Below are 45,251 nucleotides of genomic sequence, written 5' to 3'. Positions count from 1 at the left end.
TGTTCCAAGCCGCGTATGCCGACGCCTGCGATACGCTTCCCATCCGAGGAAATACAGCAAATTCAAGCAGAAAGCCTACCCGCGCACAGGTCTCCTAGGTCTTTGATTGGGGCATGTCGTTGTCGCAAAACCGCTGCGCACTTTTGCACGACATGCTTTAGACGCCTGCCGACTTGCGCAGCGGTGCGGCCAGTTCCGCGTCCCGGCGTTTGACGGCCTCGATGTCGCGATAACCATTGGCCGGATGGGTAGTCGGCAGATAAGGTCCCTCGCCGAAGAGCTTTTCGCGCAGGGTACCCGGACGATAGGCGGTCGGATACACTCCACGCTTCTGCAGTTCCGGAACGAGCAGATCGACCGCCGCCTCGAAGCTGTCGGGTGTCACCGCATAAGCGAGGTTGAAGCCGTCGATGTCTGTCTCTTCGACCCATTCCTGCAGGATGTCGGCTATGGTCGAGGGCGATCCGACGAATACCGGACCGGTTCCGCCGATTCCGCCCCATTTGGCGAGTTCCTCGACGGTCCAGACCCTGTCTTTACCGCCGAAATGCTCGATCATCGAGACGATGGCATTGGTCTCGACCTTCTTCAACTCGTCGGTCGGCGCATATTGGCCGAAGTCGATGCCGCTCCAGCCGGACATGAAGACAAGCGAGCCGTCATAGGACGCGTAGCTCTGGTACTCTTCGAACAGCTGCTGCGCCTTCGCGTCGGTCTCCGCGACGATCAACGTCGTGAGATTATAGATCAGCACCTTCCGTGGATCGCGGCCGGCAGCCGCAGCCCTCTGCCTGATATCGGCGACATAGGCGCGCAGCAGACTCTTGGTCGGAGCCGCGACGAAGACGCATTCGGCATGGCTGGCTGCGAAGGCCTTGCCGGGCCCCGATGCGCCTGCCTGATAAAGCACGGGCGTCCGCTGCGGCGACGGCTCACAGAGATGGTAGCCGGGAACGTCGAAATACTTGCCCTTGTGACCGATCTCGTGAACCTTGGTAGGATCGGTGAAAATGCCGCGCTCGGCATCGCGCAGCACGGCGCCCTCCTCCCAGCTTCCTTCGAAAAGCTTGTAGAGGACCTCCACATATTCAGCGGCGACCTCATAACGGTTGTCATGGGTCTTCAGGCCGCCCTGACCGATGTTCTTCGCGCCGCTCTCCAGATAGGAGGTCACGATATTCCAGCCGACACGGCCCTTGGTGTGATGATCGGCGGTGGCGAGCCGGCGGGCAAACGTATAAGGATGCTCGAAGGAGGTGGAGGCCGTTATTCCTATACCGAGATGTTCGGTCGCAAGCGCGATCGGCGCGGCGAGCTGGATCGGATCATTGACCGGTATCTGCGCGGCCTGCTCGATCGCATGATAGTTCGAGCCCTTGTAGACATCGTAATAGCCGATGACGTCGGCGATGAATATGCCATCGAAAATGCCGCGCTCCAACGTCCGCGCCAAATCCTGCCAATAGTCCAAATCCTTGTATTTCCACGACTTATCGTGCGGATGCCTCCATAGTCCGGGGGACTGATGCGCGACGCAATTCATGTCGAACGCGTTGAATCGAATATGCCTTGTCATGTCAGCTCCGGACGAATTAGACCGGCGATCAAGCTATGGGTGGCAATGCTATTCGAAAAGTAATTGCATAATGTCTATATACTCCATGGAGAAATATTTTTCCCCACCCCTCGCCGGCAATTCGCTATTCGATGCTTGGATTGGTGAGCAATTGCAATCAGCGTCCCTACGGAGGGAGGGACATTTCGTCGGACGATTTCCTGTTCATACCTGGCCAATGCCGCTTAAGCCGATCAATGCGCCGATGCCCAGAACGATGAGCGGATGGACACGGGTCGTGGAAAGAACAAGCGCGCCCGCGGCCGCAATTGCCGCCAGAATCCACCCCTGGGTTGATGCCTCGGTAATGACAGCCGCGCTGGCGGTGACGAGCCCGGCGGTCATCGGCACCAGCCCCGCCTGGACGATCCTTCGCCACGGCCTGTCCTTGAAGCGGTTCCAGAGATGGAGCACCAGATAGGTCAGGACCGAAGAAGGCCCGAACTTTGCAGCTGATGTGACCAGCATGCCCGCCCATCCGGCAACATGCCAGCCAACCAGAGGCACGACCATCAGGTTCGGACCGGGAGCTGCCTGCGCCAATGCGAACAGCGCGCCGAATTGCTGCGCCGTCATCCAATGCTGCACGTCGACGACTTGCCGATGCATTTCGGGGAGAATGGAATTGCCGCCGCCGAAGGCCAGCAGCGAAAGCTGGGTGAAGATGATCGCGAGAGCGAGCAGGGTCGTGGTCATAGTTCAAGCTTCCAGGTGGCGATAATGCTGAGAGGTGCCATTACCAGCATGGTCGGCAGCAAAGGCAATCCGACGATGGCGATGGCAGCAAAGCAAATGGCGGCAATGACCAAGGCGACAGGCCTGCGATGCAACGGCAGCACGATCTTGACGGCCATCGAGATCAGCAGACCGGCTGCGGCTGCAGCAAGACCGGCAAACATGTGCTGGATGCGCGGATCGCTATTGAACTGATCGTAAACGACGCCGAGACCGATCACGATCGCCGTCGGCGCGACAATCAAGCCGAGAAGAGCCGAAAAAGCGCCCGCCACGCCCTGAAATTTCGAGCCGATCGCAACCGCCATATTGATGATATTACCGCCGGGCAGGAACTGACAGAGCCCGAGGAGCTCGGTGAATTCCTCTCCCGTCAGCCATTTGCGATCCTCGACCACCATACGGCGTGCGAGCGGCAGCACCCCGCCAAAACCGATGAGACCGAGCTTGAAAAAGCCGAAGAAGAGCTCGGCGACCGTTGGTCCTTCACGTTGAGCAACACCGGAATGAGAAATGGCATCCATATCGTGGCCTGTGTGTTTATGTCGAACGAGCCGTCAAAATAGGCTTTTACCGATCATGCGTCCAATATATGGATTAAACGTCATTCATATGTTTGAGATATGTCATGATCGAACTTCGACATCTTCGTTATGCCGTGACCGTTGCCGACGAGGGTCACATGACTCGCGCGGCGGAAAGGCTTGGCATCCAGCAGCCGCCACTCAGCCAGCAGATAGCCAAGCTGGAGACCATCGTCGGTGCGTCGCTCTTCAGACGTCTGCCGAGAGGCGTCGAGCTGACGGATGCGGGGCGAACCTTCGTGGAGAGGGCGAGGACCATCCTCCACGATGTCGATCTTGCGATAGAAGCGACAAGGCGCAATGCCCGCGGAGAGGAGGGAAGCCTCGCCATCGGCTTTACCAGTTCAGCGGCCTTTCATCCGCTGGTCAGCTCGGCCGTCCGCTCGCTCGGAGAGATATCGCCGGATGTCGCGCTCAAGCTTGAGGAAGCCAGTACGCCCGATCTGATCGCCATGCTGCATTCCGGCCTTCTCGACGTCGCACTCGTGCGCTCTCCCGTTGCACAGTCGAGCGGCCTTGTGATTTCCCGAATTCTCGATGAAGAGATGCTGGTCGCTCTTCCAGATCGTCATCCCCTGGCGATGGCGAAAAGAGAGAAGCCTCGCCGCGTTCGATTGTCGGAGCTCGCAAACGAAGCTTTCATACTTTACCGCCGTCCCTCAGGACCGGGGCTATATGACAGTATCATAGCGGCTTGCCTTGCTGCGGGTTTCAGCCCGAAAATACGGCATGAAGCTCCGCGGTTGCTATCGACACTCAGTTTGGTGGCCGCTGGACTCGGAATCTCAATCATTCCAGGATCGATCGCGAAACTGGAGACGAACGGAATCGCCTATCTAAGGCTTGACCGCGGCGCCAATCTCACCGCACCACTTTATCTCGCGCGAAAAGATGAACAGCCAAGCGGCGCGCTACGGCTGTTTGCCGACGTCGTTGAGCGGGAGAAAGTGTCGTTGAAATACGGTCCATGAGCCGGCTATTCCATTTGCGAGAGCAAGAGGATCGGGCAGCCTATGAAACTTCACGCCACACTCTTGAGCTGGAAGGTGCGCCGACGAAATGGCGATAAAATCGGGTTGCAACGAAAGCAAACCGAATGCGATATGACACGCTTGGCTCCGTCGTTATGAATGCTTTCAATTCTGTCGATATGAATCATGAGGACACCGGAATGAATTCGATGCGGCGCGGCATTCTTGCATTCTTCGGCAGCCTCGTTCTGAGCAGACCGTCTCCCAGCCGGGCCGCGAGCCAGCCGCCGGCGTTTGCAGCTTCCCGCTCCAGTTACAAACCGCGTCATGTGCTCTGCTTTCTCGGGGAAGACAATGGTCTTGCGGCGCTCCTGCAGAGCGCCCGTGCCGCCATCGCCCAGTTCGACCATGGTTTCACCGCCGATGAAGACGGTTCGCAGAATGAACCGGACGACCGTATGGTCCGTTCATTCAATATCTGCTGGGACCGTGTGAACCCCGATGCTTATGAAGAGGCCGACGAGGATGCCGTCGCCACGCATGGGTCCGTCCTTTACATGCTCAGCCCGCCCATGACCGCCGAAACGGCAGTCGCAACATCCGCAAAGGCCCTAATGTTCGTGCAATATATGCTCGATCATAGTGCGGTCGCCGTAAAGGGCGAGACCTCGGGGGTGGCTCACGGGGTGCGGCGATGGAAAGAGCTCTGCGCGCAAGGACGCAATGCTGCGGATTCCGATGATCTGCTGGCACTTGCCAAGACCTGCCGCCTCACCTTTGCGCGCCGGCCCATTGGCGACGATGCAGAGGGCATGGCAAGCGTAGGGAACCATCTGGTCGGATTGCCGGACGTGCTCGTTACCTTTGTCCGGAAAGACGAGCAGCAGCCGTCGACCAATGACGAACAGCTTGAAATCGCCGCTCTGATTGACGAGATCGGCGATCAAATGGCACACGAGGGTATCGCCGCAGCGGTAGCGGCTCGTCGTGCCACATTATCCGACGACACCCGCTATGACGAAGATGAGTATAAGTTCAATCCGTTCGGGGTCGTGACCATTCGCGACAAGAAACTTTGATGAAAACTGCCCCGCCAAAGCGATGGTTGCGGCGCCTCATTCAAGACAGATGGATACGGACAATCTAAAAGCTTAAAGTCGCGTCCTTCCAGAGGCGAAATCCGCCGAGGAAGGCGTTTTCGTTCTCGCCGACACGACAACCGGGTGGCAGCTCCTTGAGCTTTTCGGCGTTGCCGCCGCCAATGACGATTTCATGGGGCAGCAGCGCTGCCCTCAATCTTTCAACGATCTCCCCGACCGACTGGCGCCACTTCTTCTTGCCGTATTTCTCAAGGCCACGCTCGCCGATAAAGTCTTCGAAGGTGCCCCGCTTCTTGTAGGGCAGGTGGGCGAGCTCCATGGGCAGACAAACGTGATTGGCAATCATCGCCGAACCCAATCCGGTGCCGAGGCCGAGAAACAGCATGTTGCCATCTCTGTAGTTGCCGATTGCCTGCATCACGGCGTCGTTAACAAGCTTGACCGGCTTGCCGAAAGCGGCGGAAAAATCGAAATCCTGCCAGCCAGGTCCGAGATTGTGTGGCTCCGCAGCCGGCTTGTTGTTCGACACCGGGCCTGGATATCCCATGCCGATAACGTCGTAGCGCCAATCGCCCGTCAGCTCCTTGACGGCCTGAACCATCTGCTTTGCCGACATTGCCGGACCCGAGACGGCCGCGCGGCGCTCACCGCCGGAGCTGAGACGCATTTTGACGTGCGAACCGCCGAGATCGATCGCCAGGACGACAAGCTCTTCTGTTGCAGCCGGCGCCACGGCTTTCTTCAGTTTTACGTTTGTTTTGCGGCTCTCTATTACCTGGCTCATATTCGCCCACACTTTCTATCCAAGACGGCACAGATCGCACTATGGCGCTTCAACGACCGAGACGGAGAAATCCTCTCCCTCCCAATGATCGGTGTCAGGCCAATAAAAGGTAAAGGCAATCGACCCGCCTTTAGGCAGGCGCTCGCATGGCAGCTCCGCGACATGTATCCCGAAGCCGTTCTGGCTCGTTTCGGTATCGCTGGCGTTAGCCCAACCGTCGACACTCCAGCGAATGATCGCCCGCCCCATGACCTCGATCCGCAAGCGCTTGCCGACGGAAAGCTGCGACAGCTTGTTGTTGAAACGCCATGGTACGAAGGGTGCCGTCACCTTGTTTTTTACATAGCGCTCGACACCTTGCGGCGGCATGTCGAAAACCACCCCGTCCCTCAGCGAGCGCAAGAGCTTGATATGCTCGGCATGAGCCCAGACAAGCGGCATGGCGCTGCCGGAAGGTTTTCCGAGGGCGAGTCCTAGTTCCGGTATATCGGGTTGGTCCCACACCTGTTCCGGTAGCAATCCACCCTGTCCTGCAGACTGCTCGAGCGTCTTGAGCAGTTTAAGAGCCGCTTCCCGCCGGCCGGCCGCGAGCTCATAATGGGCGCGCTCGCCTGCCAGCAGCGGCCATGGGCGCCCGATACCGGTGCCGTCGAATGGCCCACCGTCTTCATGCTCACCATAGCCATCACCGGTATAACGATACCATAGCGGCCCTTGCGGCAGCTCGCATTTGAGCTGGGCATCGATAACCCTGACAGTGTCGATGATGCGAGGATCGTCGGCGGCACGCAATCCGAACCGTACCAGCGCCAGGGCATCGGGACTGACGACACGAGCGGTCGGTAGGAAGGATTCAGCGGGCGGTCTGTTCTTGATCGGCACGAAACCATCGGCGGGCGAGCTTCCGTCGGCGATCTCAGGCGGCGCAATGCGGACATAGTAGCCCTTGACCCCGAGAGCGGCACTTTCCCCATCGCTGTTGACATAGGTCCAGCGCTCGATTTGGTCGTTCCAGGCATCCGCAGTCTGCCGCAGATAATCCGCATTATGCGTTTGACCGGCAATTTCCAGAATATCGGCCGCCGCCAGTAGCGCAGCAATCTCAACCGCCAGTGTGAAGGGAGAAAAGCCGCCGTCTTCCTCCCAACGGTCCTCACCCGTGACGGGACCGTTGACGACGACATAGCGTGCGGCGCTTTCGACCATCGGCACGTAGGACAGCAGAAGATCGCCTGTAAGAATCCCTTCGCGGCGCAGCGCATCGGCAAGTAGGATCGGGAAGGCACATTCGTCCATCTGTATCCCGGTCCAGTAGGGCTCGCCGTCCAGCCAGCAATTCTGTGGCCAATGCCCATCCTCTTCCTGGATGACGCGCAGATAGGCCAGAATGCGCAACGCATCCTGTGAAGCGCCTGCAGCCAGGAAGCCGCCGGCTGTCTCGACCAGATCGCGCGGCCAGACCAGATGATAGCCACCGAGGTCTTCGTCGCCCTTGGCAAAGCCCCACGGAATGGAGAGAGAGGCAACGGCCGGACCTTCGAAGGAGAGTGGCCGGTGCGTCGCCAGAACGGCTGTCGATATCCGATAGCGATTGACTTCGGGCGGCGGCGCTCTCGGTTCGTCCAAAGCCAGCAATCCGTCTTGCCACGTCCGCCAGTCGGCAACATAGCTGCGCTCGGCGCTGTCATAGTCGGCTTGCAAGCTGGCAAGGGCATTGTAGCCGGCTTCCTTGGCGTGACTTCCAAAGCCGAGCGATACGGTGACGGTGTCGCTGCCGCCGATCAGATCGATCTCGCCGGTCAGTGCGACATTGCCATCGGCGGCACGCGCGAGGGACGGGTCCAATTGAGCTGCCTTGCGCAACTGCTGCCATCCGTCGGAATTGCCGACATAGCCGGCGGATGCTGTCTTCCAGCCGCCGCTGACGGCAAGCGCGAGAGAGACGCCGCCTGTGCCCGTCGCAAAAAGCATTGGCGTGCCCTTATAATCTCCCACCCAGCCCGTATTGCCGTAACCGGCATTAACCAAATGAGGAGCGGCAAGCAGATAGAGACGATAATCGTGGATCGTTCCCTCAAGCGGCTCGAACGATATCTGCTGGAGCAGACTGCTGCGCATGGGATCGACAATGATGCGCTTGATGATCCGATAACGGCCGTCGATTGCCGTATTGATCAACCGATAGGCCGGAACGCCATCCTCGACCGTCGTGACGACACTTTCCGTATCGCGCTTTTCATCCGAAAAATAACCGTCGGGACCTGTGACGAGCAATCCGATGTCGCGGGTACAGGCGCTGTCGACGCGGGGATAATAGACTTCGTTCAGGATGCCGTGGCTGAGGGTGAACCAGATACGGCAGGCTGGCGAAAGCGCCGTGCCAACTCCGCTCTTTGCACTGGACGTCCAGCGAGGTTCGATACCGTTCACGTTGGAACCGGAAGTATCGTAAGGCGCCATGCACTATCTCCTCTATCGCTGCAATCTGCTCCGACCAAACTGTTTCGGCAAGACGGAACCTCTGCGTATTCGAGGTGATGCGTCCTTGTTTTCACCGCCATTGACAGCCCCTATACGTCCTGTATTCTGTTATAAAAATGTATATAACATAACTGTGGAACATAATTGGGAGAATATCGATGAAGTTAGGACTCGGATTCCTGATTGCGGCTGCTTTGATTGCGGCGCCCTCGTTGCTGACGGCCCAGGAAAAAGGCGGCGTTATTAATGTCGCGACGATCGGCGAGCCGCCGACGCTCGATCCAATGACTTCCACCGCAGATCTCGTCGGTATCGTCACCCAACATATCTTCGAAACGCTCTACACCTTCGACAAGGGATGGAACGTCACGCCGCTGCTTGCCGAAAGCCTGCCTGAGATCAGTGCCGACGGCAAAACCTACACGATCAAACTCAGGACCGGCCTCAAGTTCCACGACGGCAGCGTCATGACTTCCGACGATGTGGTCGCCTCGTTGAACCGCTGGATCAAGCTGGCATCGCGCGGCAAGCAGGCGGGCGGCTTCATCGAATCAATCACCGCCCAGGATCCGGCGACCATCGTCATCAAGCTGAAGCAGCCCTATGCCCCGCTCACTTCGCTGCTTGCTTTCAACAACTCCGCCGCCATCATCATTCCGGCCAGCAAGCAGGCGGACACGATGACCGATTTCATCGGCACCGGCCCTTATATGCTGAAGGAGCGCAAGCCGGACCAGTATATCCAGTTGGTTCGTTTCGACGGCTACAAGCCGCGCGATGGCGAGAGCAACGGTTACGGCGGCGCCCGCCATCAATATCTAGACGAAATCCGCTTCGTCCCCGTTCCCGACGCCAATACCCGCGTCGAGGCGGCTATTTCCGGCCAGTACGACTATATTGACAGTCTTCCGGTCGAATCCTTCGACAAGCTGAAGTCCGCTTCGGCGACCCAGCCGCTGCTCCTGAAGCCGTTCGGCTATCCGGTCTTCGTCTTCAATACCGCCGACGGCATCACGAAGAATGTCGCGATCCGCAAAGCGATCCGTCAGGCGCTCAGCATGGAAGATATGCTGGCGGCAGCCTTCGGCAGCACAAATTTCTATACGGTTGACGGCAACATGTACCCTGCCCCCTTTACCTGGAGCACGGATGCCGGCGTCAAAGGGAACTACAACGTCGCCGATCCGGAAGGTGCTGCGACTGCCGCCAAGGCGGCAGGTTACAAGGGCGAACCGATCCGCATCCTGACCAGCCGCCAGTACGAGTTCCATTACAAGATGGCGCAGGTTGCGGCCGAATATCTGAAACAGGCAGGCTTCACGGTAGACCTTCAGGTGGTCGACTGGGCGACGCTGACCCAACGCCGTGCTGACAAGGCGCTGTGGGACATCTATATCAGCCACAGCCCCTTCCTGCCGGAACCGGCGCTCATCGGCACGCTGTCGCCAAGCTCGCCCGGTTGGTGGACGACGCCGACGAGCAAGGCCGCGATCGACGCATTCAACACAGAGGTCGACCCCAAGAAGCGCGTCGAACTTTGGGCGAATGTTCAAAAGACCATCTATGATGAAGCTCCCATGATGAAGATCGGCGATTTCAACGCCGTTGCAGCGATCTCCACCAAGCTTCAGGGCGTGGACCCCGCGCCATGGCCCTACTTCTGGAACGCATCGATCAAGAAATAAGCCTCCCAAGGCGCTCGGGCGCCGGTCGCGGCCGGCGCCCGTTCCCGATCCTGTCCGTTTGCAGACCTAGAGCAATTCCAGGAAAAGTGCGCAGCGGTTTTCCATCCGGAATTGCGAGAGAACAAAGAAATAGAGTGGCTCCGCCGGTCGAAGAAAAGCGGAACCGATGTGGGAACCGACCCAATGATACGCTACATCCTTCAACGTCTCGCGGGCATGATCGTCGTGATGTTTCTCGTCGTCACGATCGTTTTCGTGATCGTGCGCGTGACCCCCGGCGATCCGGCCGCCGTCATGCTCGGCCCGGATGCGACCGCGCAGGATATTGCCGAACTGCGAACCCGGCTTGGCCTCGACCAGTCCATCGTCGTCCAATACCTGTTCTATGTCGGGCAGTTGCTGAAGGGCGATCTCGGCCAATCGATCTTCCTCAATATTCCGGTTTCCTCCGCGCTTCTTGAACGCGCCGAGCCGACCTTTTTTCTGACGCTATTTTCGCTCCTCATCGCAGGCGTCATCGCATTGCCGATCGGCATCTATGCCGCCTACCGGCGCGGATCGCTCGTCGATCAGGCTTCTATGGCGATCGGCATGCTGGCTGCAAGCATTCCAAGCTTCTGGCTTGGCCTCATCCTGATGCAGGTCTTCGCGGTGCGCCTGGGAGTGTTCCCGGTGTCCGGCTATGGCGGGCCAGGCGCAAGCTTCCTGGATCGCATGTATCTTCTGACACTTCCGGCCGTAGCACTCGGTCTCGTCTCCTCGGCGCTGATCCTGCGCTTCACCCGCGCATCGATGCTCGACGTGCTCGGCGACGACTATATCCGCACCGCTCGTGCCAAAGGGCTGATCGAACGCCGCGTCGTTCTCAAACATGCGCTGAAGAACGCGCTCATTCCAATCCTGACCGTTCTGGGGCTGACGGCTGCCGTACTGATTTCCGGCGCTGTCGTCACCGAGACCGTCTTCGGCCTGCCAGGCGTCGGAAGCCTCGTCGTCTCGGCTGTGCTGCGTCGCGACTATCCGGTGATCCAGGGGGCCCTGCTCGTCATCGCCGGTCTCTACGTCCTGATCAATTTTGCGATCGACATGCTCTACCTGCTGGTTGATCCGAGGGTACGCTACTGATGGCCGATATCGCAACCGATACACCAAAGCAGGCACAGAGCGAGCGAAGCAAGTTCCTTCGCCGGCTTCTGAAGCGCAAGACCGTCGCCGCCGGCCTCATTGTGCTGACGATCTTCGTGCTGCTTGCCATCCTCGCCCCCTGGGTCGCGCCCTATTCGCCCTCGAAACTCTCGATCGTCAATCGACTGAAGCCCCCAAGTGGGGTTTACTGGTTCGGCACCGACGAATTCGGCCGCGATATCTTCTCCCGCACCATCTATGCAGGACGATTGTCGCTGCTCGTCGGAGCAGCCGTCGTGGCGCTGTCGGCGGTGATCGGTGTCACGTTGGGCCTGCTCGCCGGTTTCTTCCAAAGGCTCGACACGCCGATCGCCCGCCTCATCGACGCGATGATGGCATTTCCCGATATCCTGCTTGCCATCGCGCTTGTCGCAGCCCTCGGCCCGTCGCTGACGACTGTTATCGTCGCGCTGTCGATCGTGTACGCACCGCGGCTGGCCCGCATCGTCCGTGCCTCGACGCTTGTCATCCGCGAACTCCCCTACGTGGAGGCGGCAAAGGCTCTCGGCATATCGACGTTTCACATCATGACTCGGCATGTCCTTCGAAACCTCCTGTCGCCGATCCTGGTGCAGGGCTCGTTTCTCTTTGCGAGCGCCATGCTGGCCGAAGCCGGGCTGTCGTTTCTGGGCCTCGGTGTCAGCCCCGAAATCCCGACTTGGGGAACCATGATCGCCGCCGGCCGCCAATATATCGGCCAGGCCGACTGGATGACCTATTTCCCTGGCTTTGCCATCATTCTCTCGGTGCTCTCGCTGCAAATGGTTGGCGACGGCTTGCGGGACATGCTCGATCCAAGACTTCGAAAGGACCTGTAAATGACCGGTGAAAAAGCGGGCAAGCCGCTCCTCCTCACCAATGTGAAGCCCGTGGCTTTCGGTGGCGATACCGCCGCCGGCGTCATCGACATTCTCGTCGGCGCTGATGGCAGGATCGCCGCGCTTGGCCCGCAGCTTGCCGCTCCCGGTGATGTCGAACGCGTCGACGGCAAGGGCGCCTGGATCTCTCCCGGCTGGGTCGACCTGCACGTCCATATCTGGCATGGCGGCACGGATATCTCGATCCGCCCCTCCGAATGCGGCGCCGAGCGCGGTGTCACGACGCTGGTCGATGCAGGTTCGGCCGGCGAAGCCAATTTTCATGGCTTTCGCGAATACATCATCGAACCGTCCAGGGAGCGCATCAAGGCCTTCCTCAATCTCGGTTCGATCGGCCTCGTTGCCTGCAATCGCGTCCCCGAATTGCGTGATATCAAGGACATCGACCTCGACCGCATCCTCGAATGCTATGCCGAAAACAGCGAGCATATCGTCGGCATCAAGGTCCGTGCCAGCCATGTGATCACCGGCTCCTGGGGGGCCACACCCGTCAAGCTCGGCAAGAAGATCGCCAAGATCCTGAAGGTGCCGATGATGGTCCATGTCGGCGAGCCGCCCGCGCTCTACGACGAAGTGCTCGAAATTCTCGGGCCGGGCGATGTCGTCACCCACTGCTTCAACGGCAAGGCCGGGTCGAGCATCATGGAGGATGAGGACCTCTACAATCTCGCCGAGCGCTGCGCCGGCGAAGGCATCCGGCTCGATATCGGCCATGGAGGCGCCTCTTTCTCCTTCAAGGTCGCGGAAGCCGCGATCAAGCGCGGCTTGCTGCCCTACTCGATCTCGACCGACCTGCACGGCCACTCCATGAACTTCCCGGTCTGGGATCTCGCGACTACCATGTCGAAGCTGCTCTCGGTCGGCATGCCCTTCAACAAGGTCGTGGACGCTGTCACCCATGCGCCGGCCTCGGTCATCAAGCTTTCGATGGACAACCGGCTGTCGGTCGGTGAGCGCGCCGACTTCACCATCTTCGATCTCGTGGATGCGGATCTCGAAGCGACCGATTCCAATGGCGACGTCTCGCGCCTGCAGAAGCTATTCGAACCGCGTTACGCGATCATCGGCGCGGAGGCGATCACCGCCAGCCGCTACGTGCCCCGCGCCCGCAAGCTCGTCCGCCACAGCCATGGCTACTCGTGGCGCTAATCAAACACCAGGCTCGCATAGCAGGAGCATACGTGAACACGTCCCCAACACAGGCCGCTTCAGCAGCGCAAACACCTTACCAGCGACTGGCGGCACTCGGCATCGAGCTTCCACCGCCGCCGCCGCCGATCGCCAATTTCGTCACCCATGTTCGGGAAGGCAACGTGCTCTATCTGTCGGGTCAAGGGCCGCGGGAGCTGGACGGCTACCTCCATTCCGGCAAGGTCGGCGGTAATGTCGGCGTCGACCGGGCCTATCAGCATGCGCGGCTGACGGGCATCAACCTGCTTGCCGTCATGCACAGTGCACTCGGCGACCTTTCCCGGGTGAAGCGGGTGGTGAAACTGCTCGGTATGGTGAATGCCGTGCCGCATTTCGAAGATCATCCAAGCGTCATCAACGGCTGCTCGGATCTCTTCATCGAAGTCTTCGGCGAGGCGGGCCAACATGCCCGTTCTGCTGTCGGCTTCGGCTCGCTTCCCGGCAATATCACCGTCGAAATCGAAGCGATCGTGTCGCTCAACGACTAGTTTTTACGCAATTCCGGACGCAAAACCGCGTCGCGCTTTTGCTGGAATTGCTCAAAGGAGGACGAATTCAGTGGTTGCGCCAGCCCATCAGCTTTTCGATGCGCTCGGCAGCCGCGCGCACCTGCTCGCCATAATGGTCGCCGTCGGAAACGGCTTTCTGTTCGGGAAGCACGATCGAAATGGTCGCGACGCATTGGCCTTCGCGATCGACGACCGGCGAGGCAATACAGGCAACCGCATAATCGGATTCCGCCACCTGGATGGACAAGCGCTCCTCAAACGCTTTGCCCGCGGCATCAGAAAGTACGCCAGCGTCAATCTCGGCCCGACCGGTCGGCGAGGTGCGGGCACAGTGCTTGAAAAGTTCGATCCTTTCCTCTTCTGGCAAGTGGCCGACCAACAATCGGCCCGAGGCAGTCCAGTTGAGGGGCACGCGGGTTCCGACACGGGAAGCGACCTGGAAATGGCTTGGTCCGTCCGCCATCGCCAGCACCAGCATGTTGTCGCCGTCGCGGCCGCAGACTTGCACCGTCTCGCTCGCCTGACGGCAAAGATCGTGCATTTCGCGCGTGGCGACGCTCATGAAATCCAGCGACCGGGCATAGGCAAGACCGTAGTGGTAGAGACGCGCCCCGAGCCAGACGGAGCCGTCGGCATTGCGGCCAAGCATGTTCTTTTCAACCAGATCGTCGATGATCACATAGACAGTCGAAAGCGGTGCCTTGATCGCCTTGGCAATCGCATAGGGTCCAGCTGGCGCGCCGGTTTCATAGAGATAATCGATCACCTGCAGCGCGCGGTCGATGCCGCTCACGCGCGAACGGCGCGCGCCTTTCGTTTCCGCTTCCCCGATAGAATCGGCGTCTTCAGGGGGTGCGGCGGGTAAGGTCTTGGCGTCCAAATCAACGCTCCTCGTGAGATTTCGAGAAGCTATTACATTACTATGGCATAACTGTCGATGACAATCGCCAGTCGTCACTTTGGAGAGATAGAATGTCCGATGATATCCGTAGCAAGATCGGCCTGAGGCCCGTCATCAACGTATCAGGCACCATGACGAGCCTCGGCGCATCGATCGTCGTGCCCGAAGCCATTGCGGCGATGACGGCGATCCTCCCACAATTCGTCGAGATCAACGACCTCCAGCGCAAGGCCAGCGCCGTTATCGCCCGGCTGACGGGCGGCGAGGCGGGCTTCGTGACGGCATCCTGCTCCTCCGGCATCAGCCTCGCCGTCGCCGGCGCCATCACAGGTAACAACCTGCTTGCCATTGAGAAGCTGCCTGATGCCGCACCGGACAAGAACGAAGTCATCGTGCAGACGGGCCATGTGGTGAGCTACGGCGCCCCCGTGGATCAGGCGATCCGCCTTGCCGGCGGCAAGGTCGTGCTGATCGGTCAGGCAACATCGACGCATCGCTTCCACATGGAAAACGCCATAAGCGAGAAGACGGCGGCAGCCGTCTATGTCGTCTCCCATCATGTGGTCGATTACGGCCTGCTGCACCTGACCGAGTTCGTCGAGATCGCGCATGCCAAGGGCGTGCCTGTCATCGTCGATGCCGCTTCGGAATATGACCTCAAGCTCTTCCTGGCGCAGGGCGCCGACATCGCCCTCTATTCCGGCCATAAGTTCCTCGGCGGCCCGACATCCGGCATCGTTGCCGGCAAGAAGGAGCTGGTGCGCAACGCCTTCCTGCAGAACATGGGCATCGGCCGCGGCATGAAGGTCGGAAAGGAAAGCATTTATGGCACCATGGCCGCGCTGGAGGCCTGGGAAAAGCGTGACCATGCCGGCATCCGCGAACGAGAGACCGGCTATCTGAACCTATGGAATCGAACGCTCGACGGCCGCCCCGGTGTCACCGCCCTGATCGAACCCGATCCCACCAACAACCCGCTCGACCGCATGCGCGTTATCATCTCGGCGCCCGAGGCGCATATCACCGCCTGGGATCTTGCGGCGGCGCTGGCCCGCGGCAACCCGCCCATCATCGTGCGGGACCACGAGGTGGAGCATCACTATTTTTATCTCGATCCATGCAACCTGCATCCCGGCCAGGAGACGATCGTGGCAACCAGGCTTGCCGAGGAACTCGACAAGGCACGCGCCTCCAACGAGATCATCGCGACGCCGATCGAAAACCGCAGCCGGCATCGCTTCGACAGCGTGCTGAACTGGCCGGACTGAACTGTGGCAGGGATCGCAAGAAGGGAGCAAACATGAGTACGTCGCAGGCAAAGGCCGAAGGGGCCGTCGAACCCATCCTCTCCGTCGAGAACCTCACCACCTCATTTCTGGTGGATGGCGCATGGATACCTGTGGTGCGCAATATATCCTTCTCGGTTGCACCGGGCGAGACGGTGGCGATCGTCGGCGAGAGCGGCTCGGGCAAGAGCGTCACCTCGCTCTCGATCATGCGGCTGCTGCAGAGCGATTCGAGCCGCATCGAGGGCAAGATCATGCTCGGCGGCCGCAACCTGCTGTCTCTTCCCGAGCACGAGATGCGAAAGGTGCGCGGCAACGACGTGTCGATGATCTTCCAGGAGCCGATGACTTCTCTCAATCCGCTCTTCACCATCGGTGACCAGATTTCCGAGGCCTTGCTTTGTCACAAGGACATGTCGGCTGCGGACGCCAAGACCGAGACGATCCGGCTGCTCGACAAGGTCCGCATTCCCTCGGCCGCCTCGCGCTTCGACGAATATCCGCACCGCTTTTCCGGCGGCATGCGCCAGCGCGTCATGATCGCCATGGCGCTCGCCTCGAAGCCGAGGCTGTTGATCGCCGACGAGCCGACCACCGCTCTCGACGTCACGATCCAGGGCCAGATCCTCGATCTCATCAAGATGCTGCAGCACGAGGAAGGAACTTCCGTCCTGTTCATCACGCATGACATGGGTGTGGTGGCGGAAATCGCCGATCGCACGGTCGTCATGTATCGCGGCGAGCAGGTGGAGACAGGTGCGACGGGCGACATCTTCCATCGCGGCCAGCATCCCTATACCCGCGCGCTACTCTCGGCGGTGCCGGTGCTCGGTTCGATGCAATCCTATGACCGGCCACTACGCTTCCCCGTCGTCGATACGGCGACGGGAGAGTCCGACATGCCTGCCGAGGTGCCGGATACAGTGGCAAAGGAAAAGCCGGTTCTGCAGGTGAAGAACCTTACCAAGCGATTCGACATTCATTCGGGCCTCTTCGGAAAGCTCAGAGGCCGCGTGCATGCGGTCGAAAACGTCTCGTTCGATCTCTTTGCCGGCGAAACATTGTCGCTTGTCGGCGAATCCGGTTGCGGCAAGTCGACCACCGGACGCGCCATCATGCGGCTGATCGAGCCGCAATCCGGCTCCGTCATCGTCGACGGCCGCGACGTGCTCTCGCTTGGCAAGCGTGATATGCGCGAGATGCGCAAATCCGTGCAGATGATCTTCCAGGACCCGTTCGCCTCGCTCAATCCGCGCATGACGGTCGGTCAGGCGATTGCTGAGCCTTATCTCGAACATAGAATGGGAACGGCAAGGGAGGCGAAAGAGATCGTCGCCGACATGCTGCGCAAGGTGGGGCTGACGCCTGACATGGCCAGCCGCTATCCGCACGAATTCTCCGGCGGCCAGCGCCAGCGTATCTGTATCGCCCGCGCCCTGGCACTACAGCCGAAGGTGATCGTCGCCGACGAAAGCGTGTCTGCGCTCGACGTGTCGATCAAGGCGCAGGTCATCAACCTGATGCTCGACCTGCAGCAGAGCCTAAACCTTTCCTTCCTATTCATCTCCCACGATATGGCAGTGGTCGAACGCGTCAGCCATCGTGTCGCCGTCATGTATCTCGGCGAAATCGTCGAGATCGGCCCCCGCGCCGCCGTCTTCGGCAATCCGCAGCACGACTACACGAAGAAGCTGATGGCGGCCGTTCCAGTGCCCGACCCCGATCGCCGACGTGAGAAGCGCATGGCGGCGAGCGACGAATTGAAGAGCCCGATCCGGCCCGTCGATTATCTGGTCAAGCCACGCGAGTATCGAACCGTCTCTCCCAGCCATCTGGTTGCCGTCTGACACTTCAATTCAGATAGGCTGAGCGGCCAACATCGTCCGCAACTGCAGCAGGCGCCGGCATTGCAGGAGCTTACTTTCCCCTGCGCAACGCAGGGCTGCTATCGCGTATGAAATGACGTCGTTGCCGCGTCCGCCTTCTCCCCTCGGGGAGAAGGTGCCGTCAGGCGGATGAGGGGGTGCCTGCCAAGAGCACGAAAATCTCTCTATTCAAACCGGCAGCCCCCTCATCCGACCCTTCGGGCCACCTTCTCCCCGCCGGGGAGAAGGAACTTCCGGTGCTCATCCGTCCATATGCGATAGCCCTGCTACGCTACGGGACGCTCTTGCAAACGCACGCCGCTTTGATTAATCGTTTAACCAAGGAAACCGGAGCGCGCTCTTGGATGAGCCAGACACGCCCTTCTTCGATTCGGGAAATCGCCACCACGCTGGGTGTCTCCACGGCAACGGTCTCGAATGCCCTGCGCGGCACAGGGCGGGTGTCGCCAGCCCTTGCGGAGCAGATTCGCCTGGAAGCGGAAAGGCTGGGCTATGTGCCTGACCATGCGGGCCGGGCTCTGCGCACTGGCAAGAGCAATACGATCGGCCTGCTGGTTCCGAATATCGGCCAACCCTTGTTTCCCGCCTTTGCCCAGGCCATCGAACGAGCCGCCAAGCGGCGCGGCCTCGCCGTTCTGATTGGCGACAGTCAGGGTGAACCGCTACAGCAGGAATTCGAAATCAGGACCATGATCGCCCGCGGCGTCGATGCACTGATCGTGATACCGACGCGCGGCACGACCGTTATGCCTGAGGATGTTTCGGTGCCGGTCGCCGTCATAGACAGCGCGGCCACAACAGGCAATGTCGCCGCCAGCGACCACCGCGAGGGTGGACGTCTCATCGCCCGCCATCTGCTCGAGCTCGGTCACGACCGGCTTCTTATCCTCGCCGGCCCAGAGAATTCGCTGGTGGCGCGCGAGCGCGTCGAGGGAATGTGCGAGGTCTTCCGCCCGGCTGGGATCGAACCGGCATTGCGACACAGCGATGCGACTTTCGAAGCCGGCAGCGCCCTCGGCCATGAGCTTGATCTGCGGGATTTTACGGCCTGCGCCGCCGCCTATGACGCCCTCGCCATCGGCTTTGCCATTGCCATCAAAGACAGAGGCTGCAGCATTCCGGAAGACATGTCGCTCACCGGTTTTGATGATCTGATGTGGGCTCAAATCGTCTCCCCACCGCTCACGACCGTCCGGCAGGATCTGGAAGCGGTGGCAAACCACGCCCTCGCCTTCGTTGCCGGAGAAATCGAGACCAGCGGAATATTCCCGACGGAACTCGTCTTGCGGCAATCCACCGCGCGCCCATCCGCATTTGCCAAGGGAGGCAGACATGCCGAATGAACCCCACGACCTCCATTCGTCTGAGCTGCGCGATCGTGCCGTGCGGGCGGCGTTGGGGCTTGAGCAGTTCGATCTACTCATCATCGGCGGAACGCTCGTCGATGTCGCGACTTCGGAGATGAGGCCGGCCGATATCGGCCTTGTCGGCCCCTTGATCGCAAGCGTTCATGCCTCGGGGACAAGGAAGGACGCAAAGCAGACCATCGACGCTTCGGGGCGATTCATCACGCCCGGATTTATCGACACGCATATGCACGTCGAAAGCTCGATGGTGACGCCAAGGCGATACGCGGAAACGGTCGTCCCCCAGGGCACGACGACGGTCTGCTGGGATCCGCATGAAATCGGCAACGTTGCCGGCCTCGACGGCATTCGGTGGGCGCTTGAGGAAACACGCCAATTGCCGCTGCGCTTCCTGACCCTGGCGCCATCCTGCGTCCCTTCTGCGCCCGGCCTGGAACTTGCCGGCGCAGAATTCCGCTCAGACGAAATGGCAACCATGCTCAGCTGGCCGGAGATCTCCGGCGTTGCCGAAGTGATGAACATGCATGGGGTCCTTGAGCGAAGCGAGCCGATGCGCGGCATCGTCGAAGCAGGACTTGCAAGCGGCAAGCGCGTCTGCGGTCATGCCCGCGGGCTCGAAGGCGCGGAGTTGCAGGCCTTTGTTGCCGCAGGCATCCAATCCGATCACGAGCTCACCTCGGGCGAGGACTTGCTGGCGAAATTGCGGGCGGGCCTGACCATCGAGCTACGCGGTTCCCACGACTATGTCCTGCCTGGCGTTGTCGAAGTGCTGAAAAAGCTGCCGCATCTGCCGCAGACATTGACGATCTGCACCGACGACGTCTTCCCCGACGACCTTGTGAATGATGGCGCAATGTCATCCGTTCTAAGACGTTTGATCGGCTATGGCATGAAGCCTATCGATGCCATTCGCGCCGCCACGCTCAACGCCGCCATGTGGCTGAACCGCTACGATCTGGGGTTGGTCGCGCCCGGCCGCCGCGCCGATATCGTCATCCTCTCCGATCTCGAAAAGATCGTGGTCGACCGCGTCTATGCATCGGGGCGTGAGGTTGCCAGAGACGGCAATCTTATTGGAAGCGGCAAGAGCGTGTCCTCGGATGCCTATCGCGACACCGTAAAGCTTGAGAAACTTTCCGCCACCGACTTCACCATCACTCTGCCAGGCATGACTGATGCTCGCGTCAACACCGTCGTCAGCCCGCGATTCACGAAATGGGGACAGGCGGTCGTCAAAGTCGAAGATGGCAAGCCCGTTCTGCCTGATCACATGCTCTTGATGGCCGTCATCCACCGCCATGGCAGAAAAGAGCCGACGCCGGTCATCGGCATCCTGGAGGACTGGGGCCATTGGCGCGGTGCGCTAGCGACGACCATATCGCATGACAGCCATAACCTCACGGTCTTCGGCCGCGATCCTGCGGATATGGCTGCGGCGGCCAATGCGGTCATCGAGGCCGGCGGCGGCATGGCGACGGCGGCCGACGGCAAGGTTACGGCCGTGCTCGCCCTACCTGTCTGCGGCTTGCTGTCGGATGCGCCTGCAAAAGAGGTGGCCGACAACTTCGCCAGGCTGCGTGCCGCAGCCGATGCCATCGCTGACTGGATGCCGCCCGTTCGCACCTTCAAGGCGGTCGTCGGGGCAAGCCTTGCCTGCAACCCCGGCCCGCACGTCACCGATCTCGGGCTTACCGACGGAACCACCCAGGATATCAGACCGCTTCTGGCTGCAAGCCGAAACTGAGGTCATCAGACCGCACGGCAACGTTTGCCGACTTAGGAGATATAGACAATGGCCCCAAATACGAATGTCGGGCAACCGGATGATACGTCGGAGCCGCGGTGGAAGACCTACTTTCGCATGGGCGAGCGTAAGACCAATACGAAGACGGAAATCATTGCCGGGATGACGTCCTTCCTGGCAGCGGCCTATCTTCTCGTCGTGATCCCTTCCCTGCTTTCCGCCGGTGGCATCGACCGCGCCGCCGCGACGACCGCAACCATTCTCGTCATCATCGGCGCAACCCTGTTCATGGCGCTCTATGCCAATATGCCCTTCGTTGTCGGGCCGGGCATCGGTGGCTCGGTTCTGGTGGGGCCGACGATGGCAGCCGTGGAGCACATTCCCTGGCAAACGGGTCTTGCCATCTCCTTCTGGTCGAGTGTGATCTTCGTTCTGCTGACGGTGCTCGGCGTGCGACAAGTCATCGCTCGCATGGTTCCGGCCCAGATCAAGCTCGGGCTCGGCGCTGCGATCGGATTGTTCATCGCCCTTCTCGGCTTCAAGAATGCCGGTCTCGTCGACGTCAACGCCAAGAGCCACGCGCTCATGCTCGGCTCGTTCAGCTCCGGGCAGGCCATCATTGCCGTCTTCGGCATCTTCCTCGCCGTCTTTCTGCGCGGGCGAAAAATGCCGGGACCGATCCTCTGGGCCATCCTGGGCAGCACGCTGCTCGGCATTCCGCTCGGCGTCACCAAAGTGCCCACGGCACTCTTCGGAGCGCCGCATGGCATCTCCGAGATCGGCCTCCAGCTCGATTTCCTCGGTGCGCTGAAGATAGACTATTTCCCCTATCTTTTTGCCTTCTTCGCATCCGAGTTCTTCTCGACCCTAGGCACGACACTCGCGGTCGGCGCCAAAGCCGGTCTGGTTGACGAAGAGGGCAATATGGCGGATTTGGGCAAGCCGTTCCTCGTCGATTCGATTGCCGCCACGATCAGTCCGCTGCTCGGCATTCCCTCCGCCACGGCGCTGGTCGAGAGCGCCACCGGCGCGGAGGCAGGCGGACGCACCGGTTTTGCTTCGCTGGCAACGGCGGCTCTTTTCGCGCTCACTTTGCTTTTTACCCCGATTGCGCTAATGATCCCGGCCGCCGCCACCGCACCCGCCCTGGTCCTCGTCGGCATGTCGATGTTCAGCGCGCTGAAGCGTGTCGACCTGGAGAATTTCTCCGATGGTCTTTCCGCCCTGATGATGGTCCTTCTGACCCTGGTCTCCAATAGCTTCGGCACCGGTATCGCTGGAGGACTGCTATTCTACGTCATCGTCAAGATCTTGTCGGGAGAGGCGAGGCAGGTCTCGATCGGCATGTACCTTCTCGCCATCCCGCTTGCCTATTATTTCTGGACCGTTGCCGCTCACTGAGCGGCCACAAATCCATAAATTCCGCGTTCGCAATCCGGCATGAAACGGCGGGCCAGCGACCTGCCCGGCGATGGCCATCGATAGGGTTTGGGACGTCCTCTATTCTGTCACATCCATGTCATGAAATACGCCGACACCTCATGCCAAATCAGGAGCGGGTATCGATATGGATTATTTCAGACGTTTCAACTTTCTGTTCGCAACGCCAACCTTCGACAATGAGGACCTGGAAGGTGCCCGCTATAACCAGATCGTCGAGGAGATCGAACGCTCCGGTTTCGAGGTGGTGCGCGCGCGCAATCTCGAAGATGCCGAGATCGCGGTGCAGACCGACGCCGCGATCGGCTGCATGCTGGTCGATTGGGGCAAGAAGGGTTTAGAAGGCAAGACAGCCGCCCTCATCAACCTCATGCGCCGGCGCGGCCTCGAATTCCCCATTATTCTGCTGATCCGCCGCAAGCGCTTCGAGGATGTGCCGGTCGAGGTCCTCGATTTTATCGACGGTTACGTTTTCCTGTCGGAAGAAACGCCCGCTTTCATCGCAAAGAGCCTCATCAGCCGGCTGAAACAATATGCCGAAACATTGAAGACGCCGTTCTTCGGTGCGCTTGTCGATTACGCCGAGGAAGGCAACCACCTCTGGACCTGCCCAGGGCATAATGGCGGCATCTTCTACAGCCGCAGCCCTATCGGCCGCGTGTTCATGGAGCATCTGGGTGAAGCGGTGTTTCGCGACGATCTCGACAATTCCGTGCTCGATCTCGGTGACCTCCTGACCCATGAGGGACCAGCTCTTGCCGCGCAAAAGGAAGCGGCCAAGATTTTCGGCGCCGAAAAGACCTATTTCGTGCTGAACGGCACCTCCACGTCAAACAAGGTCGCGCTCTCGGCGCTCGTCACCGATGGCGATCTCGTGCTGTTCGACCGCAACAACCACAAAGCCGCCCATCACGGCGCCCTGATGATCTCGGGCGGCATTCCGGTCTATCTTCCGACCAGACGCAATCTCTATGGCCTGATCGGTCCTATGGATTTCGCTGAAATGGACGAGGACGCGCTGCGCAAGCGTATCCGCACCCATCCGCTGGTGAAAGATCCGGAGGCCTACAAGAAGCCCCGCCCGTTCCGCGTCGCGGTCGTGGAGCAATGCACCTATGACGGCACCATTCACAATGCCGAGATGATCCTCAAGCGGATCGGCCATCTCTGCGACTACATCCTCTTCGACGAAGCATGGGCGGGCTTCATGAAGTTTCACCCGCTTTATGCCGGGCGCTTCGCCATGGGTCTTTCCGACCTTGGCCCGGATGCGCCTGGCATTATCGCCACCCAATCCACCCATAAGCAGCTGGCAAGCTTCTCGCAGGCCTCGCAGATCCACATGAAGGATAGGCACATTACCGGCCAGAAGCGCCGCGTAGAGCACCGGCGCTTCAACGAAAGCTTCATGCAGCACGCTTCGACCTCACCCTTCTATCCGCTCTTCGCCTCGCTCGACGTCGGCGCGCAGATGATGAAGGGCCGCTCGGGCGAAGTGCTCTGGGACGACACGATCCGTCTCGGTATCGAACTGCGCAAGAAAATCCGCGCCGTGCGCCGCGAATTCGAGGAGAAAGAACATCGTCCCGAGCGCCGCTGGTTCTTCGAGCCTTTCGTGCCGGATCGGGTCGCGATCCCGGATGTGTCGAGCCCAGGCGCCGTGCATGACGTGCCGTGGGAAAGCGTCGCGACCGACCAGCTCGCCACCAATCCCGCCTTCTGGCACCTGACGCCCGACGCGGCATGGCACGGCTTTTCCGACATGGAGCCGGGCTTTGCCATGACGGACCCGAACAAGCTGACCTTGCTCACGCCGGGTTTTGATCGTCGGACGGGGAAATATACCGAACACGGCATACCGGCACCCGTAGTCGCACAATATCTGCGCGAAAACCGTATCGTCGCGGAAAAGAACGACCTCAATTCGCTGCTGTTCCTTCTGACACCCGGTGTCGAGGCCAGCAAGGCCGGCACTTTGATCAGCGGCCTTGTCGCCTTCAAAAAGCTTCATGACGACAATGCGCTGCTGGAAGAGGCAATTCCGGAATTCTATCGCCGCCGTCCCGGCCGCTATGCAGGCGTGCGCCTGCGCGATCTTTGCGCTGAAATGCACAATTTCTTCCGCCAGGCCGATGTGAGCGCCCTGCAGACAAAACAGTTTTCCGCCGAACACCTGCCGCCGATCGCCATGTCGCCGCACGATGCTGCGCGCTGCCTTGTGCGCAACGATGTCGACTATCTGCCGATCGACGCCATTGCCGGCCGCATCGCGACGACACCCTTCGTCGTCTATCCTCCGGGGATCGCGACCATCGTGCCGGGCGAGCGCCTGACAGAGCAGGCAAAGCCCATGATCGATTATCTCAAGATGTTTGAAACCTGCTTCAACACCTTCCCCGGTTTCGAGGTGGAGATCCAGGGGCTCTATCGCGAGATTGATGCATCCGGCAAAATCCGGCTCTATACCTACGTCGTCGCGGAATAGGCTGGAAAATTCGGATTGGTCATGAAGCAGGATAAAACAATCATCGTTCGCCCGTCCCGGGAGAGCGACGTCGATGCCATGCTGGCAATCTATCGCCGCCATATTCATCGCGGCGTCGAGGCCGGGGTTGATGATAGCGACACGCCGCAGCCGGATGATCTGCGCGAACGGCGCAAGAATCTGAAGGACAAACGCTTCCCGCATGTCGTTGCGATCGAGGGTGAGAAGGTTGTCGGCTATGCCTATGTAGTGCTGTTTCGCAAGCGCCCGGCCTATCGCTACACCGTCAAGCATTCGATCTATGTGCATCACGACCATGTCGGCCAGGGTGTCGGGAGCCTGCTGATGCGCGGACTGATCGACGCCTGCGCGGCGGCCGGCTTCCGGCAGATGATCGGCTATATCGACGCCGACAACGCAGCCTCTCTCGCCTTGCACGAGCGCTTCGGCTTCGTTCGCGTCGGCCTTCTGCCAGCCGTTGCCTATCGCTACGGCCGCTGGGCCGATACCGTGATGGTCCAGCGCTCGCTCGGTCCCGGCTCAACCACGCAGCCGCCTCCGCCGCCGCTCTCCACCCGCTGAAGCAAAGCGGGCCTATACCGGCTGCGTTTGAGCTGGCATGAAGCCCAAAACGAAATCCACGACCTTCGACGCGGACATTTCGCAGGGCTTGAGGGTGAGGCTTGCTCCGGAGAGGACATAGAGATTGAAGCTGACGATATCGGTCCCGCCGAGCTCCTCGCCATAGAGCCAAACTCGCTTACCGTCAGCCGATCGCTTGACCGTGACACCCCAGGGGCGACCTCGAAAACGCCCCTCCGAATAGCCGTCGGACAGCTTTGCAAGCGCAGCTTCGAAGTCCGACAGCGCGCCGTCCGTCATGGCGCCAGGCATTCGTCACATATGCCGCAGCCGTCCTCATCCATCTTTCGTGCAGATCGCTGCTTTTGGCAGCATAGGCACGCGGTTCCGTTAGATCGAGATTCCTCGTCATGCTCGGGCGGAAGGATTTCCATCAGCAGGTTGGAAAGGGATTCGGTTGCGATTTGGCCCATTGTGAGGCTCCGTATTGGGGGACGGACAAGAAATAAGAAGCCTCGAAGGCATCTCAAGGTGGCACTTGCAAATGACTGCCGCGGAGAGATTTGCCTGCGTCTTTCCGGCACGGCAACGGAGCCGGTTTGATATCGTGATAAGCGATGATATGTTCTGTATTTGTTTCGGATTCTGCAATTGAAGGGCCCATGCTTGAACCTGCAGCATGATGACCGAGATCGCCATGAATGACGCCAACGCAACCCCCGTCCGAAAGATCATCCATGTGGATATGGATGCGTTCTATGCGTCGGTCGAACAGCGGGACAATCCCGAGCTGCGCGGCAAGCCGCTTGCGGTCGGCGGGTCAGCTGCACGCGGCGTCGTGGCGGCCGCAAGCTACGAGGCCCGCGCCTTCGGCGTTCACTCGGCGATGCCGTCGGTCACGGCAAAACGCAAATGTCCGAATCTGATTTTCGTGCCGCCGCGCTTCGATGTCTACAGGGCAGTGTCGCAGCAGATCCGCGAGATCTTTGCCGAATATACGTCGATGATCGAGCCGCTGTCGCTCGACGAGGCCTATCTCGACGTCACCCAGAACAACAAGGGCATGGAAATCGCCACCGAGATCGCGCTGGAGATCCGGACCAAGATCAAGCAGGTCACCGGCCTCAATGCTTCGGCCGGCATTTCCTACAACAAATTCCTCGCCAAAATGGCAAGCGACCTCAACAAGCCCAACGGCCAGGCTGTCATTACGCCAAAGAACGGGCCGGCCTTCGTCGAAACGCTTCCCGTCAAGAAGTTCCACGGCGTCGGGCCGGCGACCGCCGAGCGCATGCACAAATACGGGATCGAAACCGGGCTGGATCTGAAATCGAAATCCCTCGCCTTCCTGCAGGAGCATTTCGGAAAGGCAGGCCCCTATTTCTACGGCATTGCCCGCGGCATCGACGAACGCCAGGTGAAGCCCGACCGTATCCGCAAATCCATTGGCGCAGAGGATACGTTCGCCGAGGATATCGACGATCTCGAGCTGGCGACGGCGGAGCTGCGGCCCTTAGCGCAGAAGGTCTGGCGCTACTGCGAAACAGGCGGTTTCAGCGCCAAGACGGTGACCGTGAAGATCAAATATTCGGACTTCACCCAGGCGACACGCAGTCGGACAAGCTCGCTGCCGGTCGCAGACGCTGGCGCTGTTCTCGAGACAGCGTCGGCGCTTCTGGCAACCGTCCATCCGTTTGCGCGGCCGATCCGGCTGCTCGGCATCACGCTTTCGTCTTTGACGAACGAAGAGGCCGGCGATGGGAGCTTACAGCCCCAACTCGATCTCGGCATCTGAGGGATGCTGATCCTCAGCGGTCACAATGGCGGTCTAATCTTTCCGCCCAAAGCAACGGAAACGGACAACTGCGGCCATCAAAGCGAAAAATCATCACGGCCAGAGCCGCTCCTTCAGCCAGCCCGCCTTTCCACGCCGGTATCGCAAGCGATGGTGACTACGCTCGGCATCGCCCTGCCAGAATTCGACCTCATGCGGCATGACGATGAAAAGCGCCCAATTTGCAGCGACAAGGTCGGGCTCGTCCCGCAACCGCCGATGCTGCAGTGCCAATGCGTCGTCGAGCTCCTGCGATGAACCCAGAAGCTCGCTCTGCCGCTCGGTCAGGGCGACGGCCTTGGCGCCCGGCGCACGTGCACGGAAATCGGCATACCGCTCATGCGCCTCGGCCTGAAACGCCATGCCGCGCAGCCGCACCTGCCGCCCGAGCTGCGGCCAGTAGAAGGTGAGTGACACAGAGGGATTGGCGGCAATCTGCCGGCCTTTCGGCCCGCTGCCTGTTGTTGCGAAGTGCCAGCCACGCTGGTCGAGGTTCTTCAGAATGAGAACGCGAGCATCCGGTACGCCATCCTCGTCGACCGTGGAAAGCACCATGGCATGCGGTTCCTTGATATCAGCCTCGATGGCATCGCGCAGCCAGTCGGAAAACAGGTCTCGCGGATTGTCGGGTGTCAGATCCGCCTCGAATGACGGAAACGGCCCGGCCAGGGACTTTAGTATGCGCAATTCGTCTCTCACGGCACTCTCCTCAAGGTTTCGCGATAATGAGACGCAGCGAGCCTTCGAAGAAGGGCTGCGTGCGGAGGGCGCCATAACGGCGATCCCAGGATCCGTCGATGAGATCGCGGCCAAGTTCGGCGACAAAACGCTCACCAACGGAGGCATCGACAAAGCTCCATGCCGAATTGGCAAGCCGCGCGCCGGGATCAAGCATTCGTTCCGGCCTGCCATAATAGGCTTCGCCGAAGCCATCGACGCAATTCAGCGGGATCGGCACCGCCTTGATCTCCGAATTGCCGCCGAGTGCGGCCGCGATCCTTGCCATCTCCGGATAACGTCGTGCCTCGACCGCAATCATTTCAGGCGCATAGGTGTGTAGCCACGACCGTTCCAGCAAATGCGGATCGCAGCTCAACACCAGGACAGGGCCGCGGGTGACGCGCCGCATCTCGGCAAGCCCTCGGTCGAGATCGGACCATTGATGCACCGTGAAGGTCGCCATTGCCGCGTCGAAACTCCGATCGGCAAAAGGAAGATGTTCCGCCGTCCCGTCGATCGCGACCGGGAGATGCGCCGGCCGTTGGGCGCGCATGGAGGCCGACGGCTCGACGGCCGTCACCTGCCGGTCGACGGGCTCATAGGAACCAGCGCCGGCACCGACATTCAACACGGTTTCCGCATCGCCGAGAGCGGCGCGGATGAATTCGGCTATATGGGGGTCCGGCTGGCGATAATGGATATAACCCGATCCGATCACGCCGTAATTCGCATCGCCTGCACTGCCATCCTGATATCTGCCTTGCACCTCATGCCTCCGTTGCTTTGTCAGACAAAGCTTCGCCGAACGCGAAAATGCCGTTGCATCGTCGTGTCATTGTTCGATGAATACGTTGTCCATTTCTTTCGATGTCAAAAAATACGCTATTTTCCCGGAAGAAAAACGATATGTTCGAACAACCAATGTTCGGAAAATGCACATGACTAGACGCTTGCCCTCCCTGAATGCACTACGCGCGTTCGAAGCGGCCGGCCGGCTCGGCCGCATGACGCTTGCCGCAGACGAGCTCAATGTGACGCACAGCGCCGTCAGCCGGCAGATCCAGCATCTGGAGGAGCTACTTGGCGTCCCCTTGTTCGAAGGGCCGAAAAACCGGCTGAGACTGACCGAAGGCGGGATGACCCTTTTGAACGGGCTGACGAGCGCGTTCGACCAGATGGATCTGTCGGTGCGAGCCGTAGCCGATACCGAAGACGGTCAGCTCGACGTCTCCTGCCCCGGCACCTTTACGATGCGCTGGCTCATTCCTCGCCTCTATCGGTTTCAGGCGAAATACCCCAACATAGAAGTGCGCCTGTCAGCCTCGTCAAAGCCCGTCGATTTCAGCCGCGACGGCTTCGATGTGGCGATCCGCGTCGGAATCGCGCCATGGCCTTCCGGCGCCGATGTGATTTTCCTGTTTCCGGAGCAAACCGGCGCGGTGCTCGCGCCATCGCTTTTTGCCGCGTCGACGCCCGAGTTCGACGGCCTGCCCCAGCTTCATACGCGCACAAGGCTGCGCGCATGGGGCGACTGGCTTGCCCGTTCGGAAAGATCGGTCGCCGCCGGACCACGCGTCGAATACGAGCATTTTTACTTCATGCTCGAAGCTGCGAGTGCGGGCCTTGGCGTCTGCGTCGCCCCGTGGCCCTATGTCAGTGACGACATTCGTTTCGGCCGGCTGATGGCGCCATATGGCTTTCTGGAAAGTGGCCACGAATATGTGGCGCTGCGCCGAGCCCGCCGGAACCGAAAATCCGTTCTTTTCTGCGAATGGTTGCAGAGCGAAGCAGAGGTCTATCTGCGCTCGAGCGCGCCGCCGAACAGCTGATATTCTCAGCTGACCGGAGAAAAGCCGGCTTCGCTCAAGATCTCCTGCCCGGTCGGCGACAATAGAAAGTCGCGCAGCTCTTTGGTTTCGACATCCGCATCCGTGCGAATTGCCATGCCGTACTCGATGAGCGGTTGAAACTCGTCGGGGACAGGAACAACGCTGAAAGCCGGATCACCTGCCAGAAGACGCGCGTTTGAAGAATAGCTCATCATCAGATCGACCACGCCATCGGTGACCAGGTAACCAGCGCCCTTGCCCGGTGGTGTCGGCGGCGAATTGCGCCCGCCCACCAATTGCCGGGAGCGGGACCGGATCGCGTCGCCCTTTCCAGGATGCCGGGCTTCGATACGGTCGAAAACCTCGAAAGCATAGTCACCGCCTGGATCATCGCCCGGTGTCGACGTGCCGATCCTCACGGCGGGATCGGCCAGGACGCTGAGAAAATTCTCCGTCGTCAGGCCAAGCTCGGCACGCGAGAGCACACAGAGCCGATTGCGGGCAAAGCGGACCGCATCTTCTGCAAGACCCATAGAAACAAGCCGCCGCGGATGCGCCAAGTTGGCGGAGGCAAAAAGATCGAAACTGGTGCCTGCCTCGATCGCTTCCCGCAGCAGCCCCGCGGGTCCGAGCGTCAGCGAGATGCCAATGCCGAATTCCCCTCCAAAGGCGCCGATGATCGCCGGAAAGGCATGACGCAGGCTGCCGGCCGACAAGACTTGAACTGCATTGCTCACGGGCGATTTCCTTTCTGTCTCAGATGAAATCGTGCTCCGCGGCGGGAGATCGAAATTTTACGAAGATATCCGTTGAGGTCGGACTCGGGATACAAATATCACCGGTAATCCTCAAGCCGAAGCTGCTCGCCCTTCCCTATCCCCGTTATCTCTACCGGCTTCCTTCGATTCGTTTTTATCACATCGCGGTTGAAGTCATTAACTGCCCAGCAAACACCGATGGTTTGGAGATGGGCGGTGTTTTCTATTCCAATTTTTATGAGAAAAGTCAGACGCCCGGCCAGCGCATTACGGCAATGTTCGTTGTTATCGAACCAGGGCTGACTGGTGACGTTGTCCAGCACCTTCTGGAGCGTGGCGACTTGCTTCGGCGATAGGCTGCCTCCCATAAGGTGGCGAAAGCGTTCCATCATGCCTCCTTCGAGGACCACTGCTACTGCGACATCACAGATGGACTCGCTCTTGCAAGTGAAACTACTCTGATACTATTAGTCCGTTACTTCAGCTCCGCGCGATGGGCGGTCCTTGACGGCAAGCTGCCAGCCAGACCGGCCATTGCTTTGTCTGCTGCCGGCACGTTAGGCAGGCTGCCGTTTAAAGCCTACGTCCATTTTTGACAGTGCCGGAACGCGCAATGCCCGACGAACGGGCGGAAGTTGCCGCAAGTTCATTCGTGGTGATCGATCCTTTGGGGTTCTGCCGCTTTCCCGCTCAGCAAGCCCGCCTGCGCTTCATCATTGCGCTCAGCCTTTCCGCTCCGGCTTCGTCGACGGGTGTGTAGACGATCATGCGGTCGTCATTGCTGGGGCTTGCCCACCAATTGTTGGATTGCAGCGGCAGGATCGTACCATCCGCCAGGCGGAAACGCTTGACGGTATTCTCGATGCCCTTGAGCTGGTAGCGATCCCATACGATGCGGAACTGATCGGAAGCGCTCATATAGCGTTCCAATTGCCGCTCCCAGGTGGGATCGTCGAGATGCTCCGCCATGGAGGCACGAAACAGCGCCGCCATATTGGCCAGCATCTCGTCGGGATCGGCCTGGCTTGCGCGCCAGGCAGGATTGACGAGGGAAAGATAGATGCAGTTCCGGTCCTCGGGCGGGACGGCATCGAGATCGACGCCGACGAGGCGGCGATAGGCCTCGTTGAAACCGCGTATATTATAGCGCTTCGTCTGAATAAGAGCCGGATAAGGACAGAGATGATCGAGAATGCGCTGGCTTGCCTCGGTGAGCGGCTCGCAGACGCGAGGATTTTCGAGCCGGGGCGGAACCGGCAGATTGGCCAATCTGAACAGGTGCTCCGTCTCGACCTCGTTGAATTCCAAAGCATGCGCGACGGAGAGAAGCACGCGCGGCGACACGCGGATCGGCCGGCCCTGCTCCAGCTTGGTGTACCAGGTAATGCCGATATCGGCACGCGACGCCACTTCCTCCCGCCGCAATCCGGGTGTACGAATCCGCCCTGCTCGACCGAGTCCCAATCTTTGCGGGTCGAGGGATTCCCGCCGCCTTCGCAACATCTCGCCGAGTTCCTGTGCCCGCGAAAGCATCTGATTGGGGACGATATCGAGCGTACCGTGCATTTCCATTCTCCAGCCTGACACTTTTTATACCAGTCTAAACAGGTGTCTTGTACCAGTTTAACATAGGTGTAGAACGCTGTGGACTCAGTTTTGGAAATGCTTTGAGGTCCCCATGTCATCCGCACCAATCCGGCTTGGCCAGTTCGGCCTGCTGATCCTGCTCGCCGGGCAATTGCTGCTTCAGCTCGATTTTTCCATCATCAATGTCGGCCTCGCCGCCATCTCCGCCTCGCTGCATGCCGGCGAGACCGAACTCGAACTTTTCGTCGCCGCCTATGGCGTCGCCTTTGCCGTCTGCCTGGCGATGGGTGCGCGCCTGGGCGACAATTTCGGCCGCAGGCGCATGTTCGGCCTGGCCGTGCTGATGTTCTGCCTCGCCTCCCTGCTATGCGGGGTGGCGACATCAGTCACCTTCCTCATCGTTGCGCGCGCGATGCAGGGAACTGCGGCGGCACTCATGGTGCCGCAGGTGCTGGCGACCATTCATGTCAGCTTGACCGGACGCGATCACGCCCGCGCGGTCTCGCTCTATAGCGCGATCGGCGGCATCGCTTTCATCGTCGGGCAGGTTCTCGGCGGCTTCCTGATCTCTGCCAATATTGCCGGCTCCGGCTGGCGCAGCATCTTCCTCATCAATCTGCCGGTCTGCGTCCTGATCCTGCTCAGCGTGTGGCGACATGTTCCCGAGACGCGTGGCCAAGGCAGGGTTCCCATCGACTGGTCGGGCATGATCACGCTGGCGCTGCTGACGCTCTCGGTCCTGCTGCCGACAGCGCTCGGCCCGTCACTCCACTGGAACTGGCTTTGCCTGCTCGGCTTCGTGCCGATCTTGCCGCTGGTGGCACTTCTTTGGCGTATCCAGCGCGGCAAGGAGGCGCGGGGCGCCTTCCCGATCCTGCCGCCGTCGCTCACGCGCATCTCCAGCATGCGCTTCGGCGGGCTGATCGCCATACTCTTCTTCACCTGCTGGAGCGGCTTCATGTTCGTCTTCGCCCTTACCTTGCAGGCCGGCGCCGGGCTGACGCCGCTGCAATCAGGCAACGCCTTGATTGCACTTGGCGGCTCCTATTTCGCCTCGGCCGCTTTCGTCACGCCTCGGCTTGCGAACATACGCCGCGAGCTCATGCTGGCGATGGGCTGCGTGATCCAGATGAGTGGGCTTGCTCTGCTCATCGTGACGCTTGAAACGGTCTGGCCGCAGCCCGGCGTCATAAACCTCATTCCGTCCACAGTCCTGATCGGTTTCGGCCAGGCGCTTATCGTCAACAGTTTTTACCGGCTGGGGCTGGCGGACGTACCGCATGAGCATGCCGGCGCCGGCAGTGCCATGCTTGCCACCATGCAGCAGGTCTCGCTTGGTCTGGGACCGGCGATCCTCGGGGCCGTATTTGCCCAGGTGCTGCAATATTCCAGCACCTATCTCTCTGCCGGGGTCACGGCGATCGCCGTCGAACTCGGGCTGATGGCCATCCTGCTGGTAGCCACGCTTCTAAGGCTGGCACGGCAGCGCGGCCGATCAGAAGAAGACGCCGAGATCGACGGCACCCTCATCGTCGCGCCTGAATGATCGGACGGTCAGCGTCTAAAATCCGTTGATTCAACAACAAGTCCGGCCTGGTTACAGGCCGGACTTGCAAGCGTGAGCTTCATCTTCGACCAGAGCCGTTATGCCGGTAGCTGGAAGGCCCAATTGGCGATCAATACGATGGCAAGGCCGCCGGCAAGCGCCAGATAGGGCAGGATACCCGCTTTCCTGACACCCAGATCCTGGCCGACCAGACCAAGATCGTCCATGGCACCGGCCGGGAACTTGCCGCCATCGCGAACATAATGCCTGTAGGCAAAGACCGGCAGGATGAGAGCCGCAAAGGCAAAACCGATCCAGAGAGCATTGGCATAGCCCCAGACCTTGGCACCAGCGCCAAGGAAGAGCGCATTGACGAAGGCAAGAATGGTATTGAGGCCGATCAGCCAGGACGGCGCCTTCCACGGACGCTCGACATGACCGGAATCCATACGATGGATCCAACCGGAATTGAGGTTCAGGAAATTGAAGATGATGTATCCGACGTTGGAGACGGCGAGCACGAAGAAATAGCCGCTCGTGTCCGACGCAATGGCGAGAAGAAAGAGATTGAAGGCAAAGTCCGTCCACATCGCTCTCGTCGGCGCGCCGTTCTCGTTCACATGATCGAGATATTTCGGCAGCCAACCGTCCTTCGAGCCCTGATAGAGGGTGCGCGAGGAACCCGCCATTGCCGTCATGATCGCCAGGAACAGTGCCAGGATCATCAGGATGACGAGCAGCTGCGTAACGATCCGGCCGGCGCCGATCAGGCCGCCGAGCGCTTCACCAACGCCGGTGCCATCGACGATGCCGGGCGCCAGCATGCCGGCGTGACCGAGCACGCCCTGGAAGGCAAAGGGCACCAGGAAGAAGAAGATGCAGCAGGCAAGGCCCGAATAGAAGATCGCCTTGAACGTATCCGTCTTCGGGTTCTTCAGTTCACGCGTATAGCAAACCGCAGTTTCGAAGCCGTAGGTCGACCAGGCGGCGATGTAGAGGCCGCCGAGGAAGAGCGTCCAGCCGCCATTGCTCCAGGTGCCGTCGGTCGCAGCGTACGCCGCTGTCGGCGGCAACAGTCCGGTCACGTTGGCGGAGAGGATTTGGCCGCTGACGATCGGATAGACGCCGATAATCAGAAGCGGCACCAGCACGATGATGGCGAGCCATTTCTGTACGCTTGCCGTCTCGGAAATGCCGCGATGCTGGATCGCGAAGATGATCAGCATCAGGATGCCGCCGATGAAGAAGGTGGCATTGATATTGGCGGTCGCGAGGAAAGGAATGTTGAAGCTGACGAGAGACCAGTTGCGGATGGCCGGCGTAAAAGCTGCAACGCCATCGGCGCTGAGCAGCGCTTTTACCGCATCGTCAGGAGATGTACCGGCATGGGCTGCGATGTATTCGGCAACACGCGGGCTATCGGCGGTGATCGACGTCGCGTGGGCGCTGATCCAGCTGAGCACGGCCTGTGAATCCGCCGCGGGGATGGGAAAGAAGGCATTGAGGATATAGCCGGCCGCGATGGCGCAGCCGAGAGACAGCACCGGCGACCAGGCGAACCAGTTGCACCAGACCGAAAGCGGCGCGATGAATTTCGAGTAGCGCAGCCAGGCGGTCGCACCATAGACCGAGGCGCCGCCGGATTTGTTGCCGAACATGCCGGCAATTTCGGCATAGGTGAAAGACTGCAGGAAACCCATGATCATCGAGATGATCCACACGACGAAGGCAAGCTTGCCTGTCGTGCCGGCGATGCCGCCGATGGAGAAGAGAACAAGCGGCGGCACGCCCGCAGCCACCCAGAACGCGCCCTTCCAGTCCAGCGCGCGTATAAGCTTACCTTCGGTGCCGGCGGAAGCGCCGGCGTCCACGATGTCAGTCATTGATGATATTCCCCATTTTGTTCCGGACGTATCTCTCGTACGTCTCCCTGAACGTGCCTCCCATGGCATTGCGGGGCTTGCTGGAGGTTTTCATGAGCCGAGTCTGCGCGCGGATTCCAGATGCATGCCCTTTATGCATAGTGAAGATATTTTCTTTTTAGTCAATATCCCTTTACTTTCAGACGGCATTTTGTCAGCATGATTCCGGTGTCCGACACGCCTCATTTCCCGAGAGGGCTCTATGCGAGATCTCCATCCGTCAACCGCCGGAATACGGCCCGTCTCGGCGAGCATTATCCGCTATCCGGGCATTCCAGCGCTGCCGCAAGATACCGAGCGCTATCGCTGCAAGGGCGGCGGATCCCTGGTCGTGCGCGTCGAACCCGGCGACCGGGTTTCGGTGACGGATAGCGAAGGCGGGCAGGTCTGCGAGCTCACCTTCCTCGACGAGAAGGGCCGCTTTCAATCCGCAGGATTGGGGTCGGCATTGACAGGCGAAGCAACAGGTTTGAAAGCCATTCTTTCCTCTAGGGATGAAAGTGCGGCTCGCGTCAGAGCGGCGCTGGAGCGGCGTGGGGCCGATCTGGCCTCTGCGGCAGCGCTTCGCCTCTTCGGCGCCGCTTCACCGGCAGGCAGTACCGCGGAATTCACGATCGCGACCAAAGGCCTGCTTGTCGCCTGTGCGCCAGGAATGGCCATGTCGCCTGAGACCCAGGATACGGCAACGCCTATTGAAGTCAGAATCCGCCGCGCGACGATCCTGCGAGACTATGCTTCCGCATTGCCCGAACCGCTCGCAGATCCGATCGAAGATATCCGCATCGAGGCGGCGACCGCTTCGGCCTATTTTGTCCGCGCCGGCGAATATATTCAGATCATCGATGTCTATGGCCGGCAATGCACCGACTTCCAGGCCTTTTCCGCGCGCAAGGTCGACAAGGGCCTTGATCTCGCGCTTGATTCTACAGTGACCCGCACTCTGCTCGGCCGCAGCTATCCGGCTCCCGGCCTGCCGTCGAAGGCCTTCGACCGCGATTTCGAGCCACTGGTGGAGATCGTCCAGGATACGGTCGGCCGCCACGACGCCTTCGCTACCGCTTGCAATTCGCGCTATTACGACGACATGGGCTATCCCGGCCACGTGAACTGCACTGACAATTTCAATGCAGCACTTGCGCCCTACGGTATCGCCGGCCGAAAAGGCTGGGAGGCGCTCAACTACTTCTACAACACCAATGTCGATCACAACAACCAGCTCTATCTCGACGAACCCTGGTCCAGACCGGGCGATTATGTCCTGATGCGCGCTCTGACGGATCTCGTCTGCGTCTCCTCCTCCTGCCCCGATGACATCGATGCGGCCAATGGCTGGGACCCGACCGATATCCATGTCCGCACCTTTTCCGGCAAAGAAAAATTCACACGAGCGGTGGCCTATCGCATGACCCCTGACGCCGACCCCGAACTGACGCGGGAAACCGCGTTTCACCCACGCCTCTCCGCCCTGACGCGCGATTACTCCGAATATCGCGGCTTCTGGCTGCCGAACCGCTTCTCCTCGGAAGGACCGGTCGAGGAATATTGGGCCTGCCGCGAACGCGCCGTCGTCATCGACCTTTCGCCGCTGCGCAAGTTCGAGGTGACGGGGCCAGATGCCGAGGAATTGCTGCAATATTGCCTGACGCGCGACGTGCGCAAACTCTCGATCGGCCAGGTCGTCTATTCCGCCATGTGCTACGAGCACGGCGGCATGATCGACGACGGCACGCTGTTCCGCCTCGGCGACAAGAACTTCCGCTGGATCGGCGGTGACGACTATAGCGGCATCTGGCTGCGCGAGCAGGCGGAGAAGAAGGGATTTAAGGCCTGGGTCCGCTCCTCCACCGACCAGATGCACAATATCGCCCTGCAAGGCCCGAAGAGCCGCGATATCCTCAAGGAGATCATCTGGACGGCGCCGCGTCAGCCGACGATCGGCGAGTTGGAATGGTTCCGCTTCACTGTCGGCCGCATCGGCCATTTCGAGGGAGCACCGGTCGTCGTCTCTCGCACCGGCTATACCGGCGAGCTCGGCTACGAGATCTTCTGCCATCCGAAAGATGCGGCCACCGTCTTCGACGCTGTTTGGAAAGCCGGCGAGCCCTATGGGCTGAAGCCCATGGGCCTGGAGGCGCTTGATATGGTTCGCATCGAGGCCGGGCTCGTCTTTGCCCATCACGAATTCGACGACCAGACCGACCCTTTCGAAGCCGGCATCGGCTTCACCGTACCCCTGAAATCCAAGCAGGACGATTTCATCGGACGCGAGGCATTGGTGCGACGAAAGGAAAATCCGCGTCATCTGATGGTGGGTCTCGATATCGAGGCCAATGAAGCCGTCGGACACGGTGATTGCATCCATATCGGCCGCGCGCAGGTCGGCGTAGTCACCAGCGCGACACGCTCGCCGATCCTCGGCAAGACCATCGCACTTGCCCGTGTCGACGTCACGCACGCGGGCGTCGGCACCAAGGTCGAAATCGGCAAGCTCGATGGTCAGCAGAAGCGGCTTCCGGCTGTCGTCGTGCCGCTTTCTCACTACGATCCGCAGAAGACGCGGCCGCGTTCCTAGAGCATTTCCGGCCCGTCCATCTCCATGGCCCATCTTGCCCGCGGGCGAGTGCCATCTCATACTCGGCCCGCTCAAGGCGCTGCTTCCATCCATTGTGCATCCGTTGTCGTTTGCCGATCATTGACAACGATGAGTGATTTTCAGCTCAAGCGAATTTATCGCGTGCCACATCGCGGTTTTCAGGACGCAATATTCCGTCCTGTCTGTGATGTTCCGCACATCTCGTTGCGCCAGCAGCCTCTATCGTGGAGCTCTCTTAAGTGAGGAGACACCCCATGCCACTCGCTTAAGGCAATCACGCGATATTCAACAAGAGGAGCTGACAATGGCAGTCGTCAATATCCCACCAGATGGAAGAATATATGGACTGGGAAAAGTGCCCGGAACTTTGCACGTATATAATCGTGGTCCAAATGCATCGACGTACAATCTGACGATTGTCGGCGTCAACAACTGGCAAAATGTCAATATCGCAGCAGGACATACAAACTCTTACGCTGCTAACGGCAATACAACCTACATTCAGAATCAGAACGGTGGTTCAATCCTCCAATGCCTCTGGGTCGCGCCGGCAGACGAACTTACTCCCCAACAGGCGGGCCTGGAGAAGGTGGAGAACATGCCCGGCGTTTCCGGCCATTAAAGCGGCGTCTGATCGTATCGACTGGGTGTGGCCATGGTTTTCCAACCATGAGCCACCTCCGTCGGCACTTTTTGAAGCTTGCCGCAACCCGGCCCGACCGGGAACCGGGAGGGAGCTCCTTGGCGCACGCATTATCGGAACCTGAGTTGCACCAAAATTACGGAAATACCCAGAGAACGTTTTACTCTGCTTTTCGCTGCGCGCTCGAGATCGCACGCGCAGCCTCTTCCGAAGAGTTCGCGAGCGTGCGCATCTCCGCCGCCAACACGGCGAAGCCCGATCCGGCCGTACCCGCTCTTGCCGCCTCGATGCCGGCATTGACGGCAAGAAGCTTCAGATAGCGCAGGGACTGCAGGATCTCATTGGTCTTCGACGCCGTGACCCGCATGCCAGCGGTCTGCTCGTCGAGGCGCCGGTAGAGCGATTCGATATTCAGGATGCTGCCTTCGAGATAAAGAAGCTCCCCGGCCTCGTCCCATACACCGCCGCCGGTCTCCGTTACCCAGAGAAAATGGCCGTCGCGATGACGGATGCGATACTCCATCGTCCAGTCGGCGCGGCTTTCCAGCGCCTTGCCGACAAGCTCGTCCATAAGCGGGATATCCTCTTCGCACATGATCGACGTAAAGGTTCGCGTGCGGTTGCCGATGATCTCGTCAGCAGGGTAACCGAAGATGCGCTCGATGCCGTCGGTCATCTCAAGCATCGTATAATTTTCGTCTGCCCGGCAGCGATAAAGAAAACCCGCCATGCGGCCGAGAACGCTTGTCTGGAAATCCATGAAGGCCGTGCCCCGAAGAGAAGGTTGCAGATGAACTCGTTTCGTCTCAACGCATAAAAATCCGGCAAGGGCTGCTCTTCGCCTCCCTTGCCGGTCAGGTGGGGAAATGAGCGCGGATCAATTGCGCAAATATTCCTCCATGGAATCATCGAGCGCATCGACCCAGGGTGTGTGATGCGTCGGCGACATGGTGCCGGTCATCAGCGAACGGTAGGCGTGGTCGCGGAAGCCCATGATGTTTTCTGCCTTGTGATGCTCCCACTCCATGAAGGTCTTGTTCGTACCTTCGATATCGAAGCTCGGATAATCGGTCTCGGCGAGCAGTTCCTTCACATAATCGCCCTGATACCAGATCATCTGCTCGGCATCCTCGAGCGTTTCCTCGCGGGCACGCCATTTGTCGAAGTTTGCCTGCAGCTCTTCTTCCGGTGGCAGCTTGATGCGGCCCATGATGACGTCGCGCGCCCACCACGCCTGAACGTCGAACATGTTGAAGGTGTAGAACTGGTCCTGCATGCCGATGTAGAAAAGCTGCGGGTTCCCGTCGAAAATCACGCCCTTGTAGAGATGGTCGGCCCAGAGGCGGTTGGCCGTCTTCAGCCGCAGGTCATCAGGCAGGAAGGGGAAATGGTGCTGATATCCGGTGCAAAGGATCAGCGCGTCGACATCCTTCGATGAGCCGTCGAGGAAATATGCCGTCTTGTTTTCAAGACGCGTCAACAGCGGCCGCTCTTCGAAATTCTCGGGCCATTTGAAGCCCATCGGCTTGGAGCGATAGCTCGTCGTTACGGATTTCGCCCCGTATTTCCAGCATTGCGAACCGATATCCTCGGCCGAATAGCTGCGCCCGACGAGCAGTACGTCCTTGCCCTTGAACTCCAGTGCATCGCGAAAATCATGGGCATGCAGCACGCGGCCGTTGAAGGTCTTCACCCCTTCGAAGTAGGGCACGTTCGGCGTCGAGAAATGACCCGAGGCAACGACGACATAGTCGAACACCTCGTCATACATCCGGTCCTGAGGCCGATCATGCGCGGTTACCGTGAACTTCTTCGTCTCTTCATCGAAGCGCACCATGCGCACGGGCGTGCTGAAACGTACCCATTTGCGCACATCGGCTTTCTCGACGCGGCCCTTGATATAGTCCCAAAGTACGGCGCGCGGCGGATAGGAGGCAATCGGTTTGCCGAAATGCTCCTCGAAGGAATAGTCGGCAAATTCCAGGCATTCTTTCGGGCCGTTCGACCAGAGATAGCGATACATGCTGCCATGGACAGGCTCGCCATATTCATCGAGGCCCGTACGCCAGGTGTAGTTCCAGAGGCCGCCCCAATCCGCCTGCTTTTCGAAGCAGACGACTTCCGGGATATCAGCACCCTTCTTTGCGGCCGATTGAAAGGCCCTCAACTGGGCAAGGCCCGAAGGGCCGGCACCGATAACGGCAACTCGTGTCATGTGGCATTCCCCTTCTCGATTCTATCGAAGTTCTTATTGCGTGCAGTCGTTTCGCGCCGTGTCGGCATCAATCCGGAAAAATGCCGGGACTGGTCGGGGCGCCGTCGTCATATTTCGACAGCCAGTCGATGGTGGTTTGGCGGAAACGCGTCAGGCCCTTGTAGTCGATGAGCTCCGGCGGCAAGGTTTTCAGCACGCGCGGGAGACGGCGCGCCCATTTCGGCACTGTGACGAGCTCATTCATGTTCATCAGATAGCAACGGATGACGAAGAGAATGGCGTTCGAGCGCGGCAGGCGCCACAGGCTCTGCAGCTCGACGCGCAAGTGCACCTTCTCGCCGACATTCTCTGGCGTCACCGTGGTGCGATCCGGACCCCATTTCGGGTAGTTTTCGGGGCTGGTATCGAGGCGCGGATTAATCGTCATCGTCCAGTTGAACCGGCGCGTCGGCTTGCCCAGCTGAAGGTTCAAGAGAAATTTGAGCGCACGGTCGAATACGCCGATCTGGTGGGCAAGCGGCACCGGCCCGTGCCATTCCATGAAGTTCATGCCGATATCGAAATCGAGCGACCAATCGGCCTGGGTCGTCACCATGCCGGCATCCATCCAGAGATTGCTGTCACGCTGGTCGACGATGCAGAAATCACCCTGCGCCTGTCGGGTGATGTATTCGAAGGGTTCGTAAGGCAGCGTCGACGCATCACCGAATGTAAACGTGTCGTCGATGCCAAGGGGACGATTGATCCAGCGCCACTGGTCGCCATTCTTGGTGAGCGTGAAATGCTCGGGATAGCCGGCCGCCTGCTCTTCCATCAGCAGTTCCAGCGTATCCCATTGCGCGGACATCATGTGCGGCAGCGCCTGATAGCGCAGCGGATCTTCCTTCAGCACCAGAGCCCGGTCGTGCATCTCGGCGACATAGTGCTCGTCGACGTCGATGAGGCTTTCGTAGACCGTGTTCTTCCGCCCCTTCACATGCGGTTCCATGTTGACCGAATACATGTATTCGTCACGATCGAAGGGGAACGGGAAACGCCTGATGTTTTCCGGACTGTTGCGGTAGCTGAAATCGTCCCTGAACGTTTCCTGCTTGAAGGCGATTGCCATGTCCGTTCTCCTGGATATCGGTTGAGTGCCTATAGGTCGAGATGCAGCGCGCTTCCTTCGAAACGGGAAACGCAGATCATCACCTTTCGGCCGGAGGCCTTTTCTTCGTCAGTCAGATAGACGTCATTATGCAGAAGCTTGCCGTCGCAGACAGCAACGCCGGTCTCGCACTGTCCGCAGGCACCGCCACGACAGAGGAAGGGCGCATCGACGCCGGCAGCCTCGATCGCCTCCAGCATGCTCTCGTGATGGCCGACGTGAACGGTCTTGCCCGACCGCGTCAGCATGATGGAGAAAGGCTTTCCGGGCTGCGACGACAGGAAGCGTTCGGAATGGAGGTTCTGTTCCGGCCAGCCGGCCTCCACGCCCGTTTTCAACACGCCGTCGATCATGCCGGCCGGGCCGCACACATAGAGATGCGTGCCGAGCGGCTGGCTTTCGAGCAGACGTGCCACGGGGATGAAATTGCGATCGGCGTCGCAATAGATCTTCACCCGCTGCGATCCATATTGCTCGACAAGCTCGCGGCAATAGGCGCCGCGATCGATCGAACGCACGGCATAGTGCAGCTCGAAATTCGCGCCCTCGCGGGAGAACTGCTGCATCATAGCAATGAAAGGGGTAATGCCAATGCCGCCGGCAATCAGCAGATGCTTGCGGCCGCGCCAGTCCGGCTGGAAGAGATTGACGGGATAGCTGACCTTGAGCTCGTCACCCTCCCTTATCTTCTCATGCATGAAGGCGGAACCACCGCGCGATTCCTCGACGCGCAGCACACTGATCTCATAGGCCGAGCAATCATGCGGCGGCGACATCAGCGAATAGGCATTGCGGCGAACATGGCCTTCATCGTTCATCGAGACGATAACATGGGCGCCGCCGGAAAAATAAGGCATCGGCGCGCCATCGAGACGTTCGAAGCGGAAGCGCTTGATGCGATCGGCAACGGGCGTCACCTTCGCCACACGAACCGGAATTTCCGTACCACCGCTCACAGGAACAACTCCTCTGGATCGGGCGCCGTGCCCGGCTCTTCCGCATCGATGTTGACGCCCTGGAAGGCGCCGAGACGACGCGAGTAGTGGTCGCGCACCAATAGCGGAAGCCCGCAATGGCCGCAGGCGAAAGGACTATGCGTGACATCGTCGGTGATGCCCTTGCAGTGCACGCATTGCACGCGGCGCGCCAGGGAACCGCGATGCTCCGTGATGATCGAGGCATGATCCATGCCGTAGTCGAGCGCCACCATCATTGCCTGGCCGATAAAGCCCTCGGTACCGGCTATATAAAGCCGCGTGCCCATGTGAGCCGTTGCAAGCGAGCCCTTCAGGCGGAAGAGCAATGTCGCGATCGTCGGCGCCGTGAAGAACATGTCGGCGCCAAGCCCGCGCAGGCCCTCATCATGGCCCCTGCCCTGCGAACCACGTGCGACATAGAGGATTTCGCTGCGCGACAGGATGGCACCGTCAAGCCCGGCCATCTGGTCGAGAAGGGCCTTCGCTCCCTCGCCTTCCAGCGCGAACAGATGCCGCCGCGCATGGGGCTGGATTGAGAGACCTTTATAGACCGGCCGGCTCTTGATGCCTTCGACAAGCATGAGCGCCTCCTTAACCGATGGCCGTCCTCTTCTTCTTTTCAGGGTCGTCGAACGGTAGCGTATGGGCAATCGCGCTCGCCTTCAGGCTCTTGCCACGCACTTCGAGCTTTGTGCCCTGCACGGCCTTATCGACATCGAGGCGAGCGATCGCCATCGATTTCTTCGTCAGGGTCGAATAGCAGGGGCAGGTGATGACACCGACCTTTTTGCCCTCGGCATAGACCTCGTCGCCGAGATCGGCCGGACCATCAGCATCGATCAGCATGCCGAAGATCTTGAAACGCTCCTTGCCCTTGAGGCGCGCATGTTCCTCGGCGCCGCGGAAGCCCGACTTGCCGGGGCTGACGGTGAAGTCGAGGCCGAGCTCCCAGAGACTGTCGCCGGGCGGCTGGTCGGCGAAAGGATACATCTGTGAGTTATCGTAGGGATAGAAGAGCAGATAGCTTTCGACGCGCAGCATGTCGAGGACGCTGAAGCAGCAGGGAATGATGCCCATCTCCTGGCCTTCCGCGACGATGCGGTCCCAGACCATCGGCGCATCCTGACCACGCACGAAGATTTCATAACCGCGCTCGCCGGTATAGCCGGTGCGCGAGATCATCACGGGCGCGCCGAACAGCGTCGTCTGCATGTGGTGGAAATATTTGAGGTCGCGGATCCCAGGCACATATTTGGCAAGATAGTCAACCGCAACGGGCCCCTGCAGCGACAGATCGTGCAGATCGTCGTCGAAGAGGACGGCGCAGTTGCGGCCGGCGGCCTGCTTGACGAGCTCCTCGTGGCCGGAGCCCGAACCATGTACCAGCATCCACGAGTTCGGACCGGTACGATAGACAATGCAGTCGTCGGTGAAGTAGCCGCGATCGTTGAGCATCGCGGCATAGACCGAGCGGCCGGGATAGATTTTAGACATATCGCGGGTGGTGATATAGTCGAGCACGGCAATGGCGTGCGGTCCGACCAGATGCACCTTCTTCAGGCCGGAAACGTCCATCAGCCCGGCCTTGGTGCGGATCGCGACATGTTCATCCGACATGTCCTTCTCGTAGGTCCAGGCGGTTCCCATGCCGCTCCAGTCTTCGAGTTTCGATCCGAGAGCACGGTGCCGGTCCGCCAAGGCGGAGAAACGCCATGATAATGCCATTTCGTTCCCTCTTTTTCTTCTACGGAATAATTATTTCCTGACTATAATCGTCTTTCACGCCTTGGCAAGCCGATCCGAAGGGTTTTTCTTGGCCGCCCGGATGGTATTTCGCTCTAAAACCTGGGCGGTTTCCGACCAGCGGCGCGATGGGCAGCGATGACGGTATTGGCCATCAGCATGGCGATCGTCATCGGCCCGACACCACCCGGAACCGGGGTGATGGCGGCAGCGACGTGGGATGCTTCCGCATAGGCGACATCGCCCACCAGCCGGCTCTTGCCCTCGCCCCGTTCAGGGGCCGCGATCCGGTTGATGCCGACATCGATGACGGTGGCGCCAGGCTTCA

The 45,251-nt window shown here is 60.0% G+C and carries 39 protein-coding genes and 1 pseudogene; 20 read left to right on the top strand and 20 right to left on the bottom strand.

The window, feature by feature from the left end:
- Window positions 1-157: 157 nt before the first annotated feature.
- The 3 genes from PH562_RS28875 to PH562_RS28865 all read right to left on the bottom strand — a co-directional run bounded on the left by PH562_RS28875 (window position 158) and on the right by PH562_RS28865 (window position 2,874).
- Entirely contained in the window at window positions 158-1,576 is a 1,419-nt protein-coding gene (locus tag PH562_RS28875) for an LLM class flavin-dependent oxidoreductase (RefSeq protein WP_285177212.1), read from the bottom strand.
- Window positions 1,577-1,780: 204 nt separating this feature from the next.
- Window positions 1,781-2,311 carry a chromate transporter gene (locus PH562_RS28870; protein WP_113233630.1) on the bottom strand — a complete coding sequence of 177 codons (531 nt, stop codon included), beginning with the start codon at window positions 2,309-2,311 and terminating at the stop codon, window positions 1,781-1,783.
- On the bottom strand, window positions 2,308-2,874 hold the full coding sequence (locus PH562_RS28865; RefSeq protein ID WP_285177210.1) for a chromate transporter: 567 nt from the start codon (window positions 2,872-2,874) through the stop codon (window positions 2,308-2,310). The genes PH562_RS28870 and PH562_RS28865 overlap by 4 nt, the downstream gene beginning before the upstream one ends.
- Before the next feature lie 104 nt (window positions 2,875-2,978).
- On the opposite strand from PH562_RS28865, the gene PH562_RS28860 reads away from it, so the two are divergent.
- Both PH562_RS28860 and PH562_RS28855 read left to right on the top strand, forming a co-directional pair.
- On the top strand, window positions 2,979-3,905 hold the full coding sequence (locus PH562_RS28860; protein WP_285177209.1) for a LysR family transcriptional regulator: 927 nt from the start codon (window positions 2,979-2,981) through the stop codon (window positions 3,903-3,905).
- Window positions 3,906-4,105: 200 nt separating this feature from the next.
- Window positions 4,106-4,984, top strand: a complete 879-nt coding sequence (locus PH562_RS28855; protein ID WP_285177207.1) for a hypothetical protein — start codon at window positions 4,106-4,108, stop codon at window positions 4,982-4,984.
- 64 nt (window positions 4,985-5,048) lie between these two features.
- Here the strand turns inward: PH562_RS28855 and PH562_RS28850 are convergent, their stop codons facing one another.
- Entirely contained in the window at window positions 5,049-5,789 is a 741-nt protein-coding gene (locus tag PH562_RS28850; RefSeq protein ID WP_285177205.1) for an ROK family protein, read from the bottom strand.
- A 39-nt stretch (window positions 5,790-5,828) separates the two neighbouring features.
- On the bottom strand, window positions 5,829-8,249 hold the full coding sequence (locus PH562_RS28845; protein ID WP_285177203.1) for a glucan 1,4-alpha-glucosidase: 2,421 nt from the start codon (window positions 8,247-8,249) through the stop codon (window positions 5,829-5,831).
- A gap of 179 nt (window positions 8,250-8,428) precedes the next feature.
- Between PH562_RS28845 and PH562_RS28840 the strand changes: the two genes are divergently transcribed.
- The 5 genes from PH562_RS28840 (at window position 8,429) to PH562_RS28820 (ending at window position 13,697) form a co-directional block, all read left to right on the top strand.
- Window positions 8,429-9,955, top strand: coding sequence for an ABC transporter substrate-binding protein (locus PH562_RS28840; RefSeq protein WP_285177202.1), 1,527 nt, complete (start codon window positions 8,429-8,431; stop codon window positions 9,953-9,955).
- 183 nt (window positions 9,956-10,138) lie between these two features.
- Entirely contained in the window at window positions 10,139-11,080 is a 942-nt protein-coding gene (locus PH562_RS28835) for an ABC transporter permease (RefSeq protein ID WP_285177201.1), read from the top strand.
- On the top strand, window positions 11,080-11,958 hold the full coding sequence (locus tag PH562_RS28830) for an ABC transporter permease (protein ID WP_285177199.1): 879 nt from the start codon (window positions 11,080-11,082) through the stop codon (window positions 11,956-11,958). Before PH562_RS28835 ends, PH562_RS28830 begins: the two co-directional genes overlap by 1 nt.
- A complete protein-coding gene (locus PH562_RS28825) occupies window positions 11,959-13,167 on the top strand; it encodes an amidohydrolase/deacetylase family metallohydrolase (RefSeq protein ID WP_285177198.1) in 1,209 nt (402 codons plus the stop codon).
- 17 nt (window positions 13,168-13,184) lie between these two features.
- Window positions 13,185-13,697, top strand: coding sequence for a RidA family protein (locus PH562_RS28820; protein ID WP_483315394.1), 513 nt, complete (start codon window positions 13,185-13,187; stop codon window positions 13,695-13,697).
- A gap of 67 nt (window positions 13,698-13,764) precedes the next feature.
- On the opposite strand, the gene PH562_RS28815 is transcribed toward PH562_RS28820, so the two are convergent.
- Complete coding sequence (locus PH562_RS28815; RefSeq protein WP_483315393.1) at window positions 13,765-14,598, bottom strand: IclR family transcriptional regulator; 834 nt, start codon at window positions 14,596-14,598, stop codon at window positions 13,765-13,767.
- 92 nt (window positions 14,599-14,690) lie between these two features.
- Here PH562_RS28815 and PH562_RS28810 point away from each other — a divergent pair, with 92 nt between their 5' ends.
- From PH562_RS28810 to PH562_RS28780, 7 genes are all read left to right on the top strand, one after another.
- Window positions 14,691-15,887 (top strand): aminotransferase class V-fold PLP-dependent enzyme, encoded by a 1,197-nt coding sequence (locus PH562_RS28810; protein WP_285177195.1) that lies wholly within the window; start codon window positions 14,691-14,693, stop codon window positions 15,885-15,887.
- 32 nt (window positions 15,888-15,919) lie between these two features.
- Window positions 15,920-17,752 (top strand): ABC transporter ATP-binding protein, encoded by a 1,833-nt coding sequence (locus PH562_RS28805; protein ID WP_285177194.1) that lies wholly within the window; start codon window positions 15,920-15,922, stop codon window positions 17,750-17,752.
- Window positions 17,753-18,135: 383 nt separating this feature from the next.
- On the top strand, window positions 18,136-19,134 hold the full coding sequence (locus PH562_RS28800; RefSeq protein WP_285177192.1) for a LacI family DNA-binding transcriptional regulator: 999 nt from the start codon (window positions 18,136-18,138) through the stop codon (window positions 19,132-19,134).
- Window positions 19,124-20,902 (top strand): adenine deaminase, encoded by a 1,779-nt coding sequence (locus tag PH562_RS28795; RefSeq protein WP_285177190.1) that lies wholly within the window; start codon window positions 19,124-19,126, stop codon window positions 20,900-20,902. The genes PH562_RS28800 and PH562_RS28795 overlap by 11 nt, the downstream gene beginning before the upstream one ends.
- 48 nt (window positions 20,903-20,950) lie before the next feature.
- Window positions 20,951-22,303 (top strand): NCS2 family permease, encoded by a 1,353-nt coding sequence (locus PH562_RS28790; protein ID WP_285177189.1) that lies wholly within the window; start codon window positions 20,951-20,953, stop codon window positions 22,301-22,303.
- Window positions 22,304-22,469: 166 nt separating this feature from the next.
- Window positions 22,470-24,827 carry an Orn/Lys/Arg family decarboxylase gene (locus PH562_RS28785; protein WP_285177188.1) on the top strand — a complete coding sequence of 786 codons (2,358 nt, stop codon included), beginning with the start codon at window positions 22,470-22,472 and terminating at the stop codon, window positions 24,825-24,827.
- Window positions 24,828-24,848: 21 nt separating this feature from the next.
- Complete coding sequence (locus PH562_RS28780) at window positions 24,849-25,409, top strand: GNAT family N-acetyltransferase (protein ID WP_095438591.1); 561 nt, start codon at window positions 24,849-24,851, stop codon at window positions 25,407-25,409.
- Window positions 25,410-25,421: 12 nt separating this feature from the next.
- Here the strand turns inward: PH562_RS28780 and PH562_RS28775 are convergent, their stop codons facing one another.
- Window positions 25,422-25,721, bottom strand: a complete 300-nt coding sequence (locus PH562_RS28775; RefSeq protein ID WP_285177187.1) for a hypothetical protein — start codon at window positions 25,719-25,721, stop codon at window positions 25,422-25,424.
- A gap of 367 nt (window positions 25,722-26,088) precedes the next feature.
- Between PH562_RS28775 and dinB the strand changes: the two genes are divergently transcribed.
- Entirely contained in the window at window positions 26,089-27,204 is a 1,116-nt protein-coding gene (gene dinB / locus PH562_RS28770) for a DNA polymerase IV (protein ID WP_483315392.1), read from the top strand.
- 93 nt (window positions 27,205-27,297) lie between these two features.
- On the opposite strand, the gene PH562_RS28765 is transcribed toward dinB, so the two are convergent.
- Both PH562_RS28765 and PH562_RS28760 read right to left on the bottom strand, forming a co-directional pair.
- A complete protein-coding gene (locus tag PH562_RS28765) occupies window positions 27,298-27,942 on the bottom strand; it encodes a pyridoxine/pyridoxamine 5'-phosphate oxidase (protein ID WP_285177185.1) in 645 nt (214 codons plus the stop codon).
- A gap of 10 nt (window positions 27,943-27,952) precedes the next feature.
- On the bottom strand, window positions 27,953-28,729 hold the full coding sequence (locus PH562_RS28760; protein WP_285177183.1) for a class I SAM-dependent methyltransferase: 777 nt from the start codon (window positions 28,727-28,729) through the stop codon (window positions 27,953-27,955).
- A gap of 172 nt (window positions 28,730-28,901) precedes the next feature.
- Between PH562_RS28760 and PH562_RS28755 the strand changes: the two genes are divergently transcribed.
- Window positions 28,902-29,792: a LysR family transcriptional regulator gene (locus PH562_RS28755; protein WP_285177180.1), complete on the top strand. Its 891-nt coding sequence runs from the start codon at window positions 28,902-28,904 to the stop codon at window positions 29,790-29,792.
- 5 nt (window positions 29,793-29,797) lie between these two features.
- Here PH562_RS28755 and PH562_RS28750 read toward each other — a convergent pair whose 3' ends face one another.
- From PH562_RS28750 to PH562_RS28740, 3 genes are all read right to left on the bottom strand, one after another.
- The gene (locus tag PH562_RS28750) at window positions 29,798-30,529 is read right to left on the bottom strand and encodes a molybdate ABC transporter substrate-binding protein (protein ID WP_285177179.1); all 732 of its coding nucleotides are present in this window, start codon (window positions 30,527-30,529) and stop codon (window positions 29,798-29,800) included.
- A gap of 98 nt (window positions 30,530-30,627) precedes the next feature.
- On the bottom strand, window positions 30,628-30,939 hold the full coding sequence (locus tag PH562_RS28745) for a hypothetical protein (protein ID WP_285177178.1): 312 nt from the start codon (window positions 30,937-30,939) through the stop codon (window positions 30,628-30,630).
- A 301-nt stretch (window positions 30,940-31,240) separates the two neighbouring features.
- A complete protein-coding gene (locus tag PH562_RS28740; protein ID WP_285177176.1) occupies window positions 31,241-32,116 on the bottom strand; it encodes a helix-turn-helix transcriptional regulator in 876 nt (291 codons plus the stop codon).
- 112 nt (window positions 32,117-32,228) lie between these two features.
- On the opposite strand from PH562_RS28740, the gene PH562_RS28735 reads away from it, so the two are divergent.
- Complete coding sequence (locus tag PH562_RS28735) at window positions 32,229-33,683, top strand: MFS transporter (RefSeq protein ID WP_285177175.1); 1,455 nt, start codon at window positions 32,229-32,231, stop codon at window positions 33,681-33,683.
- 98 nt (window positions 33,684-33,781) lie between these two features.
- Here PH562_RS28735 and PH562_RS28730 read toward each other — a convergent pair whose 3' ends face one another.
- Window positions 33,782-35,566, bottom strand: a complete 1,785-nt coding sequence (locus tag PH562_RS28730) for a trimethylamine N-oxide permease (protein WP_285177173.1) — start codon at window positions 35,564-35,566, stop codon at window positions 33,782-33,784.
- Between PH562_RS28730 and PH562_RS28725 the strand changes: the two genes are divergently transcribed.
- From PH562_RS28725 to PH562_RS28715, 3 genes are all read left to right on the top strand, one after another.
- Window positions 35,556-35,768, top strand: a complete 213-nt coding sequence (locus PH562_RS28725; protein WP_285177171.1) for a hypothetical protein — start codon at window positions 35,556-35,558, stop codon at window positions 35,766-35,768. The two genes, PH562_RS28730 and PH562_RS28725, sit on opposite strands and share 11 nt — an antisense overlap.
- A 39-nt stretch (window positions 35,769-35,807) precedes the next feature.
- Entirely contained in the window at window positions 35,808-38,177 is a 2,370-nt protein-coding gene (locus PH562_RS28720) for a trimethylamine N-oxide demethylase (protein WP_285177170.1), read from the top strand.
- 325 nt (window positions 38,178-38,502) lie between these two features.
- Window positions 38,503-38,820: a hypothetical protein gene (locus PH562_RS28715; protein ID WP_285177169.1), complete on the top strand. Its 318-nt coding sequence runs from the start codon at window positions 38,503-38,505 to the stop codon at window positions 38,818-38,820.
- A 181-nt stretch (window positions 38,821-39,001) separates the two neighbouring features.
- Here PH562_RS28715 and PH562_RS28710 read toward each other — a convergent pair whose 3' ends face one another.
- The 7 genes and pseudogenes from PH562_RS28710 to PH562_RS28680 form a co-directional block, all read right to left on the bottom strand.
- Window positions 39,002-39,601: a methyl-accepting chemotaxis protein gene (locus PH562_RS28710; RefSeq protein WP_285177168.1), complete on the bottom strand. Its 600-nt coding sequence runs from the start codon at window positions 39,599-39,601 to the stop codon at window positions 39,002-39,004.
- Window positions 39,602-39,718: 117 nt separating this feature from the next.
- On the bottom strand, window positions 39,719-41,056 hold the full coding sequence (locus tag PH562_RS28705; RefSeq protein ID WP_285177167.1) for an NAD(P)-binding domain-containing protein: 1,338 nt from the start codon (window positions 41,054-41,056) through the stop codon (window positions 39,719-39,721).
- 67 nt (window positions 41,057-41,123) lie between these two features.
- Complete coding sequence (locus PH562_RS28700; protein ID WP_285177166.1) at window positions 41,124-42,164, bottom strand: heme-dependent oxidative N-demethylase family protein; 1,041 nt, start codon at window positions 42,162-42,164, stop codon at window positions 41,124-41,126.
- 29 nt (window positions 42,165-42,193) lie between these two features.
- The gene (locus PH562_RS28695; protein ID WP_285177164.1) at window positions 42,194-43,159 is read right to left on the bottom strand and encodes a PDR/VanB family oxidoreductase; all 966 of its coding nucleotides are present in this window, start codon (window positions 43,157-43,159) and stop codon (window positions 42,194-42,196) included.
- On the bottom strand, window positions 43,156-43,761 hold the full coding sequence (locus tag PH562_RS28690) for a dimethylamine monooxygenase subunit DmmA family protein (RefSeq protein WP_285177162.1): 606 nt from the start codon (window positions 43,759-43,761) through the stop codon (window positions 43,156-43,158). The genes PH562_RS28695 and PH562_RS28690 overlap by 4 nt, the downstream gene beginning before the upstream one ends.
- Before the next feature lie 10 nt (window positions 43,762-43,771).
- Window positions 43,772-44,905 (bottom strand): aminomethyl transferase family protein, encoded by a 1,134-nt coding sequence (locus PH562_RS28685; RefSeq protein WP_285177159.1) that lies wholly within the window; start codon window positions 44,903-44,905, stop codon window positions 43,772-43,774.
- Between the two features lie 113 nt (window positions 44,906-45,018).
- Window positions 45,019-45,251 (bottom strand): annotated as a pseudogene (locus tag PH562_RS28680) (bifunctional methylenetetrahydrofolate dehydrogenase/methenyltetrahydrofolate cyclohydrolase); the annotation flags it as partial.

The sequence above is a fragment of the Rhizobium centroccidentale genome (assembly GCF_030182565.1).
Classification (GTDB): Bacteria; Pseudomonadota; Alphaproteobacteria; order Rhizobiales; family Rhizobiaceae; genus Rhizobium.
Note: the sequence above shows the minus strand (reverse complement) of the source record. Positions and strands in the feature narration are given on the sequence as shown.

Coding starts and splice junctions, on each gene's coding strand:
- PH562_RS28875 (WP_285177212.1), bottom strand. CDS start 1,576: ATGACAAGGCATATTCGATTCAACGCGTTCGACATGAATTGCGTCGCG.
- PH562_RS28870 (WP_113233630.1), bottom strand. CDS start 2,311: ATGACCACGACCCTGCTCGCTCTCGCGATCATCTTCACCCAGCTTTCG.
- PH562_RS28865 (WP_285177210.1), bottom strand. CDS start 2,874: ATGGATGCCATTTCTCATTCCGGTGTTGCTCAACGTGAAGGACCAACG.
- PH562_RS28860 (WP_285177209.1), top strand. CDS start 2,979: ATGATCGAACTTCGACATCTTCGTTATGCCGTGACCGTTGCCGACGAG.
- PH562_RS28855 (WP_285177207.1), top strand. CDS start 4,106: ATGAATTCGATGCGGCGCGGCATTCTTGCATTCTTCGGCAGCCTCGTT.
- PH562_RS28850 (WP_285177205.1), bottom strand. CDS start 5,789: ATGAGCCAGGTAATAGAGAGCCGCAAAACAAACGTAAAACTGAAGAAA.
- PH562_RS28845 (WP_285177203.1), bottom strand. CDS start 8,249: ATGGCGCCTTACGATACTTCCGGTTCCAACGTGAACGGTATCGAACCT.
- PH562_RS28840 (WP_285177202.1), top strand. CDS start 8,429: ATGAAGTTAGGACTCGGATTCCTGATTGCGGCTGCTTTGATTGCGGCG.
- PH562_RS28835 (WP_285177201.1), top strand. CDS start 10,139: ATGATACGCTACATCCTTCAACGTCTCGCGGGCATGATCGTCGTGATG.
- PH562_RS28830 (WP_285177199.1), top strand. CDS start 11,080: ATGGCCGATATCGCAACCGATACACCAAAGCAGGCACAGAGCGAGCGA.
- PH562_RS28825 (WP_285177198.1), top strand. CDS start 11,959: ATGACCGGTGAAAAAGCGGGCAAGCCGCTCCTCCTCACCAATGTGAAG.
- PH562_RS28810 (WP_285177195.1), top strand. CDS start 14,691: ATGTCCGATGATATCCGTAGCAAGATCGGCCTGAGGCCCGTCATCAAC.
- PH562_RS28805 (WP_285177194.1), top strand. CDS start 15,920: ATGAGTACGTCGCAGGCAAAGGCCGAAGGGGCCGTCGAACCCATCCTC.
- PH562_RS28800 (WP_285177192.1), top strand. CDS start 18,136: ATGAGCCAGACACGCCCTTCTTCGATTCGGGAAATCGCCACCACGCTG.
- PH562_RS28795 (WP_285177190.1), top strand. CDS start 19,124: ATGCCGAATGAACCCCACGACCTCCATTCGTCTGAGCTGCGCGATCGT.
- PH562_RS28790 (WP_285177189.1), top strand. CDS start 20,951: ATGGCCCCAAATACGAATGTCGGGCAACCGGATGATACGTCGGAGCCG.
- PH562_RS28785 (WP_285177188.1), top strand. CDS start 22,470: ATGGATTATTTCAGACGTTTCAACTTTCTGTTCGCAACGCCAACCTTC.
- PH562_RS28780 (WP_095438591.1), top strand. CDS start 24,849: ATGAAGCAGGATAAAACAATCATCGTTCGCCCGTCCCGGGAGAGCGAC.
- PH562_RS28775 (WP_285177187.1), bottom strand. CDS start 25,721: ATGCCTGGCGCCATGACGGACGGCGCGCTGTCGGACTTCGAAGCTGCG.
- dinB (WP_483315392.1), top strand. CDS start 26,089: ATGATGACCGAGATCGCCATGAATGACGCCAACGCAACCCCCGTCCGA.
- PH562_RS28755 (WP_285177180.1), top strand. CDS start 28,902: ATGACTAGACGCTTGCCCTCCCTGAATGCACTACGCGCGTTCGAAGCG.
- PH562_RS28745 (WP_285177178.1), bottom strand. CDS start 30,939: ATGGAACGCTTTCGCCACCTTATGGGAGGCAGCCTATCGCCGAAGCAA.
- PH562_RS28740 (WP_285177176.1), bottom strand. CDS start 32,116: ATGCACGGTACGCTCGATATCGTCCCCAATCAGATGCTTTCGCGGGCA.
- PH562_RS28735 (WP_285177175.1), top strand. CDS start 32,229: ATGTCATCCGCACCAATCCGGCTTGGCCAGTTCGGCCTGCTGATCCTG.
- PH562_RS28725 (WP_285177171.1), top strand. CDS start 35,556: ATGTCAGTCATTGATGATATTCCCCATTTTGTTCCGGACGTATCTCTC.
- PH562_RS28730 (WP_285177173.1), bottom strand. CDS start 35,566: ATGACTGACATCGTGGACGCCGGCGCTTCCGCCGGCACCGAAGGTAAG.
- PH562_RS28720 (WP_285177170.1), top strand. CDS start 35,808: ATGCGAGATCTCCATCCGTCAACCGCCGGAATACGGCCCGTCTCGGCG.
- PH562_RS28715 (WP_285177169.1), top strand. CDS start 38,503: ATGGCAGTCGTCAATATCCCACCAGATGGAAGAATATATGGACTGGGA.
- PH562_RS28710 (WP_285177168.1), bottom strand. CDS start 39,601: ATGGATTTCCAGACAAGCGTTCTCGGCCGCATGGCGGGTTTTCTTTAT.
- PH562_RS28705 (WP_285177167.1), bottom strand. CDS start 41,056: ATGACACGAGTTGCCGTTATCGGTGCCGGCCCTTCGGGCCTTGCCCAG.
- PH562_RS28700 (WP_285177166.1), bottom strand. CDS start 42,164: ATGGCAATCGCCTTCAAGCAGGAAACGTTCAGGGACGATTTCAGCTAC.
- PH562_RS28690 (WP_285177162.1), bottom strand. CDS start 43,761: ATGCTTGTCGAAGGCATCAAGAGCCGGCCGGTCTATAAAGGTCTCTCA.
- PH562_RS28685 (WP_285177159.1), bottom strand. CDS start 44,905: ATGGCATTATCATGGCGTTTCTCCGCCTTGGCGGACCGGCACCGTGCT.